52 protein-coding genes (1 of these 52 running past the window's edge) are annotated in these 57671 nt (G+C 37.2%); 20 read left to right on the forward strand and 32 right to left on the reverse strand.

Translation table 11 applies throughout. The features are described 5' to 3' along the window. Nucleotides 1-198 precede the first annotated feature (198 nt). Genes EHQ70_RS00005 through EHQ70_RS00030 form a run of 6 tightly spaced genes read right to left on the reverse strand, consistent with a single transcriptional unit; the run spans nt 199 to nt 5414 of the window. Nucleotides 199-993 (reverse strand): hypothetical protein, encoded by a 795-nt coding sequence (locus tag EHQ70_RS00005; protein WP_135582934.1) that lies wholly within the window; start codon nt 991-993, stop codon nt 199-201. Nucleotides 994-1020: 27 nt separating this feature from the next. After that, the gene (locus tag EHQ70_RS00010) at nt 1021-1611 is read right to left on the reverse strand and encodes an LOG family protein (protein WP_135582935.1); all 591 of its coding nucleotides are present in this window, start codon (nt 1609-1611) and stop codon (nt 1021-1023) included. Continuing rightward, nucleotides 1598-2659: a hypothetical protein gene (locus EHQ70_RS00015; protein ID WP_135582936.1), complete on the reverse strand. Its 1062-nt coding sequence runs from the start codon at nt 2657-2659 to the stop codon at nt 1598-1600. The genes EHQ70_RS00010 and EHQ70_RS00015 overlap by 14 nt, the downstream gene beginning before the upstream one ends. Then, entirely contained in the window at nt 2656-3492 is an 837-nt protein-coding gene (locus EHQ70_RS00020) for a DUF4846 domain-containing protein (RefSeq protein WP_135582937.1), read from the reverse strand. Before EHQ70_RS00020 ends, EHQ70_RS00015 begins: the two co-directional genes overlap by 4 nt. 16 nt (nt 3493-3508) lie before the next feature. Further along, on the reverse strand, nt 3509-4531 hold the full coding sequence (locus EHQ70_RS00025) for a zinc-dependent alcohol dehydrogenase (protein ID WP_135582938.1): 1023 nt from the start codon (nt 4529-4531) through the stop codon (nt 3509-3511). Nucleotides 4532-4586: 55 nt separating this feature from the next. Continuing rightward, nucleotides 4587-5414, reverse strand: a complete 828-nt coding sequence (locus tag EHQ70_RS00030; RefSeq protein ID WP_135582939.1) for a hypothetical protein — start codon at nt 5412-5414, stop codon at nt 4587-4589. An 86-nt stretch (nt 5415-5500) separates the two neighbouring features. On the opposite strand from EHQ70_RS00030, the gene EHQ70_RS00035 reads away from it, so the two are divergent. After that, nucleotides 5501-7141, forward strand: coding sequence for an ankyrin repeat domain-containing protein (locus tag EHQ70_RS00035; RefSeq protein WP_135582940.1), 1641 nt, complete (start codon nt 5501-5503; stop codon nt 7139-7141). Here EHQ70_RS00035 and EHQ70_RS00040 read toward each other — a convergent pair. Next, nucleotides 7138-7575, reverse strand: a complete 438-nt coding sequence (locus EHQ70_RS00040) for an ABA4-like family protein (RefSeq protein ID WP_135582941.1) — start codon at nt 7573-7575, stop codon at nt 7138-7140. The two genes, EHQ70_RS00035 and EHQ70_RS00040, sit on opposite strands and share 4 nt — an antisense overlap. Continuing rightward, nucleotides 7572-8495 (reverse strand): hypothetical protein, encoded by a 924-nt coding sequence (locus tag EHQ70_RS00045; protein ID WP_135582942.1) that lies wholly within the window; start codon nt 8493-8495, stop codon nt 7572-7574. The genes EHQ70_RS00040 and EHQ70_RS00045 overlap by 4 nt, the downstream gene beginning before the upstream one ends. Nucleotides 8496-8565: 70 nt before the next feature. Between EHQ70_RS00045 and EHQ70_RS00050 the strand changes: the two genes are divergently transcribed. After that, nucleotides 8566-9237 (forward strand): TetR/AcrR family transcriptional regulator, encoded by a 672-nt coding sequence (locus EHQ70_RS00050; protein ID WP_135582943.1) that lies wholly within the window; start codon nt 8566-8568, stop codon nt 9235-9237. On the opposite strand, the gene EHQ70_RS00055 is transcribed toward EHQ70_RS00050, so the two are convergent. The 3 genes from EHQ70_RS00055 to EHQ70_RS00065 are packed head-to-tail and all read right to left on the reverse strand — an operon-like array spanning nt 9212 to nt 12283. Beyond that, entirely contained in the window at nt 9212-9796 is a 585-nt protein-coding gene (locus EHQ70_RS00055) for a DUF6272 family protein (protein ID WP_135582944.1), read from the reverse strand. The genes EHQ70_RS00050 and EHQ70_RS00055 overlap by 26 nt on opposite strands. A 31-nt stretch (nt 9797-9827) precedes the next feature. Continuing rightward, nucleotides 9828-10766: an adenylate/guanylate cyclase domain-containing protein gene (locus EHQ70_RS00060; protein WP_135582945.1), complete on the reverse strand. Its 939-nt coding sequence runs from the start codon at nt 10764-10766 to the stop codon at nt 9828-9830. A 5-nt stretch (nt 10767-10771) separates the two neighbouring features. Next, nucleotides 10772-12283 (reverse strand): PP2C family protein-serine/threonine phosphatase, encoded by a 1512-nt coding sequence (locus tag EHQ70_RS00065; protein WP_135582946.1) that lies wholly within the window; start codon nt 12281-12283, stop codon nt 10772-10774. 119 nt (nt 12284-12402) lie between these two features. On the opposite strand from EHQ70_RS00065, the gene EHQ70_RS00070 reads away from it, so the two are divergent. Next, nucleotides 12403-13563, forward strand: a complete 1161-nt coding sequence (locus EHQ70_RS00070; RefSeq protein WP_135582947.1) for a GNAT family N-acetyltransferase — start codon at nt 12403-12405, stop codon at nt 13561-13563. Between the two features lie 22 nt (nt 13564-13585). Here EHQ70_RS00070 and EHQ70_RS00075 read toward each other — a convergent pair whose 3' ends face one another. The 5 genes from EHQ70_RS00075 to EHQ70_RS00095 form a co-directional block, all read right to left on the reverse strand. Continuing rightward, nucleotides 13586-13933 (reverse strand): slr1659 superfamily regulator, encoded by a 348-nt coding sequence (locus tag EHQ70_RS00075; protein WP_135582948.1) that lies wholly within the window; start codon nt 13931-13933, stop codon nt 13586-13588. Nucleotides 13934-13946: 13 nt separating this feature from the next. Continuing rightward, a complete protein-coding gene (locus tag EHQ70_RS00080; protein ID WP_135582949.1) occupies nt 13947-14504 on the reverse strand; it encodes a slr1658 superfamily regulator in 558 nt (185 codons plus the stop codon). Between the two features lie 12 nt (nt 14505-14516). Beyond that, entirely contained in the window at nt 14517-15296 is a 780-nt protein-coding gene (locus tag EHQ70_RS00085; protein ID WP_244288167.1) for a class I SAM-dependent methyltransferase, read from the reverse strand. 138 nt (nt 15297-15434) lie between these two features. Continuing rightward, nucleotides 15435-16295, reverse strand: coding sequence for an LIC_13355 family lipoprotein (locus tag EHQ70_RS00090; RefSeq protein WP_135582950.1), 861 nt, complete (start codon nt 16293-16295; stop codon nt 15435-15437). A gap of 139 nt (nt 16296-16434) precedes the next feature. Continuing rightward, entirely contained in the window at nt 16435-16998 is a 564-nt protein-coding gene (locus tag EHQ70_RS00095) for a hypothetical protein (RefSeq protein ID WP_135582951.1), read from the reverse strand. A gap of 455 nt (nt 16999-17453) precedes the next feature. Between EHQ70_RS00095 and EHQ70_RS00100 the strand changes: the two genes are divergently transcribed. Continuing rightward, nucleotides 17454-18212 (forward strand): lysophospholipid acyltransferase family protein, encoded by a 759-nt coding sequence (locus tag EHQ70_RS00100; protein ID WP_135582952.1) that lies wholly within the window; start codon nt 17454-17456, stop codon nt 18210-18212. A gap of 2 nt (nt 18213-18214) precedes the next feature. On the opposite strand, the gene EHQ70_RS00105 is transcribed toward EHQ70_RS00100, so the two are convergent. The 3 genes from EHQ70_RS00105 to EHQ70_RS00115 are packed head-to-tail and all read right to left on the reverse strand — an operon-like array spanning nt 18215 to nt 21761. Further along, entirely contained in the window at nt 18215-18832 is a 618-nt protein-coding gene (locus EHQ70_RS00105) for a TetR/AcrR family transcriptional regulator (protein WP_135582953.1), read from the reverse strand. 60 nt (nt 18833-18892) lie between these two features. Continuing rightward, the gene (locus tag EHQ70_RS00110) at nt 18893-20737 is read right to left on the reverse strand and encodes an alginate export family protein (protein WP_135582954.1); all 1845 of its coding nucleotides are present in this window, start codon (nt 20735-20737) and stop codon (nt 18893-18895) included. 37 nt (nt 20738-20774) lie between these two features. Next, a complete protein-coding gene (locus EHQ70_RS00115) occupies nt 20775-21761 on the reverse strand; it encodes a sodium-dependent bicarbonate transport family permease (RefSeq protein WP_135582955.1) in 987 nt (328 codons plus the stop codon). A gap of 143 nt (nt 21762-21904) precedes the next feature. Between EHQ70_RS00115 and EHQ70_RS00120 the strand changes: the two genes are divergently transcribed. From EHQ70_RS00120 to EHQ70_RS00170, 11 genes are all read left to right on the forward strand, one after another. Beyond that, entirely contained in the window at nt 21905-23458 is a 1554-nt protein-coding gene (locus tag EHQ70_RS00120) for an AraC family transcriptional regulator (RefSeq protein ID WP_135582956.1), read from the forward strand. A gap of 34 nt (nt 23459-23492) precedes the next feature. Further along, nucleotides 23493-25103 carry a SulP family inorganic anion transporter gene (locus tag EHQ70_RS00125; protein ID WP_135582957.1) on the forward strand — a complete coding sequence of 537 codons (1611 nt, stop codon included), beginning with the start codon at nt 23493-23495 and terminating at the stop codon, nt 25101-25103. Nucleotides 25104-25236: 133 nt separating this feature from the next. Then, nucleotides 25237-26091 (forward strand): TPM domain-containing protein, encoded by an 855-nt coding sequence (locus EHQ70_RS00130; RefSeq protein WP_244288169.1) that lies wholly within the window; start codon nt 25237-25239, stop codon nt 26089-26091. A gap of 58 nt (nt 26092-26149) precedes the next feature. Further along, nucleotides 26150-27496 carry a TolC family protein gene (locus EHQ70_RS00135; protein ID WP_135582959.1) on the forward strand — a complete coding sequence of 449 codons (1347 nt, stop codon included), beginning with the start codon at nt 26150-26152 and terminating at the stop codon, nt 27494-27496. After that, nucleotides 27486-28430, forward strand: coding sequence for an efflux RND transporter periplasmic adaptor subunit (locus EHQ70_RS00140; protein WP_135582960.1), 945 nt, complete (start codon nt 27486-27488; stop codon nt 28428-28430). The genes EHQ70_RS00135 and EHQ70_RS00140 overlap by 11 nt, the downstream gene beginning before the upstream one ends. A gap of 3 nt (nt 28431-28433) precedes the next feature. Next, nucleotides 28434-30380: an ABC transporter permease gene (locus tag EHQ70_RS00145; protein ID WP_135582961.1), complete on the forward strand. Its 1947-nt coding sequence runs from the start codon at nt 28434-28436 to the stop codon at nt 30378-30380. Next, nucleotides 30377-31003: a TetR/AcrR family transcriptional regulator gene (locus EHQ70_RS00150; protein WP_135582962.1), complete on the forward strand. Its 627-nt coding sequence runs from the start codon at nt 30377-30379 to the stop codon at nt 31001-31003. The genes EHQ70_RS00145 and EHQ70_RS00150 overlap by 4 nt, the downstream gene beginning before the upstream one ends. Before the next feature lie 77 nt (nt 31004-31080). Continuing rightward, nucleotides 31081-33054, forward strand: a complete 1974-nt coding sequence (locus EHQ70_RS00155) for a right-handed parallel beta-helix repeat-containing protein (RefSeq protein WP_135582963.1) — start codon at nt 31081-31083, stop codon at nt 33052-33054. Between the two features lie 15 nt (nt 33055-33069). Further along, nucleotides 33070-33381: a PLDc N-terminal domain-containing protein gene (locus tag EHQ70_RS00160; protein ID WP_135582964.1), complete on the forward strand. Its 312-nt coding sequence runs from the start codon at nt 33070-33072 to the stop codon at nt 33379-33381. A gap of 19 nt (nt 33382-33400) precedes the next feature. Beyond that, entirely contained in the window at nt 33401-34468 is a 1068-nt protein-coding gene (locus EHQ70_RS00165; protein ID WP_135582965.1) for a multicopper oxidase domain-containing protein, read from the forward strand. 23 nt (nt 34469-34491) lie between these two features. Then, nucleotides 34492-35016, forward strand: coding sequence for an SCO family protein (locus EHQ70_RS00170; protein ID WP_208729482.1), 525 nt, complete (start codon nt 34492-34494; stop codon nt 35014-35016). Here the strand turns inward: EHQ70_RS00170 and EHQ70_RS00175 are convergent. The 11 genes from EHQ70_RS00175 to EHQ70_RS00225 all read right to left on the reverse strand — a co-directional run bounded on the left by EHQ70_RS00175 (nt 34994) and on the right by EHQ70_RS00225 (nt 45491). Then, nucleotides 34994-36916 (reverse strand): sensor histidine kinase, encoded by a 1923-nt coding sequence (locus EHQ70_RS00175; RefSeq protein WP_135582967.1) that lies wholly within the window; start codon nt 36914-36916, stop codon nt 34994-34996. The two genes, EHQ70_RS00170 and EHQ70_RS00175, sit on opposite strands and share 23 nt — an antisense overlap. Before the next feature lie 10 nt (nt 36917-36926). After that, a complete protein-coding gene (locus tag EHQ70_RS00180) occupies nt 36927-37580 on the reverse strand; it encodes an energy transducer TonB (protein ID WP_135582968.1) in 654 nt (217 codons plus the stop codon). Continuing rightward, nucleotides 37577-37978 carry an ExbD/TolR family protein gene (locus tag EHQ70_RS00185; RefSeq protein WP_100789291.1) on the reverse strand — a complete coding sequence of 134 codons (402 nt, stop codon included), beginning with the start codon at nt 37976-37978 and terminating at the stop codon, nt 37577-37579. Before EHQ70_RS00185 ends, EHQ70_RS00180 begins: the two co-directional genes overlap by 4 nt. A gap of 2 nt (nt 37979-37980) precedes the next feature. Next, nucleotides 37981-38595: a MotA/TolQ/ExbB proton channel family protein gene (locus EHQ70_RS00190; protein ID WP_135582969.1), complete on the reverse strand. Its 615-nt coding sequence runs from the start codon at nt 38593-38595 to the stop codon at nt 37981-37983. A gap of 1 nt (nt 38596) precedes the next feature. Next, the gene (locus EHQ70_RS00195) at nt 38597-39097 is read right to left on the reverse strand and encodes a hypothetical protein (RefSeq protein ID WP_135582970.1); all 501 of its coding nucleotides are present in this window, start codon (nt 39095-39097) and stop codon (nt 38597-38599) included. Beyond that, nucleotides 39097-41613 (reverse strand): TonB-dependent receptor plug domain-containing protein, encoded by a 2517-nt coding sequence (locus EHQ70_RS00200; RefSeq protein ID WP_135582971.1) that lies wholly within the window; start codon nt 41611-41613, stop codon nt 39097-39099. The genes EHQ70_RS00195 and EHQ70_RS00200 overlap by 1 nt, the downstream gene beginning before the upstream one ends. Further along, nucleotides 41585-41926, reverse strand: a complete 342-nt coding sequence (locus EHQ70_RS00205; RefSeq protein ID WP_135582972.1) for a hypothetical protein — start codon at nt 41924-41926, stop codon at nt 41585-41587. Before EHQ70_RS00205 ends, EHQ70_RS00200 begins: the two co-directional genes overlap by 29 nt. Further along, nucleotides 41923-42315, reverse strand: coding sequence for a hypothetical protein (locus EHQ70_RS00210; RefSeq protein WP_244288170.1), 393 nt, complete (start codon nt 42313-42315; stop codon nt 41923-41925). Before EHQ70_RS00210 ends, EHQ70_RS00205 begins: the two co-directional genes overlap by 4 nt. 8 nt (nt 42316-42323) lie before the next feature. Then, nucleotides 42324-42695 carry an LIC20211 family lipoprotein gene (locus EHQ70_RS00215; RefSeq protein WP_135582973.1) on the reverse strand — a complete coding sequence of 124 codons (372 nt, stop codon included), beginning with the start codon at nt 42693-42695 and terminating at the stop codon, nt 42324-42326. Nucleotides 42696-42822: 127 nt separating this feature from the next. Continuing rightward, nucleotides 42823-43560, reverse strand: coding sequence for a LytR/AlgR family response regulator transcription factor (locus tag EHQ70_RS00220; protein WP_135582974.1), 738 nt, complete (start codon nt 43558-43560; stop codon nt 42823-42825). A gap of 5 nt (nt 43561-43565) precedes the next feature. Next, entirely contained in the window at nt 43566-45491 is a 1926-nt protein-coding gene (locus tag EHQ70_RS00225; RefSeq protein ID WP_135582975.1) for a PP2C family protein-serine/threonine phosphatase, read from the reverse strand. A 92-nt stretch (nt 45492-45583) separates the two neighbouring features. Between EHQ70_RS00225 and EHQ70_RS00230 the strand changes: the two genes are divergently transcribed. From EHQ70_RS00230 to ahpF, 3 genes are all read left to right on the forward strand, one after another. Then, nucleotides 45584-46501, forward strand: a complete 918-nt coding sequence (locus EHQ70_RS00230) for a hydrogen peroxide-inducible genes activator (RefSeq protein WP_135582976.1) — start codon at nt 45584-45586, stop codon at nt 46499-46501. Nucleotides 46502-46608: 107 nt separating this feature from the next. Then, entirely contained in the window at nt 46609-47172 is a 564-nt protein-coding gene (gene ahpC, locus EHQ70_RS00235; RefSeq protein WP_135582977.1) for an alkyl hydroperoxide reductase subunit C, read from the forward strand. 44 nt (nt 47173-47216) lie between these two features. Then, entirely contained in the window at nt 47217-48776 is a 1560-nt protein-coding gene (ahpF, locus tag EHQ70_RS00240; protein ID WP_135582978.1) for an alkyl hydroperoxide reductase subunit F, read from the forward strand. On the opposite strand, the gene EHQ70_RS00245 is transcribed toward ahpF, so the two are convergent. Continuing rightward, on the reverse strand, nt 48762-51140 hold the full coding sequence (locus EHQ70_RS00245; protein WP_135582979.1) for a PAS domain-containing protein: 2379 nt from the start codon (nt 51138-51140) through the stop codon (nt 48762-48764). The genes ahpF and EHQ70_RS00245 overlap by 15 nt on opposite strands. 43 nt (nt 51141-51183) lie before the next feature. Then, nucleotides 51184-51612 (reverse strand): hypothetical protein, encoded by a 429-nt coding sequence (locus tag EHQ70_RS00250; protein ID WP_244288171.1) that lies wholly within the window; start codon nt 51610-51612, stop codon nt 51184-51186. A gap of 152 nt (nt 51613-51764) precedes the next feature. Here EHQ70_RS00250 and EHQ70_RS00255 point away from each other — a divergent pair, with 152 nt between their 5' ends. Then, nucleotides 51765-56834, forward strand: a complete 5070-nt coding sequence (locus EHQ70_RS00255) for an alpha-2-macroglobulin family protein (protein ID WP_135582981.1) — start codon at nt 51765-51767, stop codon at nt 56832-56834. Then, on the forward strand, nt 56831-57671 hold the 5' portion of the coding sequence (locus EHQ70_RS00260) for a transglycosylase domain-containing protein (RefSeq protein ID WP_135582982.1). It continues 1349 nt past the right edge of the window; only the first 841 of its 2190 coding nucleotides appear in the window; it begins with the start codon at nt 56831-56833; its stop codon lies off the right edge, out of view. Before EHQ70_RS00255 ends, EHQ70_RS00260 begins: the two co-directional genes overlap by 4 nt.

Consider the following 57671-nt stretch of genomic DNA (forward strand, 5'->3'; position numbering starts at 1 on the left):
GCCTCTTCTTTCGCGATTCATATTGCTCCTTCGCGAAGGCTTTATTTTAATGTCCAATTATTTGGGGGAATACCAGGATTAAAAAGATTTTTTTCATCAAATCAAATCGGAAAGATTGAAGCGGAAAGATTGAAGCGGAAAGCGCGGTCATGCCATAGAGGAAAATTCAAACTTGATCCAAAGTGAGGCGCCCCTACCTCAATCCATCAAATCCACTTCTTCGAAATTTTGTGTCTGGTGGCGGAACATCCAAAGTTTATCACCTGAATAAAAATTGATAAAGGCGTCACGCATTTCAAATTGATAAATTCCTCGAAGTAATAAGTTTTCTTCGAATTGGGTTTCCGATGGTAAGTCAATCACAATCATTCGACGTGTTGTGGTGATGGCAACTTTGTCATAGAGATTGGCAAAGGAACGAATGATTTCTTGTTCTAGGCTAATGGTTTCCCAATGGTTGGTATAACTATTAAACAAATATAATTTTCGATCACTCATAACGAGAGCTGCTTTGTGTCCCATAGCAACGCGGTAACGTTCCTCTCCAAAATGATGTCCTTTTTCCCATTCGGTACTTGAGTTACTAACACCTAACAGATTTTTTTGTGTGACTAAAATACAAAGATCACCATAACATTGGGAGTGCCAAATATGTTCCCCACGAGTGGAATAGGAAACTTCTTGTCCATCGGATAAAAATGCCTTATAGGAAAGATGTCCTTCTACAAAGTTTATAGTAGTTCGAATGTAAGGATAAGCGGTTTTATCTATGACCCGACTTTCAAAAGTGGTAACATGCTGTTGTACCGGCGGTGGTGCGTTGAGAATTCTATTTGCCTCGGGAGTCAGTTGGCGAAGAGGTGTGAGGCGAGTGTCTTGATAGCCTTGTCTAGGCTCATTCCCATCATTTTTTGGATTGGCCGCAACATACCAACTTGTAAAAACCAATCCGATCAAAATGAAACGAATCATAACATATAACAGATTTCGCATATTGAGTTGCCTATTGGTTATAGAATCTTAGACGGTGTCTTCGGACAACCATTTCTCCGTCTTAGACGGTGAATAGTTTTGTAAGGCGGAAAGGAGATTTTTTGAAGTTTCTAGAACTTGTACGAGGTTTGCATTTTCTTTTTTTAAAAATCCGGAACTTACCATATTTTGTATGAGTGTTAGGAGGGGGTTGTAAAATCCCAGCCAATTGAGAATGATGATTGGTTTGTGGTGTAGGCCTAACTGAGACCAGGTGACAACTTCAAAGAATTCCTCCATGGTCCCGAACCCACCTGGTAATACAACAAATGCATCTGACAAATCAAACATTTTGAGTTTTCTTTCGTGCATACTGTCTACAAGGATGAGTTGGTTGAGTTTGTTATGTTCTATTTCTTTTCGTTTTAGAAATTTGGGAAGTACACCTGTGACCGATCCATTTTTGGATAAACATCCGTTGGCTACAGCTCCCATTAGACCAACACTTGCACCCCCATATACCAAACCAATTTGATTTGTTCCTAAATATTCACCTAATTCGAATGCTGCGGCCATATAGTAAGGATCTTGTCCCGGTGAAGACCCACAATATACAGCGATGTTTTTAAATTGTGTCATTTGTAATTTGGTCTTTGTAATAAATTGTGTTTAGAATGAAATTGTTGATATCAATGTCTTCCATCCCATGCCGATTGATTCGTAAAAAACATTTTCTTCGTGCTTCGATGAGTTTATCGATAAGGATTTGTTTTTCAATGGAATTAGAAAAAAAATCTAATGGATGAATGGTTTGAGTTGCCCCTTGGTTTTGAATCATCTTATCTATTTCGGCTAGCAGCTTTGAATCAGAAAAGTTGTTGGAACTTTCTCCATATTTCTTTTTTATTTTCCCAATAAAAAAAGGATAACTTTGATTTTTGACATATGTTTTTTCGCTAAAAAAGTAATCATCAGTTTCTTTGGAGAGAGATTTAGGTTTTAGTTTTAAATACAATTCCCTTCCGATGGGGCCAGAATTATCTAATAAAATATAAGTTCCGTTTACAAATGTGGTATGGTCTTGTTCCGTTTCTAACATTTCATAAATGTCATTGGCACAGTCGGGTGTACAAATCCTTCTAAGGATACTTGTGATCGATTGTCTTAGTTTTGTATCTTTTTCTATTTTTAGCAGATTGATTAAATGGGGAACACTTTGATTTCCGTAAATACCATAAAGATGGGTTCTTTGTGCATGGGCATCGACCATAGCGATATGTTGTGGAATAAAAAAAGATCTACTTTCGTTTTGTAAAAATCTTTGATCAATTAAGTTTAAAAAACCAGGAATTTGTTTTTCGCTGAGGAATAAGGCTAAACGGAAATACTGTTGTGTATTTTGAACTATGGTTGGATTTCGAAAATCAATAGTTTCAAATGTTTTTGTTATGAGATCGATTTGTTCTTCTTTTAACTTTGTTTGGATGATGGGAATGGATACGGATTTTTTTTCGGAAAATTTTTTCCAGTTAGCATCCATTAAAGAATTGAATTCTTCAATTTCCTTTTTGTCATCAGAATCTTTAATGGTTCGAATGGATTCAATGGAACGATTGACTTCTTCTTCGTAGGTTTCTGCCGAGAGACTAGCGCAAAATACGATAAATAATAGTATCCAATATTTCATTTTACAAATCCATAAATTTCTTTTGTTGGGAATTCCCATTCTGGAGTTGGGAAGGTTTGGTTTTTGGGAACTTCAAACCAAGGGGAAAACTTACTCTCCGATTTCAGAATGTGCATTTCTTGAGAAGGCATATAACTTTGTGCCAGAAGAAATAAAGTTTGTCCATCTTTTCCTGTTACTTGGTCTACAATCATAACCACATGTCCTGGCGAACCTGCTTCAATCCAAACGTCCCCTGGTTTTAATTCGTTAATTTGTTTTTTCTTCAGTTCCGATTTTAAAGAGATGGTTCCTGCATAACTGTAAATAAATCGCAAATAGTCTTCGAAGACATCGTGGCCTGTTCCTTTTTTGAATTTGCCTGTTTTCCAATTGGTTTTGTTTCCTTTGACTTGGACTCTCTCACCCTTAGCAAAACGAGCAAATCCAACGTCCATTCCGTTACTAATCTTAAATTGGATTTTGTCATATTCTTTTAAGGAATAAAAATACTCTGCTCTTAGTTTCATCACGGCATCGGCACATTGGATGAGATCGTCTCGAAGAAGGGGAAAATCCAAAACAGCAACATGGACTTGGTTTGTTTTGGTCCTACCATCGTAAAGAAGGACAGGACTACCTTTTGGTTTTAAAGGAAAGTTTTGTAAATAGGTCGCAAAACTTCCGTCGGGATAAGAGACTCGATTAAAATTGTTAGGCGGTGTGAATCGTTCTTTAATGGAGTCTGCAAATGAGTTTTGAATGGTAAAAAAGAAAAGGGTAAAAACAAACCAAATGGTAAATTTACGGTTTTGGATTTGGTTTTGATTCAAAATAGCGAGAGCGGATTTCATTTTGTTTAGACTTGTTTCATTTGGTAATCACTAACTTGATAGATTCTTCTAACCATGCCTCTTTGGCATCATTGAAGGAAACTTGTTTGGTCACTATTTTTTCGGGAGTAAAAACGCCAGAGAGAATATAAGGATAAAGTGCTTCCATAGAATCTTTTGATTCCACACGGCCCAAATGGATTTCTACACCTTGGTTGTACATTTCCAGATATGGAATTTCCCATTGGTTGGTCCAAAAGATAGAGGCAGAACTAAAGATGGCATTTCGCCCGAGAGACCGAACTGCAAAGTCCCAACCCGCTTTGTGGGCGGAGGCATCACAAACCAAATCATATTTATTTGTTGGTTTTGGGAAACTAGTGAAATGTTCCACGGGGATTTCCAAAGATTCTGCCAATTGGATTCGTGTAGGATCCGTATCAACATACATCACTTCGGCTTTTTTTGTTTGGTGGAGAAAAAGGGCGGTATAAAGTCCAATACTTCCTGCAAGACCACCCACAACTAGAACCTTTGGATCTTTTTTTCGATTTAAAAATCTTCCTGCAAGTTTCCAAACTTCTGCGATGTTATCACTTAGGCTTGCGATCCCTACGGGATTTATTTTTGGATTTATCGGAAGTAGCATTTGTTTGGCGAATGGGATTTTGATTTCGTCTGCGATGGCTCCACCAAAAGAATGAGCACCTGGTGGCATTCCATATCCAGAAGTATAAGGAACTGACTCGCAGGAATTGGAATGATGATTCAGGCAAGTGGGACAAGATCCACAGGAAATTTGGAAGGGGCTAGCGATTGTCATTCCCACTGGATACAAATCCGTCAAATCTTCGGAAACCGATTTAATTTTACCAACAAACTCGTGTCCTACGGGGAAAGGAGCACGAAATAAAGTTTCTCCACGAAGGATGGGTAAATCCAAATCACAACGCGCGATGGAAATGGGTTCGACGATGACTTGGTTTTTGTCAGTTAAGGTGAGTGGCTCTACCTCTTCCCATTCTAAAATTCCTTTTTTACGAAACATCAGTCGACGCATATCACCCTCCGTATACCGATTGGTCTATCTTGTCTTAGTTCAAAAAATAAAACAACTAGAATTGTTTAAACCAATCGGGAACTTTTGGAAGTTCTGATTCTTCCCAAGTCCAATCTCCGAGTACGGTGGTGATTGGTTTTTCGGAATCTAAAACCAATTGTAAACCTCGGCTTAAATCTTTTCGTTCTGTCGGGCGATAGGGAGTAGTGAACTTAGATTGAAAGGCTTCTTTTTCATGTTCCCAAGCATAGGTTAGAAAAAAATCCATAAACTTTTGGTCTGAAGCTTCAAATCGACTTTTCAATGTTAGGAGGTCTGGGTTGTTTGTTTTTTTCATCGTTCGTTGCAGGACAATGGAAATTCCTCTGACACTTTTGGAAAAAAATGTACCGGCTCTGATTATTTTTCTTTTTTTCGAATTTTCCAATGCCCAAAGATCTGCTTTGTATTTGGCAATTCCCATCGATCCATAAAAAGACAAAGTATGGCTAAGCCAATAGAACGCTGAATAGGCGATTGAAATCTCTGGTTTTAGAGATTTTTCCAATTCCAAAAGTGGATACAAACAGATTCCGAGAGTATCTTCCATTTGTTTGTTACTAGTCTCCACAATTGGGAAACCCACTTCACCTAGAGCCGGTGTGTAGATAAGAGCTTTGAAATTTGGAGAAATTTTCTGGGTTTCTAGATCGGCTAAAATTTTTTCTGCGAGTCCAGGTTCGGCCTTTTTGTCAAAAAATGTAAGATCGGCATTCGACACTGGTTCATTTGTTGTAGTTGATGTTATGATAAAGGCAGATGGATCCTTCTCTTTTAGACAAGCTATGGCACTTTGACCTGCCTCACCCGATCCCCCGATGACCAAATATTGGTTTTCTTTCATGAATTCCTGCCTGAATGTTTTGAAGATAATAATTTTCGATTGATCCGTCAAAACTCTCCTGTTTTATATATCGGAACAAGCGAAATATGAAAACGATCTTATCCTGTTCTAATTGTTTTAACGGCCATTCCATTTCTACTTCCAAACTGGAAGGGAAAAAAGGAAAATACCGCTGTAAAAAATGTTCTTCCTGGAACCATTTTGATTATCGTATCGAATTTGGATCAGAGTCTTCCGACTCACTCGTGTTATTTGACCTTCATTTTAAGGATCAGATTCCTGAACATAAACTCCAAGGCCAAATTTTTGGAAGATACACAACAGATTTTATTTCTGATTGGTCCAATGAAGAATTAGTTTTTTTGAAAGACGAAGAAGGAACCGAAAACGACGTAAGAATTTCCATTTCAGGATTACCGGAACTTTCTAGGTTAAAAAATTTACTGTTCGATGTCACAACTGATTCTCCTTCAAAAAATTTAAATATCATCATCAATCAAAATGTAAATGTTTCGCAGGTTCGGTTGTCGGTAACTGTTTCTTCTTTAGATGACCATTCTGTATCAGGAAAATTGTATTTAGCCATCGCAGACGAGTGGAATACTTTATTACATGGAAGTTTTACAGCCACACATATATATAAAATCCAATTTGATGAACATGGCGATGCAGACAAAAAAATTCCAGAATTTGTTTCAAATGAGTTATCTGCAAAAATATTTGCATTGTCAGGAAATATCTTATCTTTGCAGGAAAATTTTTCTTTATTAGATTTAGAACATAAAGACGAGTTATTAACGCTTGTGATGTACCACTGGCCGGAAAATCAATCTACAGTTTCAGAAGTTCATTTTAAAGAAGAGAACTTGCAGGTTGTTTTCCAACTCAGTCAAAAGAAACTAAATGAAACATTAATTTTTCTTCTTTCGAACCAAGTGGTTCCCAACATAAAACATTGGAAACTCATCCATGAAGTTGTCTGTCATTCGGAAATCGAACCTTTGTTTATTCCACTTTTGAAACAGAAATTTCCTGAAGGTTATCAAAATCATTTAGGATCTAGTTTAGAATCCAAAAACGAAGACAAAACTTTGGATTGGTTGGATGGAGATGATGTTTATCTTTTGGATTCTTTTGTTCGGACGGTAGGTTCTTTAGATTATGTAATCGACGATTCCATACGTAATCCTTTGGGTTTTTCGCTTTTACAAGAATCATTTGCACGTGCCAGATACAAGTCCTCTATGAGGCTTTTGGAACGAGGAGCAGATCCCAATCATTTAGATGCCAATGGGGAAACTGCCATTTTCAAATTATGCCAAGATAGTACTTTGCGATTACAAGAAAAAACGGCTCTTATGGATGAACTGATCCGAAGAGGAGCCAAAGTCAATATTCAATCAGTGAATGGAATGACACCATTACATTGGTGTTCTGTTTTTGGAGAACCAAGTTTAGCGAAGCGACTGATCACTGCTGGTGTCGACATCCATATTTCAGATAACAGTGGTAGTACGGCACTTCATGAAGCTTGTAAATTTGGGAATTCTGCTGTCCTTGCATTGTTATTAGAATCTGGTGCTAAATCCAATGCAAAAACTTTGGATGAAAAAACTGGGCGAGACCTCGCTTTCGAAAATTTAGAAATTGGTGAATTGGAAGGTGATGAGGAGAAAAAGAACAGAAGCCAACGCGTTCTTTCTCTCCTAGATGTATATGGTGGTTAGGTAGTCTTTGTTTTTTTGATTAAAAATTTTGTAACAAATCGTAAGACCAAATACAATACAAAACCAGCTGGCCCAAAATAAAACGTAAGTGCCAAAATGGGGACTAAGATCCATCGGTTGATTCCTTCTTTTAATCCATCTTCCACTTCCCAAGTTCCCAAAAATAAATCAAAAGCTAAGTAATGGATCCATCCTCCGAGTAAAAAGTAGTCATTGGCAAATAAGGAACGTACAGATTCTAAACTAGAAAAATCACCATCTGCCTCTCCATTTCCAATGATGATCGCAAATATATAAACTCCGCCAAGTAAAAGTCCTGAAATAAAAACTCTTAAAGGACGGATCACCTTGGTTTGATTTGGCGAAAGTATCAAAACAATCCAAGAAAGAAGTGTAATGCCATTGGCAATTTTAAAAATTAAGGAAGGATTCATACAGTGACCTCTTGTGAAAATTCTTTTGGTTGTGCGGTTAATTTGAAAAAACTAATAAAGATAAAAAACATAGAAATTCCATAGATACTTGTATACACTGGGTTTAAATTAAAGATAGATTCTCCATTCAGAGTTTGGATCACCATCACTACATTCATCAGTAAAAATACAATCCCTGTGAATCGAACGAGTAAAAGGTTCTGAATTGAATTTCTTTTTTTCATTAGATAAGCGGCAAGAAATACAAAGACCTGCATCACATGCATTCCAAAAAAATGGGGAACTCGCATATCTCCAAGTTTTGTACTCCAACCAAAAAATGTAATTCCTTTGCCTGGATCACCTACACCAAAACTATGTGAGCCACTGGTCTGAAAAATTCCTTGTTTCATTGATTCCATTTGTTCTGGGCGAGGAGAGGTCATAAAAAATGCAATGATCATGGCAAAACCGGCAATCCCAAGACCCCAAACAAGACTTTCTTTCACTGATTTAAAAATTGAATCCGTTCTAAAAATCTGATAACCCATCCAAAGATGAAATACCCAGAAGATAGAAATACTTGTTCCCATAACGGAAAACACTATTTGATTCCAAGTGGTTGTAATATTGAAGTGACTGGATTCTCCGCGTGCTGCTTGTAAGGTGATGAGAACAATTTCAATGCCCGAAGTAATGGTTAAGACCATCTGGATTTTATGTTGGTGTTTCCAATCTTTGAGAAAGGTAAACATTACCCAAACGGTTGTCAGTGAGTACAATCCCACGGAAAGGGTAAATTTTAAGGGTTTGATCCAGACATTGGTTCCCAAAAGGGTTCTTGAATCCAGAAATAGTAGGGGGATAATGGTAACAGTGAGTGCTGCCATAACCATCCCATTCCAAAAAAGTGGTTGTTTTCTGTAGTTGGCTAATTCCATAATGTAGACAGTGTAAATATAGATGTATACTCTGTCAACATAGAAAGTATACATTGTAAACATTTTAGATATGAAACCTGCCAAAAAAAAGCAAAAACTCCCCAAACCAAACTCTGATATATCAGCCAAATCGACTGGCTACCACCATGGAAATCTTAGGGAAGAGGTTCTGGAGCATTCCAGAAAGGTATTAGAGACGAAAGGTGTCTCTTCTCTCAGTTTAAGAGATATCGCCAATGACTTAGGTGTGAGCCATACCGCCCCCTACAGACATTTCCCGAAAAAAATGGATCTCCTTCAGGCACTTGTTACCGAAGGGTTTCGGGAATTGACAGAGGGAATGGAAAGAGCTTGGAACCATTCCGATGATCCTTTGGAAAAAGTCAAAATGGCGGGTGTCGAATATATATTTCTTCTCTTACAAAATCCGAGACGAACAGAACTCATGTTTGGTGGTGAGATCTATGTGTCTGGAGATCCTATTTCAGATGATTTACGGGAGTGTGGGAAACTTGCTTATATTGGTATGTTTAAAATTGTAGAGTTTGGTCAAAAGACATTGAAGTTAAAAAATTCCGTTCCCACTGACACTCTTATGATGAGTTTTTGGAGTGGAGTGCATGGATTTGCTGTGTTAAATGAAAGAAAATGGAAACAAATCAAATCCAAAGCAGAAGAAGAGACCTTTCGTAAAGAGGTAGATCAAATTTTAGAGATTATGATTGAGGGAACCCGTCTGTAAAATAAATGACTCGGCTGGTAATGGTTGTTTCTTCCCCTACGGATTCAAAAGAAACTTCCATTTCTACTGGATAATCTTTTAAAACCATAATGAGACCAATACCAGATCGATGTGGATCGTTTTCGTTAGTTTCTAATTTTTCAATATACAAACTTTCTAAATTTTTCGCTGCAAATATTTCTTTTAAACTAGCTTCATAAGCAGTGACATTGGATTCGTTTGTTTTATTACTGACAAAGATTTCAAAAGTTTTGCCCCTATGGATGAGCGATATTTCAATATCTGCTTTTTTATCATAGGAATACTTGGCTGCATTTTCCAAAAGTTCATTAAACACCGTTGAGATGGAGTTCACAATTTCTGAGTTTTTCATGTCCATCGATTCAGAAGGGACATTGGGTAAAAAAGAGAATCCGTAAAAATATCCAATGAAATCTGACAGGATTCCAATCCGGCGCCAATACCGCATTAAATCCAAAGGTTTTAAATGGATTTGAATTTTGGATTCTGGCTCCCTGTTGATACTATTTGTGGATTTAAAATTGCCGTACTTTCGCATAGTCGTAGTTCAACTAAGGAATCTAGACGATTTATCGTAAAGCCGCAAGCGCTTTTTCTAATGCGTATTGCATTAATCGGCGTTCTTCGGGGTTTGTGCTCAGTTTATCAAAGTGTAATGGTTTGAGCAGAAATCCTTCATTATTGAATTTTAGGAACGGATTTTCTTTTTTATCCTGGTCGTTTTTTAAACTGATCACCTGGAAAGTTTCAATAGGAGTATGAACACCTTTGACAACAATCTCTCCCTTAGGTTTAGTGTCGATGAACTCGTCTATCAGCGATTTGGTTGCGTTGGATATGAGGATTTCCCCAGCATCGGAGGCATGTTCCAGGCGTGAAGCCACGTTGACTGGCCCACCAATGATGGTATAATCCATTCTTTCGTTGGTTCCAAAGTTCCCTACGGTCACATAACCTGTATTGATCCCGATACGGCAAGTTAGGTTGTGGTTGATACCGGATTTTCGCCAGTATTCATCCAAGGCCGGTAAACTATCTCGCATTTCTATGGCCATTTTGACACAATTTAGAGCATGTGTTTTATCATTTTCGAAACTAGGTGCTCCGAAAAAAATCATGATGGCATCCCCGATGAATTTGTCTATGGTTCCGCCGTATTTGATAGCAATGCTAGACATCACATCCAAATATTTGTTCAAACAGTCTGAAAGGATTTCTGGTTCTATGGAATCGGTGATGGTTGTAAAACCAACAATATCAGAAAAAAATATAGTGAGTTTGCGTCTTTGGTGCGAAATAGAAGTTTCTCCTTCGGCACCACCAGTAATCATTTCATAGAGTTGAGGAGATAAATAACGACGCATACGATCCGAATACATTTGGATCGTTTTGTTATTTTCAAGGAGTTCGTTTTCGATTTCTGTCGAGTGATCAATGATGTTTTGGTAAAGGACTTCTAACTCTGCGTATTTGGCGCGTTCTTCCTCCAAAATTGATTCATTGTCCATGTTTTTTACCCTCGTTTGCGCATGATCATGATGGTAATGTCATCATATACATCCATTCCATCAATGAAGACATATATGTCCTTAAAGATTGCATCTAAAATTGCATCTGTGGTTTCTAAATCCACATGTCTTTCCAAAGATTCGATCAAACGATGAGATCCAAATTGTTCTCGTTTTGAGTTTTCTGCTTCGGTAGCCCCATCTGTATACAAAAGGATAATATCCTTTGGTTGTAACGGAATTGGTTTTTCATGAATAAATTCGTCAATGGATTCCGTTAAACCAACTAACATGCCATTATCGACAGTATCGATCGTTTCCGTTTTTTTCGAAGCGTGACGATAAACTAAAATGGTTTCGTGTTGTCCGGCAGTTGTAAACACACCATTTTTATAAGAAAACAATGATAAAGTAAGATTACGAATGTCATTCATCCTTACATGAATGTTTGAAAATAAAATGGAGTTGATCGAACGAAGGGACTCACGTAGCGAAATAACTTTTGAACGTAGAGTAGTGATGAATGCGGACTGAGTCATTAACATCACAACACCCGAAGCAAGACCATGGTCGGTTACGTCACCAATCCCAATATATACTGTCCCATCTTCGTGATGGATGACATCATAGTAGTCACCACCGACTTCATTGGCCGAATCCATCCTTGCAGAAATTTCTAATTCTTGGATCTCTTTTAATTCTTCATTACGGGGAAGTACCATGGCCTGGATCTGTCTTGCTACGTCCAATTCCATACCGAGTCGCATATTCTCTTCCAAGATGGCTTGTTTCTCTGTATTAAAAATTAAGTCCGCTTGTTCCTGCGTCGTTCGCGAAGTATTGAGAATGGCATAAAGGATCAGACCTCCTGTAACAATCATGTACAGAAGGATGAGAAAAATTCCCATTGGGACAGCACTTACTAAGAAGAAAGTGCTATTTTTTTCTAAGAAGGTTGGTTTCAGAAACTCCGATAGTTCAATGAGTTTCGCATTGAAGTTAGTCATCTCTGGATAGAAGTATATAGTAAGAGATGCATATTCAACGATGAGAACGATGACTGCAAAGATGATAGTCTTAGTATTATTACGTATGGAAGCCAGTGCGATGAGAATGAAAAATACATAAATCATCGGCGCAGCATAAACAAGACTTGGATTTTTTTGAGAATATGCAGTATACCCTGTAACGAATGTAAGCAGGGTGATTTCTAAAAAGGAAGATAGAAACTTAAAGATATTGAGATACTTGCCCGATTTTTTTAAGGAATACAGAACAACAAAATTATAACAAAGAAGAACTAAAATAGCAGAAATCTGATAATAGAATTCTATTGGTGGTCGGCCAGAAAGTAGACCTAAGGTTGCAAATATAACCAAAAACCCGAGGAAGAAGAACCGGAACCGCGTCGCAAAGGTTTCGGCGCGGAATTCTCCTTGGTAGGCAATCTCTTTAAGTTGTTTCTTGTAATAGTCCGAAAGGACGAATCGATTTTCGTTGGAGGGAGATTGCGACATAGAGTAAAGGTTTCTTTCTATATATTTCGTGCAACAGAATGCGGAAAATTAGCTTATAAAGTCATACATTTTGCATAAATTGCAAATGATTTTTCATTTTTTTAAGGGGGAAGACTAGGATGAGTCAGATCAGAGTACATTTGGCAACAACGGAGGAAGATCGTAATAAAATTTACCACCTCCGTTATGACATATACGTTCAAGAAATGAACAGGGTCCAGGAATATGCCGATCATACTGCAAAAATGATCAAAGAACCCTTTGACGAAACAGGACATCTCTTCCTCGCCGAAACGGAAGAGGGTGAGTGTATTGGAACTGTCCGCATCAATTTCCGAAAAGATGGAAATTTAGAATGCGAAGAATTATATGAGATGGAACTCTTCCGCCCTTTTTATCCTGATAAAGTTTCCATGTCTACAAAACTCATGGTCAAACGTGAATACAGACACACGGCTGCTGCCAGCATGCTTTGTATGAAAATTTATGAACATGCCAGAGAGAACGGGATCGTCATCGATTTTATTGATACTAATCCTCATTTAGTTCGTTTGTACAACCAAGTGGGTTATCGAATGTACAAAAAGAACATCCACCATCCAGAATATGGGATTGTGATTCCGATGGTTTTTTTATTGGATGATAATGAATATTTAAAACAAATTCATTCACCATTTCTTCGTTTGGCGAAGCGTTACCCTGCGGGAACGGAACTGGCTCATTTATTTGAAACAAATTTTACTGATTATAAAGACATACGGCCTCTCTTCTCCATGGATGGGGATGATGTTTGGCAAAATATTGTTCATGACATGATGCTCCCTCCTAGTCAGTTCCTCTCTTTCCTACGAGGATTTACTGAAGAGGAATCAAAGAAGTTACTTTCCATGTTGGATCTGATTGATTATGAAGATGGGGACATTGTGTTCCATCAAAACCAAGAAAGCCAAGGTCTCTTTTGTGTTTTGGATGGAAGTGTGGAAGTGATTGTGAACCGTGAAGATGGGATTCGTTCTACCATTTCCATTTTAAACCAAGGGGAAATTTTTGGGGAGTTGGGATTTGTTTCCAAGTCCAATCGAAATGCAGATATCATTGTCAGGGATCATGCGAAATTACTCATTCTAACGCCTAACGAATTTCAAAAATTAGAAATCCAAAGTCCGACCCTTGCCATCAAATTACTCACCAATTTGTTTGTGATTTTAGCCCAAAGATTTAATGAAATGTCCCGCCGCATGCTCGAATTTAGAAGGTTGTACGAGATGGGCGGAAGGTAATGAAAATAAGGAATTTTATGGTTTAGGAGATTTCCAAAACCACTTGATCCCAAAGTTTTTTGAAGTTAGAGAGGGATTTTGACTGCCAAGAAACATTGAGAGATCCTTGGATTTTGATTTGGTAAGCAGCACTTTTTCTGGAATCAATAATGAACATAGAGAGGGTAGTGATCCCCGAACTGTTTACAAATTGTAAGTCTCTAAAGTCCATTGTCAAAAGCGAACCTTGGCAAAGTTTCGCAACATCTCTCAAAAATAATTTTATGGGTTCATAAGCGGGTAAGTTCTGCAATCGGATGGAACCTGTGAATTTGACAGTCTTAGTGGCTTCGTCGTATTGAATATTGTAATCTAAGTCTTTGATTTCCATGAAGCTTCGCCTATTATATCTCTTCTACGTTGATAATTGCTCTTACCGTGATTTCATGAGTATCGGCATCGACCTCATGGAAACTATAACCAAAACGAACCGGGTAGTCCTTTAACATCATGAGTAGACCCAAACCGGATTTGGTATCGCCGTCTTCTTTGGTTTCGAGTGTAGAAAAATACATCTCCTCCACGTTCTCCGACAAGAGTTTATTTACAAAAATTTCAAAACTATCCCGCAAGGTTTTTGACGCCACATTTAAAACATCAATCCTTAAAAGATTTCCATATTGTTTTAATTCTACATTGATTCTACCTTCTCTTGCTTTTGAGAATTTAGAAGCATTTTCAAGAAGTTCGTTAATGATAGTAGAGAGGGAGTTCGCTTTGGTTTCACTAGCTTCGTAACAATAGGAATAAAATCCCGCAACAAAGTTTGCAGTGAGCCCGCATCGTCTCCAATACGTAGTCATATCGATTGGTTGGAAGATCAATCGAAGTTGGCCATCAGCAGGCAAATTTTCTGGAATGATGTGGTATTCCCCGATAATGATGGGTGACTTTTGATTCAATTTTGCCTCCGTTTATTTTTGGTACAAATGTGTTTCAAGATTGATCGTGAATTTCACACGATTGGACATATAGTCGGATTGAAGTTTGGAATACAATTCTTGCATTCCTTCTGGATGGCCCATAAAGGACATCATAGACCAACCGGTCATCATACCCAAATGAATTTTTGGGTATTCTACAACTGGTTTGTCATCATTCCCATCATTGGACGCAATAAAATCGGTTCTTGCCGCTAGTTTAAATCCTAAACCTTCCATGAGCCCTGGAACTTTTTCCATGACATACCTGTCAGCTGGATGGATGGTCGCATGTTTGGCAACCATATCCAAAAGCACTTGTGGGCCTGTGAAGGATTTATCGTTGGGGCAATGGATGAGAATCTTTCCGCCAGGTTTCAAAACTCGGTAGAATTCCTTTAAAGCTTTTTCTGGTTCTTTGATATGGATGAGAACCATCGAATTGAAAATAAAGTCAAAATGGTTGTCTGGATAATCCAGAGCCCGTACATCGGAGACCTTCCAGTCTACTTTTGGATGGCCTAGTTTACAATACTGAACCATTTCTTCAGAAATATCACAGGCAGACCAACGAAGGTTGGGATTTTTTTTCATTAGAAAACTTGTGAGAACACCAGGACCTGCCCCAGCATCCAAAGCAAGGCCAGATTCCTTCTCAAACGAAATAGAATCCAAAAAAGGATCGAGGAGAAGTTTTAGGAGATTTGCCTGTGCGGACAATCTCGGCATCTCATCCTGGATGGATATTTTTTGTGTGTATAGGTTTTCGCTCAAAGTGGATACGCGTCCGAAGTGGTTCTAGAAAAAGATACCTTTTTTAAGGATTGGTCAACTGAAATACAGGTCTTTTTTTTAGGTTTTTTTTAGGAGAACTTCGAAGAAAGGATTAGATCTGACATAATGATTGTAGAGTCATTGGAGTTCGCGTGCCACCACTCCATCAATATCGCTTCCGTTGTAACTGCCGGGAGGCCAAGGGAATGGGTTTCCCGTGGCTGGATTGTTTACATTACTTGCAGAAGTAATTTTAATAAACTTAAATCCATTTGTTTGGATATTGGTAACTAATGCTGCATTACATCCTATACCGTTCGGATCTGTGTGGTTTAAATCATCCAAATCGAATCCATCACCACCACCTAACAAAAAGGCATTACCGGTGTTGATAAAAAGATCCTCATTTGAAAAAGGTTTTGTGGTCATATTGTAGTAAACAGGCCTGAGTCCACCAAACCGAGTCCAACTATCGATTAAATTTACATTGGCTCCCGAATAACTGGGGTTAAATCCACAATAGTTGGTTCCATCAATAGAAACTTGAACCACAGAAGGATCCATAGCATAGGTGTTGGAATCATCAGAAATCCGAAAACTATTGTCATAAACAACAAAGTCCAAATCTGTAACATTCTTTACCGTGCGACCACCCCAGCTCAGAACGATACTAGCGCCAGCCCCGGTAATGTCCAAAGCATAGACATCGAGTGATCCGGCTGTTTCGCCGGCCCCACAAATTCCATTCACTGCTTTTTGGGGATCAGAAAAACCAGATATCGTGGAACTGGCACTCACCACTGTTGTGGCAATGTGGATATCTGCTGGCAGTGGAGATTTGGGACATACACTTGCACTTGCTTGGGCATTGAGTAATGGTAATAAGGCAGCTAGATTTTCTTCCCCAGATGCAGAGGGGGATTTTTTGCAGGAAAATGAGGATACAACAAACACCAAAACCAAAGGAAATAATTTTTTTGTTTTGAAACGTTTTTGCATCACATCACCAATTTAGGGAACGAATCCTTAAAGTCCAGTCCAAGTTTTAGTTTTCTTTTTTAGTAAAAACAAGTTAGATACAATTGGAATGGTCCCCATCTAATGATAGGGACATTTACTTTTGTATACGGTAAAACTATTATTTTTTATCAATTCTTGAAAATGCAGAAGCACCGCAACCGGAGCTACCAGGATTTGTTCTAGTAGAAGTATCCGCTTGTGCTTTTGCAGCATCATATGTTTTTCCAAAAGCTACAGTACAAAGCCAATAAGAGTTTTCTTTTGCAGTATTTTTAAAGAAGAATACTTTGTTGTATTTTCCTTTGTTTGTATCACCAGCAAAACATCCACCATTGTTTTCAGGGTTTTGTGTGATGAAACTTCCTTCTGCGTTATTGAATTCAATGATAATGTAACAGCTAGAAAACCCACCAAATCCAGAACTATCGTCTAGTTGTAATCCTTTGGAGCCATATTTAGCGGAAAAGGTAGATATGGTATCGAGTGTAGTTCCGTTTCCAGTGAAACTATTCCAAACACCATTTAATGCAAAATCTTTACTAGATTCTGAAACTTGACCAGCTAACAATCCGATGAGTAGTTTATTATTTGCATCAGTTGCAGGAACTTGTTTTTCTGTGCTACAAACAATATTTGCAAACATAATCAAGGAAAGGATAGTTGTTTTGATAATTCTTTTCATAGAAGTCTCCTAATGGGTAAAAATTTAGGGACCTCCGATCCAACGATAAACAAACTGCTGTTAGAACTTTATATTTAAGTATCTAAAATACAATTTTAATTTGTAATTGTTTCGGGTGCCCCGATTCCTTCGGGGCCCCTTATCCAAATGGAGGACATTTGGAATCAGTGTGTAAAGTTCCATTACCACGAGGTAGACTTTACGGGGAAGATCTGGCTCACCAAACTTTGGTTTGGATTACAGTTGCGGGTCAGCACAGGATTCTCACCTGTTTCCTCCCTGAAGGTAATTCCCAGGTTTTTGCCAAGGTAGGAAATGTCAAATTTTTAAACCCTATCAAACACTGATCGTAACGCCATTTACACTGAAATGACTTGAAATTGTAGCAAAAAACCTCGGTAAACTTTTGCAACCAGATTGGGATTTTGGACACATACGAATTAAGAGGAAAAGTTATGTTCTATTATGTAGGAAGATCAATCGGATTTGTGCTGATGTGGATTGTTGTGAAACCGATGCGTTTGAAGTATGGAAACAAAAAAGTTGAAATTCAAAATGATCATATCTTACGAAAGCTAAATGGTAAATCTGTAATTCTAATTTCAAACCACATCAAACCAAGAAATAAGTTTTTAAGAGTGATTACCATGCCTTACGATGCCTTTGTGATTCGAGGGGTTCTCAAAAGATATGGAATTTATACAACAGCTCTCACTAGTTATGATTCTGGAATTCCTAATAAAGGAAAAAAACGTAAGTGGTTGTATAGAAAAGAACAAATGGTCAAAGGAATTGTAAAATCCATTGATTTGATTCCACTGAACAGAAGCGAATCTGATCCAGTTACGATAAAAGATTTCAAACGAAGGATCAACCGTGGAAACTTAGGGATCGGAATTTTTCCAGAAGGTACTTGGTATAGAGGATTTAGAAAGAGTAGAAAACTATATCCTGGTATGGTTGTTCTTAGCAAACGTTATAATTTACCAATCGTTCCTTTGTATTTGGATGCGTACAATATGAATAAACCCATCCGCCTATCTGTTGGGAATCCAATTTGGGAAGTGACTGACGCACCAGAAACAATCAATTACATTCGAAGTGAACTGATTCGGCTAAAAGACAAAGGAACTTCTATCTTAGTTACGAACGAAGCAGAAGAAATTTTAGATGATGAAAACGACGGATTGGAAATTTCACCAAGCGTAAGTTAGGTTTATTTTTTACTCAGGAGTTTTTGAAAGTAGGAAATCCCTTCTTCGATGGGATTTCCGGAACCTGTTCTTTTGCGGAGCATTCCTGTCATATCCAAAACAATGACTCCATACATCCAACTCCACATCATCCTCGCGATGGCAGGGTATTCATTTTTAGGATAAGGAATTTCTCCAGACTCAAAACCAATACGAACTGTTTCTAAAAAAAATCGGTAACTTTTTGGCAATTGAGGAAAAGCTTTTCTATGTACTCCACCGTAATCTGTCACAAACATCACTTTGTGTAACTCACGGTTGTTACTTGCGAAATTGAAATAGGCACGGGCAATGGCCGCCAATTTTTCAAAAGCGGAACTTGAATCCACTTCTATAATTGCTTTTTTTAACATGGAGAGAAGTTCATCCTCTCCTGATTTGATTAGGTCTTGGACTAAGTCAATTTGACTTTCATAATAGGAATAAGGACTGGCAACACTGCAACCCAATCGGTTCGCAATCTTTCGCATGGAAAGACCATCCAGTCCTTCTTCCTTTAAAATCAGGAGGGATACGTTTCTAATTTCCTCACGAGAGAGGCTATTGCGAATCCGTCTTTGTTTGTTTGAAGCTTCCAACATGGATTTGAATCAATTTGACCTCCATAGTATTCAAATCCATACAAAAATCGAACGTTTTTCTTAAAAAGCAGCGTTGATTTGGGCATAGGCCATATAAGCATCTCTCGCCAGTTGGTTTTTGCCTTGTAAGTAGTTTTGGTTCCATTCAAAGGATTGAGTCGTGGAATTGTATTGGATTTTACTATTTCTATAGTTGCGAACAGCGTCTCCCGCATTCAGATATCCGAAACCCATCCATAAAGAAACAAAATCGTTGATTTGTCCATGCCAAGTTAAATCTACTTCTGTATAGATTCGTTTCCCAAGTGCATAAGGTGACGAATAAGAATTATTAGAATAATTCTCTGTACTACCTTTGTCAGAGGAAACTGGGTATGGATTTTTTTCGCCCAAGGAACTTGTTGAGTTTGCCACTCCACTGATGGCATACCAAGCATCTTGTTTTTCCGCTTTATCATTTTGAAAGTAGGTAACTTGAAATTCTCCCCAGGAATCTGTTTTGTAACTGATACTCACAGACTTGGAGATTAGATTTTGTGCGTTGATATTTTCTGAAATTCCGGCCACACTATTGAAGTAAGGAATCACTCCAAATCTTGGATTGGCCAATGTCTGAAATGTGGAAACAGAAGCATCCGCTCTATTTTTATCCCCAGATGCATATAGGACTTGACCACCAAACCTTAGTTTACTGAAGAAAGTGTATCCAGTTTGGAAAACATGCATTTGGCCCGTATATTTTTCTCTTTCCGTTCTTGAATTATCATATTCGTTCGGAAGGTATTCTTTTAAATAAGGGTCTTGGATTCGTCTTCCACTTGTTCCTGATTGAAAGGCCGATTCCCATGTAAAATCCCAAGACTTTCCTTCAGGAAGGAAATTTCCTTTGGTTCTGTTTGTAAGCCGAAAACCCGTTGTGATTAAGTTTTGGTTTTGTCTACTTCGGTTCATGGCTTGCGGATCATCATTAGAAGATTCCGGAAGTCCAGTCACCGGATTCATAAGATTTTTTTTCCACTTTCGTACCACACCTAAACTGTACAGGTCCAAGGTTACCCAATCAGGAATCGTGAAACTATTGTAAGTTCCAAGTAGGGTTGTGTCTGTCCCTGTGGCTGCAGAGTTAAGTTTTGGATCGTTTGAGGATACAACGCCATTTGTTCCACTTTGGGTCCAGTAGGGCCTTGCCATGAGAAAGTGGATTTTGAAATTATCGTAATTGAACATAAGCCTTGCTCCATCGAAGGATAGACCATTGACTGTCCAGTTACCACCACCTATCATTCGTTGGTCGCCATAGGCCCAAATTTGTCTTCCGATTTGTAATTTGGAACGTAAGGGAAGTTGGTTTAAAGTTAAGAATGCTTCTCGGATTCCTGTTTGATTTTGAGAAACGGCATTCGTTTGATTTTTAGAATAAATGTCTGCTGTATTGTTAAAAAAATTGGCTCGGATATCACCAGAAGAGGCTGGCGATTCTCCTCCCCATACACGAGCATCTTGGAGGGTTACTTTTGCTTGTACATAAGGGCTGGGATCAAAGATAAAATAAATAGAGGAAGTTTGAACCGTTCTGTCAGTATAACCCTTTTCAGAAGCATTGAAGTCCATATTGTATCTTGCTTCTTGTCTCGGTCGCAAATACATTCCAAAACGTAATACATCGTTTAACCAAAATTGGCCAGAAGTTGCTGAGTGTCTGGATAACTCTGGTTCTACAAACATATGGCGATTGTATTCTGGATCGATTCCCTTTTCTTTCATGGAAGAAACATAGGGTTTGATTTCTTGGGTGGCGGTAGGCGTAGGAACATTTTCTGTTTCTGTTGGAGCAGCCGTTGTAATTGTTAGCGGCATCATTACCGCTAACAATAGAAAATAGAAATAACCTTTTGAAATATACATGAAGTATCTCCTTTTCTATAACAAATGTTTAATTAACTTAATTGGTTCCTGCAATTACTTTCAATATGTAAAAGTATAAAGGAATTCCAACGATGATATTGATGGGGAAAACAATCGATAAAGCAACCGTTAAATAGATGCTGGGGTTAGCTTCTGGGATGGAGTCTTTCATCGCCGCAGGTACTGCAATGTAAGATGCAGAAGCGCAGAGAACTACAAACATAAGAGCATCACCAATCGGCATTTGGATGATTTTGGTAAGTAGGATGGCGATGACTACGTTAATCGTCATGATAATGAGCGCGGATCCAATGAGGAAAAAACCAACTTTTTTTAATTCGCGCATTTGTCTTGCTGCATCGATTCCTTTATCCAATAGGAAGAAAGTAAGTAGTCCTTTGAATATATCCTCAGTGAATGGTTTTGTAGTGTTCCATCCGGACTCACCTGATAAGTAACCAACGATCACCGCTCCCATCAAAATATATACTGAAGAACTAAAGAAAGCTTCATGGAGTAAATGTTTCCATTGAATCTTTTCATTTAGGTTTTCGTTATTTTTCTTTTTTCCCAATCGATCGATGATGACGGCAAGAACGATGGCAGGTGATTCCATAAGAGCCATTCCTGCTACGATGAAACCTTGGTATTCATATCCATAACTATGTAAAAAAGCACCAGCAGTCACGAAGGTCACAGCACTAATGGATCCAAAACTTCCCGCAAGGGCAGCAGCATTTGCATGATCCAGTTTGGCTCTAAAGATAAAGTACGAGTAGATTGGAACAAAACATGCCATAAACATACAAGCAATGAGTGTGAGTAAGTGTTCTTCGGCAAAAGGAGATTGGAAGAGTTCGTGTCCTCCTTTGAATCCGATAGAGAACAAAAGATATAAAGATAGGAATTTGGAGACTCCTTCTGTGATCCTTAGGTCTGATTTGAAGAATACAACTCCCATTCCTAAAAAGAAAAAGAGTACCGGTGGGTTTAAGATGTTATTGAGCGCAGCGTGGAAATCCATAATTTCACTCCCTGTCAGCCATGATTTTAGACACCCGTTTTGTCCAATATCATAAAAATGGACAAAAAATAATCCATTTGAAAAATCTGGAAACATCGAAATCGCTTTCTTGGTTGCCGAATTTCCGAAAACTGGTGTTTCCGATGAAACTATTGGCCAAAATCGTGTTCCTAGCGGCAATCTTTGCCTCTCTAGGCGGGTGTCTATGGAAACCAGAGAGTTTCTACGGCCGGAACATAAGCCAAAATGTCCAATTTTTGGTACCCCATAGGACAGACATTCCTAGAAATTGCAGCCATGAATCCATCCAATCTTTGCGGAGTTTTGTCTGGATCGACAACCGTAGCGCCGACTCTTTGCGAGGAAAACAGGAGGAGGGAGGTCAATGGGTCCGAGTGGAGATCAAAAATGAGGTATCTGTAGATACTTATTTTAGCATCCTCATCCAATGGATCAACATCCCATTTGTCGAACTATGTTCGGAAGGAGAGGATGGAGAAATCACAACTTCTTACAGTGGGTATGTTTGGGAAGATTGGATGGAGGTCCTTTCTCCTTTCCCACATTTTAATGTTACTCTTAAAGCCAACGAAAGTCGTTATTTCTATATTTATTTAGTATCCAATGAAGACCTAAACTTTCCTCTTCGCATTGTTTCTCATGCAAGTTATCGTTCTATTGTTTTGTTTCGATTTTTGACATTTTTGTTTTTTATGATGATGGGAATTGTGTCGTTTGGGTGGGCGATATCAGAATATTTAAAATCAAAAGAAAAAGTTTACATTTCGATTTTGGTTCACTTTCTAATGTTTTTCCTTCTCGTATACTCCGTACACGGAAAGGAGTTTGCGTCAATCTTCGGAAATTCAAATAACTTAGTTAGGCATTCCTATTATATCTTTTTATCAATCAATCATTTTGTATTTTTTGTATATCTTGCTTCTTTTGATTCGTTTGTTGGAAATCGTATTTCAAAACAGATTTTGTTTTGGGTTTCGGGATTTGCAGGTTTTCTTTATTTGTTAGTTCCTCTTTTCCCAAGAGTATATGAATTTAGAATCTTTCTAGTATTATCTATATTTGGAACTGCTGCTTATTTTTTATTCAAAACTCATCACTCTTTGTTTGCAAAAGAAGAAAGTGATGAAAGGGCTTATGTCTTTGGTTGGTTCTTTTTTCTTTTTTCCGTCTTCTTAAAAACATTGTTTCACTTTGATTTTTATCCTTACCAACCCTTCTTTATTTATGCGGCAGTATTTTATCTTCCCTTTTTAACAGCGGGTTCTTTTTTGTTTTTGCGAAATTATGAAAAAAGGGATAAATCAAAAACCCGGTACCGGTCCGTAACACTGAAATTGGATAAAACCGAATTTCGGAATAAATTAGAATCGTTATTGAATTCTGAAAAAATATTTTTGAATCCTGATTGTAATGAAGAACTTTTAGCGTCTAGGATGGGTCTCTCCTATCACCAGTTAAGTGAACTTATCAATTCGGAATATAATTTCAATTTTCCTTCATTATTAAACCAATACAGAATTAAAGAAGCCATGTTGATTCTGAATGAAAGGCCTGAACTCAATGTAGCAGAGGTAGGGAAACTTTCAGGTTTTGGTTCCAGATCGGCTTTTTATCTGGAATTTAAAAAACAGTCAGGTGTGAATCCAAATCAGTTTCGGAAAAATAAAAATATATAGATAGATTATTAGATTAAGATAAGAGGACGTTCCCATGAACAGCAAAGACAATCTCAAAGATTGGTTACCCGGGTTAAAGGAAAATTGGCGATCGGACATTTTGTCCGGTTTTATTGTGTTTCTGATTGCGTTGCCCCTTTGTCTGGGCATCTCACTTGCTTCGGGTGCTCCCCCGATGGCTGGTATTTTTTCTGGAATTGTGGGTGGAATTTTGGTCTCTCTACTCAGTGGTTCTCACCTCACCATTAATGGTCCAGCCGCTGGGCTCATCGCCGTTGTACTCAACTCAATTATGGTATTAGGTGGCGGAGATCCAAAACTCGGATTTGAATTAACGTTAGCTGCCATTGTGATTGCAGGTGCCATTCAAGTGATACTTGGGCTTGTGAAAGCAGGAAATTTAACCGTATACTTTCCCATCTCTGTAGTTCATGGAATGATGGCTGCGATTGGAATTATTATCATTTCCAAACAATTTTATGTAGCCCTTGGAATCACTCCTAAAGCCAAAACAATCGGTGGGTTGTTATTAGAAATTCCTTTTAGTTTTTCTCTTGTGAATCCTGAAGTTGCGATCATAGGACTTTCTGCGATTGTAATCATTGCGATTTTGGCAAAAATCAAAAATCCTTTACTAAAAAAGTTACCTGCACCACTAGTTGCAGTGTTAGTTGGTATTGTTTTGGGTGTTGTTTTTGATTTAGCTGATGAACATTCTTATACACTACTCGACCAAACTTATAAAATTGGTCCTGAAAAATTAGTAAATCTTCCAGACCATATTTATGATGGAATCACTTTCCCTGATTTTTCTAGATGGAAGGATGGAATCTTTTGGGTAATGGTCATTACCATTGCACTCATTGCAAGTATTGAATCATTGTTAACTGCAACTGCAGTTGATAATACAGATCCGTATCGCCGTAAATCAAATATGGATCGTGAATTGGTAGCAAAAGGTGCCGGTAACTTCTTTTTAGGTTGGATTGGTGGTTTACCAATCATCGCCGAGGTAGTTCGGTCTTCTGCAAATATTGAAAATGGTGCCAAAACAAGATTCTCCAATTTTTTTCATGGATTGTTTTTGCTTTTTTTCATTTTACTTTTGCCTGGCCTTATCCATCGAATTCCCCTCGCATCCCTTGCGGGAATTTTGATTATGGTGGGGATTCGATTGGCTTCTCCTCATGTTTTCAAAGAAACTTATGAAAAAGGTTGGGATCAAATTGTTATTTTTACTGTAACGGTGATTTTAACAATCGTAGAGGATTTGTTAGTTGGTGTGTTCTGTGGAATCATCACTGCTATTTTGATCCAAATTTATTTTGGTGTTCCTCTTCGTTATATCTTTGTTGCAGATATCACTGTAAAATCGGAAAACAAAGTCCATGAACTGTATGTAAAACATGCTTTGTTATTTTCTAATATGATTTCATTGAAATTATTATTCAGGAAAATTGCTCCAGGTGAACGAGTGGATCTAAAGTTTGATCAGAATGTGAAAATGATTGGTTTTTCAGCCATTGAATTTTTACAAAGTTTCAAACGAGACTATGAATCGAGAGGGGGACAGGTAAATTTGATTGGATTTGAGGATTTAAAACCTATCTCTGCTTATTATGGAGCGACTCGAATCCATAAGTAGTTAACAAAAAAATTCTTGTAACTTAGTGTTTTAAAACCAATATCCTTTTATGCAGAGGATATTGGTTTTTTCCCTCCTTTTCTTTTTACCCTTACTACTTCAGTCAAAAGATGTACCTCGGCTTAAGGCCCGAGTGACAGATGAAACATGGACATTGAGTCCTGGTTTTGTTTCTGCATTAGAAACAAAACTACGAGATCACGAAAGTAAAACAACGAATCAGGTTGCAGTGTATGTGATTTCTTCACTTGAGGGAGAGGTTTTAGAAGAATACTCTCTTAGAGTTGCAGAAACTTGGAAATTGGGACAAAAGAAAAATGACAATGGAGTATTATTGTTAATTGCGTTGGATGATCGAAAGTTACGGATCGAAGTAGGGTATGGACTTGAAGGAAGTTTAACAGATGTTCTTTGCCATCATATCATAGAAAAAGAAATCAAACCTTATTTCAAAAAAGGAGAAATTGAATCCGGAATCCAAAACGGTGTAAATTCCATTCTCGGAGCCATTGAAGGATCCTATTCCATTCCACCACCAGAAGATTATTCTCATCTTGGTCCTTTGTCTTTTTTAGGAGAACTTTCTGGAGGACAGAATGAAATTCCTTTTCCAATAAAAATTTTGATCACAATCTTTGTATTGATTGTGTTGGGAGTTTTTACTTATGTAGCAGCTAATGCGCCTTATGTGGGATGGTTTATTTATTTCTTTTTATTTCCATTTTGGAGTTTGTTTCCTACTGCCGTATATGGTGCCAATATTGGCGCTAGCGTATTTTTAATTTATGCCATTGGGGTTGGGCTTTATAAACTCTATCATCTACTCACTCCTCATGGTCGGAAACGAATGAAAGAAGGTAACTTCAGCGGACCCGTTGGTGGATCTGGTGGTAGTAGTAGGGGATGGTCTAGTAGCGGAGGGAGTTCCGGTGGGTTTAGCGGCGGTGGAGGCAGTTTTGGTGGTGGCGGTAGTTCTGGAAGTTGGTAAAATTTTTTTAAAAATAGATTTTGGGAACTTTTCCAATCAAACTTGGGTTTAGTATATAGTGAAGTTGATTAGAATTATATTTTTTGTTTTAGTAACATTTGGATTGGATTCGCTTTTTGCCAAACCAATCCAAATCAAAGAACTCTGGCAGACAGCGATTCAATCCAATCCAGAATTTTTATCAGCTAAAGCCGACTATGATAAAGCATTTTTTGAAAATGAAAAAAGTTACGCTGCGTATTTACCGACTGTCAACGTTTTGGCTTCGGCAAGACAGTCCTCTGTAAATTTTAGTGGATCAGGAACTGTAAATGATCCTCTATTGAATGGATCAAGTGCTGGCTCTAATGCAAACCAACAATCGAGTTCAGGAGAATCAAGGCCTACTGCTGTGAATCGTTATTCTGTTGGACTTAGTACAAATCAAAATCTTTTTGCTGGTTTTAAAGATAAAAGTGGAATCGAAAAAACGGAAGCTTTACTGCAGGCCGCTAAACAAACATTACATGATTCTCGGTTAAAAATTTGTTTTGAATTAAAATCGGGTTATGCACAAATGTTGTATGCCAAAGAACTCCATCAACTTTCAGAAAAAATTAAAGAAAGGCGAGTCAAAAACCGTGATTTGGTAAAACTTCGATATGAAGTGGGCAGGGAACATAAAGGAAGTTTTTTGTTGAGTGAATCCTTTGTTAAACAATCCGAATTCGAAGTTTCTTCTGCTTCTCGTCTTTTTGAAAGTAATCTAAACGAAGTAGAACGAGTGATTGCTAATCGTTTGGATGTAAATATCAACTCAGAATTTTTATATGAATCATCCATGGAAAAAAAATATTCTGAAAAAGAAAAAGAAAGTTTATTGGAATCTCATCCATCGATTATGGCCGAACAATCAAAAGTGAGAGCCGCCCAAGCAAATATTGGTGTTGCAGAAGCAGGATTTTATCCTGAACTCAATTTAAGCGCAACAGTGACGAGACAAGATGATGTTTGGTTGCCTAAACCTAGAAACTATAGTTTTGGACTCAACCTAACCTATCCCTTGTTTAATGGCGGTAGGGATTATTATAATGTTAAAATTGCAAAAACAGAGTATGAAAAATCGATTCATACAAGAGATTCTAAAAAAAATTCTCTTTCTTTTTCGTTGGAGCAGTCTCATCTCAATTTCAAAAATGCATCAGAACAATTGTTTGTATTGTCTGAATTTTATAAGGCATCGGAGATTCGTGCGATGATCGCGAGATCCCAATATTCAAATGGACTCATCAGTTTTGAAAATTGGGATATTATAGAAAACGATTTAATCAATCGTGAAAAAAATCATTTATTAGGTAAGCGGGATCTTGGTTTGGCAGAGGCTACTTACTTACGAAATCTAGGAAAATGTTTTGATGAAGATTAAACTGATACTCATTACACTCGCTGTAATCATTATTTCTATTGTAGTTTATGTATTTGGGTTTGGAAAATCAAAACCAAATACCAAGCTAGAATCTGCGAAAGTGTTTCGCGGAGATTTGGTTGTTACTGTTCGGGCTACAGGGACAGCCATTCCCAAAAATCGATTGGAAATCAAACCTCCTATTGCTGGGCGTGTGGAATCTATCTTAGTAAATGAAGGAACACAGGTCGGCCGTGGTAAAATCATCGCTTGGATGAGTTCTACAGAAAGGGCTGCTTTATTAGATGCGGCACGAGCTAAAGGAGAAGAGGAATTAAAAAAATGGGAAGATTTTTATAAACCAACTCCTGTCATTTCACCTTTGCGTGGTTTGGTGATTGCATCGAACATTAGTCCAGGGCAAACTGTCACACAACAAGATATACTTTATGTTCTTTCTGACAATTTGATGGTGCAAGCAAAGGTAGACGAAACCGATTTATCCAAAATAAAAATTGGCCAGACTGCAAATGTAACGGTTGATTCTTATTCAAATTCTCCAATCAGAGCCAAGGTATCTCATATTGGTTATGAAGCTGTAACCGAAAACAATGTGACCATGTACAATGTGGATTTAGAATTGAAATCGATTCCAGACTATTTAAGAAGTGGGATGTCGATCACTATAGATTTTCTGCTTTCTGAAGAAATAGATGTATTGTTAATCCCTAACGAATTTGTGAAAGGAAGTAGTGGTAAAGGAAAAATTACAAAAAAAGTTGATGGCGAACTTGTCGAAAGCTCAGTTTCAATAGGAAATTCAGATGAACAGAATTCAGTTATCCTTTCTGGAGTTGCAGAAAATGAAATGGTTTACCGAAAGAAAAAAATCCAAGAAGAAAAAAAGACCAGTTCCGGTGGACCCTTTTCTTCACCAAAAATTCCAAAGAGATAACTATTGTTAGCAATTGAAATCCGAAACTTAAATAAATCGTATACCATTGGAAACTCGAAGTTTCCTGTTTTAGCTGGTATCGATTTAGAAATTTCGCAAGGGGAGTTTGTTGCGATTATGGGCCCTTCGGGATCCGGCAAATCTACTTTACTACAAGTAATGGGATTACTGGATCATGTGGACTCGGGTACTTATAAATTATTTGGTCGGAAAGTAGACGGTGAATCTTCCGATGTACTGTCTGATGTACGTGGTAGTATGCTTGGTTTTGTTTTCCAACAGTTCCATTTATTATCCAAATCCAATGCCACTCAAAATGTCAGTTTACCATCTTTGTATACAAATGTAGATTTTAATCAGGAAAGAGCCTTACAGCAGTTAGAAAAAGTCGGACTTTTAAATCGTGCTCTCCACACACCGAACGAACTTTCAGGTGGCCAGCAACAGAGAGTTGCCATCGCACGTGCCTTACTTGTTGATCCACCCATCATTTTTGCAGATGAACCCACCGGAAACTTAGATTCCAAAAGTAAAATTGAAATCATGTTGGAACTACAACGCCTTCATAAAGAAGGAAAAACCATCGTGATGGTTACCCATGAACCTGAGATGGCAGAGTATTGTGATCGTATCATTCATGTGAGTGATGGAAAAATACTTTCTGATGAAGGAAAAAAGAAAAAAAAAGATCAGGTTGTATTACCTAAAGTTGATTTAAAAAGAAAACAAGGATGGCCTCTTTTTAAAGGAATTTTTTTACAATCATTGTTTTCTTTATCATCCAATCGTTTGCGCACATTTTTATCAGCACTCGGAATTCTTTTTGGTGTAGTTTGTGTGATCTCTGTTATGGCATTGGGAGAAGGTGCTAAAAAGTCTGTAGAGGAACAGTTCTCTTCGTTAGGTGCCAATTTGGTCATTGTGCGTACAGGCGGAATGAGAAGTGGGGGAGTTTCTCTTGAGGCAGGTTCAGTCAACCGATTGGATGTGTTTGATGTTAATGCTGTTGCTAAAAAATTTCCAGAAGTCAAACAAATCTCTGCTGTTGTGAATGGGAGGGCACAACTTGTTTTCGGAAATAAAAACTGGAATAGTTATATTACCGGAGCGAATCCCATTTATGAAACCCTTCGTAATTTAGAACCTGTAGAAGGAAGGTTTTTTACTGAAGAGGAAAACGGGAAACGAGCATTGGTTTGTCTCTTAGGAAATACAGTTGTGAAGGAACTGTATGAAGGAAAAAATCCTGTGGGAACCTATCTAAAGGTAAACCGGATTTTATTTCGAGTGGTGGGAGTTCTTCCTGAAAAAGGAAGTTCTGGATTTCGTGATCAGGATGATGTTATCCTCATCCCGCTAAATACTGCTATGCGGAGATTATTGAATAAAGATGCTGTTGATAGTTTGGAAATGGAATTAGAAAAGTCTGAGTCCTCAGAAGAATTTACAACCTCCCTAAAAAGATTTTTACATGATCGCCACGGCACAAACGAATCGATGGGAAATATATACCAAGTAATGAATATGGCAGATATCCAGTCTGCTGTTTCTGAGACCAACCAAACTATGACAACCTTACTCATTGCCCTTGCAACAGTATCACTAATGGTAGGTGGTATTGGAATTATGAACATTATGTTAGTTTCGGTAAAGGAAAGGACAAAAGAGATTGGCCTCAGAAAGGCACTTGGTGCTCGTGAGTCCGACATTCGTATGCAATTTTTAATCGAATCTACTTTGACAAGTTTGACTGGAGGGATTGTTGGACTTGTATTTGGAATCCTTGCTGTCATTTTTTTGCAAGAATACTTTGGTTGGACCATTGTTTTATCCTTTCCTTCTATTGGATTTGCCTTTTTATTTTCTATATCGATCGGAATTCTTTTTGGTTGGTGGCCTTCTGAATATGCTGCCAAACTCAGTCCGATTGTGGCATTACGATCCGAATGAATATCAAACTGAATCCAAGAAAGATTCCTCAACAAAAACGATCGAAGGAGCGGTATCAAAAAATTGTAGATACCGCTATCGATTTGTTAGGTGAAGTTGGGTATGACGATCTGACTACTGATTTGATTGCAGAAAGAAGTGGGATCTCAGTTGGTTCCATCTATCAATTTTTTCCGAATAAAGAATCCATTATTTATTCACATGCAGAGTCCTGTTATTTTATCCTTCATGATTCTTTTTTTAAACTTTTGGATGAAGAACTCAGAAAGAAAAAAAAATTCTCTCCTGATTTTATATCGTTCACTTTGTCCGCTTTTGAACAGGCATTTAATGAAGTGAAAGGTTATCGTTTGATTAATTCCATCTTATATACAAACCAAGCTTTGTTAAAATTAGATATTGAAAGTAATGAACGTTTTGCCAAGTCGCTTGCGGAAAAAGTGATCCTCCAGCTCTTCCCAAAAGTGGATAAAAAATTCGCATACTACCGCGCCCTGATGATCGTGGAAACAGTGGACTCTGTGTTTAAAATTGCCCAAAGAAAGACAAAATCTTCTGAAAAAAAGGCAGTCCTTTCCGAACTGAACAATCTCTTGTTTGTATATTTTTCCTCTTTCCTTTGATTTGCAATTGACAAAGTTTTAACACAGTTGTAAAATTCTCGAAATGTGAGGAAATCCTCATGTTCTGGGAAAGACCTATGCAAAAGACAAAAAAGATTCTATTAGGAATCTTCCTTACGGGATTCATAACGTTTGGTATGAATCATTGTAATTCGGAAGATCCGGCCAATTCGGCATTTGTCCATGTCACGATGATGGACAATGCCTTTCACCCGCCTGTCATTCGCACATTCAAAGGTGGAAAAATTCGATTTGTGAACGAAGGAAACAATCCTCACAATGCCATTTCCATCTCCAAAGATTGGACAACAGAAAAAACATTTGGCAACTTAGCTATGTTCCGCGGTGCACATACCGATGTGTTTTTTCCTGAAGAAGGTGTGTTCCCTTACTTTTGTTCCTTCCATGCTTCCCCTGATGGTAAAATAGGAATGACTGGTGTTGCTGTGATTGGAGATGCCGCTTACAATCCACAAACAAATATTGCCAAATCAAAGATATCCAAGAAGTGGTCAGGGGTGACTCGAAAAGTTCCTTCTCAATACAAAACCATTCAAAATGCAGTTGATGCAGCATCTCCAGGGGATCTTGTGCTAGTTGCGAAAGGAATTTATAAAGAAGAAGTAACTGTTACCACTCCTTCGATTGTGATTCGTGGAGAAGATCGTAATGAAACCATCATTGATGGTGAGTTTTTACGTGGGAACGGAATTATGGTTGTTGGTGCTGACGGTGTGGCTGTTGAAAACCTTACCACCAGAAATGCAACACTCAATGGTGTTTATTGGACGGGTGTAAAAGGATATCGTGGGTCTTATCTAACTGCATACAATAACGGCGATTATGGTATTTATGCTTTTGATTCAGAAGATGGACTTATGGAACATTCGTATGCTTCTGGATCTCCTGATTCGGGATTTTACATTGGACAGTGTAATCCATGTAATGCGATCATAAGCGATGTAATTTCAGAGAACAATGCTCTTGGGTATTCGGGAACCAATTCAAGTGGAAACTTATATTTGTTATCTTCTATTTGGAGAAAAAACCAATTAGGAATTGGACCAAATACATTGGATCGTGAGTTACTTCCTCCACAAAAACAAATTGTAGTTAAAAAGAATATTGTTTATGATAATAACAATACGAATGCCCCTTCCAAAAAATTAGAATACCCATCCATTGGAAATGGTATCGCACTTCTTGGAGCACTTGAAAATCTTGTGGAAGACAATTTAGTTTTTAACCACAACAATTATGGTATTTTAGTCACCATGAATATCGACGAAAATATTTGGATCTCCAATAACAACGTCGTAAGAAACAACAAAGTATACCATTCCGGTCGTGGAGACATTGCTCTCAGTGGGCCTGTGAATGTGGGCAACTGTTTTGAAGGAAATTCTTATGGAGTTTCAAGTCCACCGCTATTAGAATCACTTCAGTCTTGTTCTGGGCTTCGTTATCCACATATAGGAGATATGTCGTCTAGTATTGGTTTACTAGCATTGTTTGTTCAGGCAAACCTTCGTGAATTTGTATTAGGTTCTTATAAAAACCAACCCATTCCTCCGGCACAATCCAATATGCCAAAGGAAAGTTTGGTTACTGTGGTTCCAGCACATGATGTTTTTCAAACAAACAAAGGTTTGATTGATACAGCAGAGCTACCGAAACTCAGCCAAGCGGAATTTGATGCTGCAACTAACAAAATGTATACTTCTGGTTGGAGAGTTCATTTCCCTGGAACATTAAAAACATGGTATTTCCATATCATGGGTTATTTGTTACCATTTGCAATTTTTGCCGCTTGGACAGGACTTGCCATGTTGGATCGATTCTCTGCTAAAGGTGCAAAACTAGATTTTTACTTTTGGTTAGTATTACTCGTTCCTTTTATTGGTTCTTTGATTTATTTATATTCTAAGGAATCTAAAATTTCACGAGTGGTTCGAAATACCGTGGTGATTGGTGGTATTTTACTTTTTCTAACAATACTAGTTTATGCTGGTTATGCGATGACGGCGGTAACGGAACCGTCTTTAACTTAATATAGGAGTTTATTTATGGAAACAACATTTGCAACCCCAAGTTTTTGGACATATTTTATCGGATCTTACGCGTATTACCTTCCCTTTGTTTTGACAATGGTTTGGGCACCATTGGCTTTGTTTGGACTATCTAAACAAAAAGGAATGGATACTACAAAACAAATCATTTGGTCTCTGGTGATTTTAGTAGTTCCTGTGATTGGGCCAGCAGTTTATTTGTTAGTTGCTGACACTGAGTATGAGAAAAAATTCAAACAAATAGCCGTCGGTGGTGGCCTAGGTGTTTTGGTTCTTGTTTGGGTTTTAAGTTTAATTTCTCACATCTAGATTTTAAGAGAGTTTGATTATGGATCGGAAGAGTTTTTTAACAACATTAGGATTTGGAATTACGGGACTTGTTGGATCTCTTTTTGGATCCATAAAATTCAATTCTCGTAACTCTGAGGAAATTTGTGGACCTTCCGATTCTACTTCTTCCGGTGCTGTAAACTTCGGAGTGGTGACCACTCCCACAGTCAGTGATAATTACCAAAATTCGATTGGTGCCGGTGGGAGTTTACGAGGAACCAATACTTACGGAAGTATGGCCCACCCACCATTTTTCATCAAAGAAGAATATACTGAAAGATTTTACTATCCACCTAACTATAAAAATACGAATTCAAGGGTGAAAGATTTTAATCTCAATCTTTTTCCTTTGAGTATGAATATTGCTCATAATGTAAATTATCCTGCATGGACATTTGATGGTTTAGTTCCAGGCCCTGTGCTTCGTGCCAACTTAGGTGATACACTTCGAATCCATGTTAAAAATTCGAGTCCTGATCCTCACTCTTTACATTTTCATGGAACCCATGACCCTATGGAAGATGGTTGGGAACCGATTCCTGCTTTTGGAGAAAGAACATATCAGATAGAAGCAGGGCCTGTAGGCCTTCATCCTTACCATTGCCATGTTCCACCACTGATGGTTCATACCGCCAAAGGATTGTATGGTGCTCTACTTGTAGATCCTCCTACTAAAAGACCACCTGCTCATGAATTTGTTCTGACATTTTCTGGATGGGATACAAAAGGTAAAGGTCGAAACGATTATTATACATGGAATGGAATTGCAGGAATTTATGATCGTTATCCGATGAAAGTTCCTGTGGGGGAACGCGTTCGGTTTTATATCCAGAATATGATGGAAAGAGAACCCATCATTACCTTCCATTTACATGCTCAAACATTTGATATCATTCGGAGTTTAGGAACAACGGTTCCTGATGGACATTCGGATGTTGTTTCCATTGGTCAAACGGAACGTGTTGTGATTGAGTTTGTGCTTAAGAAAAAAGGTCGTTATATGTTCCATCCACACCAAACACATATGGCTGAAAATGGAGGAATGGGTTGGATTGTCGCCGTATAACAATTTTTAGTTTAGTATTTTTTATGAGTTTGGGTTTCTGTTGTAAATCCAAAGAAGATACAATCAAAGAAGAGTGGAAACATCTATCATTTATAAGACCAGATGGAAGCGTACTTGAACCTAAATTTTGGTCTGAAAAAAAATCAGTTTTATATTTTGGGTTTTCTCATTGCCCCGATATGTGTCCTTTGGCTTTGACAAACTTTGGAAGGGCCTCGTTGATACTCGGTGAAAAATCAAATCGGTTCCGATTTATTTTTGTTACCTTAGATCCGGAAAGAGATTCTCCCTCTACTTTAAAAAACTACATTCAAAACTTCCCTGGTAAAAATTTAACTGCACTTTCTCCCAATGCCGAGTCTTTAATCAAACTAACAGATTTGTTTGGTATTGTCAGAGAAAAAGTAGGGACTGGAAATAATTACCGAATTGATCATTCAAATTTTATTTATGTGTTAGATGAAGACTTAAATACTTTGGCAAATTTTCCGGGTGGAGTTTCTGCCAATGCCTTAGCAACCAAACTTAGGGAACTTGTTGAACTTTAGAAGTTAGTATAATTTCTATTTCTGTTCTTGCACCTTCTGGAAAATTTCGCGTCACTTCAAAATTAAACTCTGAGTATAAATTCCTTAGTCGTTCTTTGATATTTCCAAGAGATCTTTCGAGGAGTTTTGTTTTGTCAGCAAGTAATTCTTCTGGAATTCCAATGCCATTATCATAAACCACAAAACTAAAAACAGAATCTCGGATCATCTTTGCATGAATGAAAAGTTGGAACTGCTCTTCTGCAGAACCTCTGAATCCATGTTTAAATGAATTTTCTATAATGGGTTGGAGTAATAATGGTGGAAGGATCACCGAAGAAAAATCTCCAGATTTTTTAAAATCAATTTTGATTGTATCGTAGAATCGTAATTTTTGTAGATGGAGATAATCTTCTAAAAAATTCCATTCCTCATCAAAAGGAATCCAGTCTCTATCGGTTCTATCGGAGATAAATCGATAATTATTTGCAAGGCTTAGTATTGCATCACCGATTAACTCTGGTTTAATTTTATGGAGTGCGTGGATCGTGTTTAAAGAATTAAACAAATAATGCGGGCTCATTTTTGTTTGGAGTGTTTTGAGTTGGCTTTCCTTTAGCGATTTTTCAGCTTTTAATAAATCTTCTTTGTATACTTGTGCTCTTTGCCTGTTGGCAAATATAGCACGTTCCAATGCAAAGCCTTGGGAGATAACACCGAAAAGAACACCCCAAAAAACAACTCGACTAACTCCAAATTGATCAGTGAATGAAAAATATATTTCTATTATGACAAGTAATAACGTGATACAAAATCCGATAAAGTGTCCTTTTGCTACTATGTTTCCTGCTTTCCAAGCTGAATATGATGCGAAGATTGAACCTGAAATATTCATTAAGATAATAAAGACACTTAATCCCATAATGAAAGGAAGCATTTCTAAAAATGCTAGATAAATAGAATCTGAGAATGGTAGGCTAAATGTAAAAATAGTCGAACTCAAGGCGATAAATAAATTGATATATATTAATATTGGTAGTATAGGGATTTTAATATTCGTAAATAATCTGCGTAATCCAGATATCATGGGAATAAATATAAAGTTACTGGAAATAACATTAAGAATTATAAGCGGTTTTTGGTTATCAAAAATATATTGCAAAAAACTATTTGAACTTAATCCAAAAACACCAAACAATAAACAGAATATGGCAAAATCTAAAACTAGATCGTATCTTTTTTTGAATTCAATGAAATAGACTAATACACATATAAAACCTATCATAAAGAAGAACGCATGAATAAATATATATGTGAAATTGTTGATGGCAAATTTTCGGAAAACCGAATCGCGATTACCTGCTATTTGTTCCATTACTGGTATGGAAAATAGAAAACTCCTATTGTGATATAGTCGAATATAGTAATACTCACTTTCCACTAATGGAATTTGAATCCAACTGAACTTCGAATCAAAGACATGTGGGACAGATTTTGGGTCATTGAAATCGCCAAATTTGAAAAAGCTTTGACCAGTATCCGTAAAAACTTCGAATACTGCTCCCTGGTGCTGTAAAAGTATAAAAAGTTCGGAGTGATTTTCAACGGAGAGAGCAGGAGTTCTAACCCAAATAAATTCACTATTAGCAATTTTAAGCAGTTCATCTGTGCTGATCCAGCCAGCACTAGACTGCCAAAAAACCTTTTTCATTTTTGGAAAATCATATTCCCCATCTTCCTTTGCAGGTATATCGCCAATAAAATAATCTCCATTCTCAGCGAATGAATAATTTACCATTGTGTTGTCTTGGGGACTTACTATATTATAAGAAATCGTTATTAGAGAAGCGATCAAAACAAGGATGAATATGCTAATTGATAGTAGTGGTGTATCAATAAGTTTAGCAAATCCATCCTTCATCGGAAGTATGTTAGTCTTCTAAGGAAAACAAAATAGGCAGTCGATGTGCCATCTTTTTCGGTTGTCCTTGAACATAACCTGGACTAAAACGAACTCGTTTGATGAGTTTCATAGCAGCCTCTTCAAATCCGTATCCAACTCGACCAGAAACTATTTTTGCTGATTGTAAAGTTCCATCTTCATTCACTTGAACAAGTAAAACAACTTGTTTCTCTACGATATTGGCAGCTTTGGCTTGTGGAGGAAAATATTCTCTTAAATCAAAGTCAATGATTGCAGTAGGCATTTTGTCTCCATTGAATGAAAACAAATACCCATCTTTATCAGTTCCATTACCAGAGAGTTGGTTCGGGTTGATATCAGAGTTGTCTGGTTCATCTGCCTTGTCTTTGTTACTACCTTCCACCCATTCTTGTTTTTCTATGGGCGCAGGGGAAGATGTACCACCAATTAGTTCAGGAGGAATTTCTTCAAAACTAACATCAACATCTTCGAAGTTAGATTCTTCAAGAACTTCATCTCCACGTAATTGGCTTATCTTGTAACCAGCGTAAGTTGCGGTATGGAGAAACAAACTTCCGATCAAACAAATGTGAAACAAACGTTCTTTGTTTTGTTTGATGGAAACTTTTAATAAATCCCATAATTCCGCGATACGGTTCATTTTTTTACACTGAGGGCAATTTTCGTAACACCCGCTTTTCGGATGATTCCCATCAGCTCCGTAATTTTTCCATAAGGAAGACTTTCGTCTGCAGATAACGTTAAACGCATGTTTGGTCTGATTTTAGCTTCTCTTTCGAGATTTCGAACTAAACCAGAAACGTCAGTATCTTTTCCTTCTAAAAGGAGAGCACCTGTTTTGGTGATTGCAACTTGTACTGACTCGGCAACGTTCGGGTCAGCAGCTTGTACTTTTGGCAAATTGATGTTTAAACTTTCTTTTTTTAGAAAGTTTGCCGTTACCATAAAAATGACAAGAAGTACTAAAATCACATCCACCATCGGGGTGATGTTTATACTTCCAATTTCTTCGTCTTGAGAACCTGATGCTCCAGCCATAATTATACCTTTGTCTTATTCATTTGATAAGCAAGTAGTTCTTTTTTCAGAATTTCTAAATTCTGTAAAATTACCTTAGACTTTCTAGAAAAATAGTTGTTTGCCATTACCACGGGAATCGCTACCGCAAGACCGGCTGCTGTTGCGAGTAGAGCCGTTGAAATGGAACGCATTACCACTTCTGCTCCAGAACTTCCTAAAGTTCCTAAACCATAGAATGCTTTAATAACACCTAATACAGTTCCTAGGAGTCCGATAAACGGAGCGTTGTTACCGAGAGTGTTTAGGATCGGCAAACGTTTTTCAAGTTCCAATTTTTCTGATAGAATTTGACCATCTAAACTTTCATCAAGTCCTCTTCTCCCTAACTTTAATTGTTTGAGAGCAAATTGAAGGAATCTTGTGTAAATGGACTCTTCGCCGGCATCTGTTTTCCAGTGAATCTCTGGTTCTTCTTGTAGTGATGTTCTAACTTCAGTTAAGTAGTCTTCGTTTTTTTTACCTAAGGATTTTTTATAGTAAATTAATCTTTCTGCAAATACTGCCAATGCGATCACACTCGCAACTGCCATTGCGATAAAGATTAATTCCTCACCTATTTCTACATACTCTTGCATACTATTCTCCGTTTTGAATGTTATTAAATAATAAATATAATGGAATTTGATCCACGCTGATTTGATTGTTGGTCGATGAAAAACAAGATCGTAAACAAGATATTGCTGAACTAGATGTTAGACTAGATTCTATCAGTATTGGAATTGTGGATTGAACACAAACTCCAGAATTTGTTTTTGATTTCCAATCGGTTACTTGACAATTAAAAGCACAAGTTTGTGCGATTCTTGACATATCTTTATACACAGTAGCTATCATAGTTTGGCAAGTGAGTGTTTTTGCCGCTGATGTTGTTTCGGTAAAAGTGCCACCTACCGCAGTATAATATGCTTTGAAACATAAATCTTTGTTGGTTATGATAGATTCACAAGTTTCCTGCGGTGCGTTAGGCGTCGTAAGATACTGCAACAATACTGTTTCTTTGTAAGAATCTTCGAACTTTTTCGATTCAGCACAAGAGAATAGTAATACGATCCCAAATAAAAGGATAAAGTATTTCATTAGAAGTGTACCTCCATACCAACGTTAAAGAAAGGAATTACGGTTCCACCTGGAAGTTGTAAGGTTCCAAAAGTATCATTTTCTCTAGGGTTCGTTGCTGAAAATGGTCTTGAGTTATCATAATCGTATCCGTTTTTGTTTTTTCTCATATAAACGTTTACGATTTCTAAATACCAGTTCAGGTATCCCCAAGAATAGTTTTCAAATATATCAAAACGAATGTCGAACCTATGAAAATCTGTTCCGCGTTTTACGTATCCATACTCGGAAGAGTTTGGATTATTAGAGTATTGTGGATTCCAAAAAGTGAGTCCATTGAGTGGATTTGAAAATCTACCACCGTCATCTCCGACAACAGGTCTAGAAGGCACTGATGTTAAATAACTCCAACGACCACCAATTTGGTATCCTTCGCTAACTCTCCATCCATAAATAAAATTGGCAACATGGGTTCTATCCCAAGGAGCTAGTTGTTCTTTTGAGTTGGGAAAATATGCTGCTAAAATTTTTCTCTCAATACCGCCAACTTGTGAATTATCACCTTCGTAAACTTGGTATAAGTTTGTGTTTTGAAATGACTGTGACCAAGTATATGAAATCCAACCGAACCAGTCTCTTGTTCCTGGGCGTGCATTTTTTCGAATTAATAGTTCATATCCATGTGACCAACCGGTTGCTCTGTTTGAATAGTTTAACGGACGATTGGCGACAATTGGTTGTGTTAACCATTGTCCCTTATCTGGGTTTAAACCAACAGGAGTAGAAACATAAGGATCATCAATGATGGTATCAGTGAAATTGTTTTTAAATACTTCCATTTTCACCTGCCAGACTTGATCAATTTTTTGATCAATCCCCGCACTGATTTTCCTTGCTCTTTCAAAACGTAAATCAGGGTTTCCTGTTTCCGCATTGAAGTTGGTTGTGAGAGGAAATCTGGAAACATCTCCACCACTTCCATAAAAAGTAAGTCCTTGTCCTACTTCAGGGAATGTATAGGAAGCAGTTGCTCTTGGAGTTAATGCTCCATTACCAGTGACTTGAACATAGTCATAACGTACACCTGGTTCAAATGCAAAGTTTCCATATTTAAAATGTAATGTTGTATATGCATTGTAATAAGGAGTATTTCCTTGTATGTTAATTGGTCGGCCAACAAAATCTGGATTTGCCGTATTGTATGGGTTAGGTGCCGGATTGGTTGGATCTCGTAGTGCCACTTCTGTTCCATAATCTCTAAAGGAAAATCGTCGAACCTCAGTTCCAAAATCTACCTTGAGAAATCGTGTTGCCGTCCAATACGCATCTTGACGAACACCAACGTAACTTCCTCTTTGGTATTGTTTTCCTTGGATGGATCCAAACCCAACATTGTATTCGCCAATTGGATCAAAGTTGATCAATGTTATGCGGTTTTGGAACTTGTCTCCAGGAATCCAAGTATATCTAAGGGCAGTGGTTCTAAAACTTTGCCCAAAGTTTATATTGGCTCCTCCCGCAACGGCTAGTGGTGAAGCTGTGGGGTCATTGACTGGTTTACTGGAAAGGTTAATTGCAAAGTTATCCTGAGCGGATAAGTTATAAAAAGCAATCTGATGTTCTGGAGTAAAGTTGTGAACATATTTGATTTGTGAATCGTTATAACGTGGAAGACGAATTCCTTCCGGCAATAAACCGGAGGCACCTAAGGTTTTGTCTAAATAACCTAATTTTCCAGCAATAGCAAGATATCCTTTCCCTCCAGAAGTGGGGGTGGCTGCATAGGCAGTGGTATTCCATAAAGATACTTGAAAAGCACCTTTTGTTTTTTGAACTGAATCAACTGTTTCAATTTCAATAACACCACCTGTCGCATTATTGAAGTTTGCTGGATATGCACCGGAATATAAGTCTATCGATTTGATTAAATCGTTATGGATGACTGATGTTAATCCATCCAAGTGGAATGGATATAAAATAGGGAGGTCATCATAAAGGTAGGTGTTGGCATTAGGATTGGCACCACGAACGATGATTCCGTTGGCACCACCACCAAAGCCGATATTGGGAATGACTCCGGGAAGTGTTTCCAAAGCACGAAGTGCCTCACCAAAAGTTCCTGGCATCCTTTTGATTTCTTCGTAACGAACTTTTGTTCTGGAAGCAATTGTTTTTTCCCTTTCTCCTTCGACTACGATTCCCGTTCTAGGAGCACTTGCTTTTTTTTCTGTATAAATGGTTCTTTCTTCATCCGAAGATCCAACAGTAATTTTGATTTCTTGAATCCCTGTATCACGTAATAAACGTAAGGTGTAATCACCTGGAGATGGAAAATCAAGAGTGATGTTTCCTTCTGCATCCGTTTGTGAAAATTTTTTGGTTTCAAAAATCAAAACGGATAAATTTTTCTCTGCGATTTCTTTTTTCGGATTGATGAGTTTGGCGCGAATACTCACAGCCAAAATTGGGGATCCGAAACAAAAAAGAAAAATCCCAAATATGATACGATTATTTAATTTGAATTTTGCTGATTTCATTGAAGTTTATATACCATGGGACTTCTCCCGTTTCTTTTTCGAGGTAAATGAGCGTGCAGGGTAACGGATATCCAAGAAACGGACATTCTGTACGAGTGATTGCAATTGTACAAAAATCTAAATTTCTTTGGATTGGTTTGTTGATAATGACTAGTGGAGGATTGGGAATGGGATTTCCACATTTTTCAGAAGCAAACTTTGCTGCAGCATAAACTTGGCTTTGGGCATCGTTTGTATCAACACGATCCACACCTGGACCACATTGAATCAAAAAACTTATGGTGAGTGAAAAGATAACTATTTGAAGTTTCATTTGTTACCTTTTGGTACGATAGTTTCTTCTGGTTGGCCAACTACATCAGCCGTTACATTGACAGCGGTAACAAGTCCAAGGGGAAAATATGCTTTATCTTCTCTTTGGATTTTGATATTGATAAGTGTTTTTCCATTCGGATACTTTTCTAGAATTTGACTCATCGCTAGTTCTACATTAGGTGCCTTTGTGACAGGAAACATTCCCAGTAAATAAAATGCCGAATCTTGGCCTTTTCCTTTACCAAGAATTTTATAATCCGTGGAGCGCACTACCGTAGCAGAATCATATAAATATATATCTTTTGGAACATGAGAACCAATACAGCCCATCGCCATTATGGTTGCCGATAGAATCCCCATTAAAATTTTCAGAATCGTTGTTTTCATTTTTGACACTATCTTTTGTTTTTAGTAGTCGATTGTGACGGGAAACGAACCAAATCACCTTTTACGCTAAATCTAAATCTTGTGATAGGCCCAAAGATTGATTTGTCATTCCAATAACGAATGTTAACGAGTGCATCACCGGATTCTTCTTCCATAATTCTTTCGTATAAATCAGTAACAGGTGGCTCGGTAATTGGAAATCCTAGAATGATGAGATCAACGGCATACCATGTAAAAGTTTTCTCTACAGTTTTCGCAGTTTCGTAAGGAGTGTTTGGGATTGGTTTGTTGCTTGTCGCAATTCCAACGGAGGAGGAGGCACAATTAACTAATGCGATAGAGAAAATGAGAAGGGTTATTATTTTTACTAAATGTTTCATGAGATGGACTCCGTTCGTATCTAGATTCCATTTCTTCTGGTTTGGTCAATGGATAAATTACGTTAACGTTCATTAACTACTTAACTTGGAATGAACGCTACATATTCCGGAGTGAAATCGGAACGGGTTAAAGTTTTAGGGCTTCTTTGAGATTTTGGGCAAAAGAACGGCCCACAGGAAGTGTAGTTTCATCTTCGTTTTTTAACTGGATGGTATAAGATCCACCCTTGTCGTAACGCAAACTAGTCACAAAACTTAAATTAACTAAAAAACCTTTGTGGATTCGAATGAACTGTTCCGAAGGCAATTTTTCTTCGATTTCTTTGAGTAATTTTGAAGTTTCGTAATCTTTTTGTGAAGTATGGACCACGCAACTTTTGTTATTTGCTGATATAAAATGTATGTCTTGAAAAGGTAATAAAAACACCGCTGAATCAGATTGGATTTTAAGATGAGTTTTTTTCTCTTCTTTTGATGTCGGGATTTGTTTTGATTCTTGAAGAAAACGTAAAGCTTTATCGACGGATTTTCTAAATCTTTCAAAAGAAAAGGGTTTGAGTAAATAGTCTGTTGCATCCAAATCAAAGGCTTCTACTGCATGTTCACTATAGGCAGTTGTAATGATAAAAAACGTAGATTTGTGGTGTTCTTTTCGTAAAATATCCATTCCATTCACAGCGGGAAGGTTGATATCCATAAAAACTAAATCAAATTTCTTTTCTTGTAAAAGGTTTAGTGCTTTGTCTCCACTTTCTGCAATTCCTGAAAGTTTTAACTCAGAACAATTCATAATATAATCCATCATGAGCATCCGAGCAGGATACTCATCTTCAATGATTAATACTGAATAGGTGGAAGGTTCCATTAATTTTAAGTTACATCAATAAAGAAAAAAGTGACATCATCCTTTAACTCTTCTTCTGAAAATTTTGAAATTTGAACAATAATTTCCTGAGACAAGGATTTTATATCCTTGTTCTTTCCTCTTTCCAAGAGATCAAGTATTTTGCTTTCACCAAACAATTTATTTTCGGCGCGAGCTTCTGTGACTCCATCAGTAAAAAAGAAATATCGATCCCCAGTTTGCATTTTGTAGATCCATTCGCTATACACAAATGATTCATTCCAGCCAATGATGGGGCCTTTTACATTCATCAATTCGAATTTGCCTTTGATACGATTGTAAATTAATGGATTTGGGTGGCCTGCGGTGGAGAAGACAACAGTTTTTTCTTTTGTATCGATGAGGGCACAACAAGCAGTAATAAAATATCGACTCACAAGTGAAGTGAGCGCTTGGTTCATATGTTCTAGTACATCTTTGGGAGAATTTAGATTTTTTGTAGATTCTCGAAATTGTACTTTTACCATAGAAGATACAAAGGCAGCAGGAACGCCGTGACCTGCTACATCAGCAATTAACAAAAGCAGACGATTGTCATCTAATTCCACCCAGTCATACAAATCTCCCCCTACTTGTTTCATCGGTAGGTAAGTGGTATGGATACGAATGCCGATTGTATTGGGATGTTCTTTTGGTAAAAGATAACTTTGGAGTTGGGATGCAAAAAACAAATCCTGCTCTAAGTCTTCGTTTTTTTCTCTAAGTTCAATGGTCCTTTCATGAACTCGGATTTCTAAGTCTTTCGTTAATACAGAAAGTTCTTTTTCATTTTTGGCATGTCGGTAAGAGATAGCAACACCAGAAAGGATCATTAAAATCAAAAAACCATATTGGGTTAAATAGATATTTTTTCCAGAGGTTACATCGATCATGATATCAATGGTTGCACCAATACAGATACAAATAAATCCTACGGTTAAGAAGTATGCTTCTGCCTTTTTTTCTTTTGCTGCCCGGATGACTCCTCGAACAATAAAAAATACAACGAGCAATAGAGAGAATTCCCAAATTCTTAAAAGTAAAATCCTGGTTGGAATTTCAATGTTCCAAGTTTGAAAAAAGGCGAGGCAGAGTAAAAAGAAAACTAACAAACGTTCTTTTAAATGGAATTTTGTTTGGAATAAGGAATAACTGAAAAGGAAAATGGAAACAGGGAGTAAGGCTTGTGCTGTAAAAAAAACTTTTAACCAAAAAAGAAAAGAAAAGTTTGTGTATGTATAACTTATATTTAAGAGGGGGAGTCTCCACATAACAAATATGATTGTGGATAGTAAAAGATAAAAATTTGCTTTTGCCTGTCTTTTTAAGACAATAGAAAAAATTTGGTAAGCCCCAATTCCAAAAAACAACATGATAAAACAAAAATCGCGTCCATCTTCATTGATGATGAATTCTTGTAAGAGGTCATAGTTTCCCATAACAGGGATTTTTCGAAATATTCCGCCTTGGAAGGTTTTGTTGCGAAAGTGGATTTCTAACTCAAGATGGTTGATTTCGTTTTCTTTGAGAACAGAACTAGGGATAAAATACAATCTTTTATAATACCAATTTGGCGCATACGATCCATCTTCCGTGAATCCACCAGTTTCTCCGAGTAGTATTCCGTTGATGAATAGTTTATCGACTTCTTGGATACGGTCTAAGTAGATACCAAGTGGTTTGTTATTTGGTTGGTAATAGAAACTTGTTTTGTAAGATCCGTGAATCGGAGGATTAAAGCCCTGCAGGGAAAGTCCTTTGCCAACTTGGATGGGTTTTGTTTCGCCTTGGGACGTAAATGTCCAATCGCCAGACATGGTTGTCAGGTTTTGGGAACTTACTTTTAGTGGTTCCGAGGAAAGCGAAAATACTGTAGTAAGTAAAATGGGAAAAATAAATGAGAGAAATCTCATCGGTATCGGCTAAGGATAGTTGTGTACAAAGAGAAAGCAAGTTGATTTTCCTTCTCCCATTCAGTTTAGTTATTTTTTTGGAGAGTCTCTAAATGACAATCACTCAACTTCGTTATATAGTCGCTTTGGATCAATTTAAGAGTTTTGCTAAAGCCGCCGAACATTGTTTAGTTGCTCAACCTACACTCAGTTTACAGATTCAAAAAGTAGAACAAGAGCTAGGTTTTGAACTTTTTGATCGCAAAAAAAATCCAGTCATTACCACCAAATTAGGGAAAGCCGTAGTGGATCAGGCCAAAAATACATTAAAGGAGGCTGATAAACTTTTTGAAATTGCGGGTCAATGGAAAGACGAACCTGCAGGAAATATATCCATTGGGATCATTCCAACCGTAAGTAATTATTTGATTCCTTCTATTTACAATCGTTTGCAAACTGAATTTTCGAAAGTCAATTTCCGAATTTCAGAACTTCCAACACTTTCCATTATCGAAAAATTGGAATCGGAAGAAATTGATTTAGGAATTCTTGCCACTCCATTAAAAGTTTCAAATATCGTAGAACACCCGCTTTACTACGAACCCTTTGTTGTTTATTATCCCAAGGATGCAAAAGAAAAATCTAGTTCCGTTTCCATGAAACATATCGAAAAATATCCCTTACTTGTACTTGGTGAGGAACATTGTTTTCGTCATCAATCTTTAAAAATCTGTAATCGTAACTCTCTCGCTAAAATTGAAAGTGGAAGTGTGGAAACTTTGAAACGAATGGTTGATATGGGAATTGGAGTTACTCTGTTGCCTAAATTGTCTGTGGATTCATCTTCCAAACGAATTGTTCCTTTTGATTCTCCGGAACCGGCTCGGGAAATTAGTTTGGTTTACAAAAAAGGTTTTTACAAAACCAAAATTCTAAAAAAACTAACGAGTTTGATTTTGAATGTAATTCCAAAAGACTACCATTCGAAGGAAAAATACAAAATCATTGGAGTATCACTCAACCAAGATTAACGCAAAAATAGCTTAATAGTTTTTATAAATCTTTGCATTTATAGTATTTATTTTACAAATGATTCGATTTGGGCTATATTCTTCTTAATAACAAAGGAGGATATTCAATGTCCAATATCAACACTCAAATTCCAGACTTCACTACGGAAGCTTTCCATAACGGTGCTTTTAGAAAAATTAGCAAAAAAGACGTTCTTGGAAAATGGTCCGTATTTGTTTTTTATCCGGCAGATTTTACTTTTGTTTGCCCTACTGAACTTGGCGACGTAGCAGACTACTATGCAGAACTTCAAAAAATGGGAGTGGAAGTGTATTCTGTTTCCACTGACACACATTTTGTTCACAAAGCATGGCATGAAGCAAGTGACACAATCAAAAAAATCAAATTTCCAATGCTCGGTGATGCTTCTGGAAAGATTACAAGAGGATTTGGAATTATGATTGAAGAGGATGGTCAAGCACTTCGAGGAACCTTTGTTGTGAACCCAGAAGGTGTGATCAAAACTGCTGAAATCCATGATCTAGGAATTGGACGTTCTGCTGAGGAACTAGTTCGTAAAGTACAAGCAGCACAATATGTTGCGAACAACGACGGCGAAGTTTGTCCAGCAAAATGGAAACCAGGTAATTCCACTTTGAAACCAGGTCTTGACTTGGTAGGAAAAATCTAAACTAAATTAGGCGGGGTAAAGCCCGCCTAAATCGGGAGGTTATTATGTTAGATGAATCAACAAAGGAACAAGTAAAACAATATTTCGAAAGAATTAAAAACCCGGTAAACATTCTTTTATTTTCGGGAGATCATGAAAAAAGAGGGGAGTTGGTAGAGTTTTTAAATGATATCGTATCTCTTAGTTCGATGATCACTTTAGAACATTCAGAAGATAAAAATGATGGTCTTCGATTTGCCATACTTTCTGAAAGAAAACCAACAGGAATTGAATTTTCTGGAATTCCTATGGGTCATGAATTCACTTCACTCATTTTAGCAATTTTACAATCCGGTGGAAATCCAATTAAATTGGAAGAAGGGATTTTATCTGCAGTATCCAAACTTAGAGAACCATTACATTTTGAAACTTTCATCTCTTTAGATTGTCATAACTGTCCTGAAGTGGTGCAAACACTGAATAGTTTCTCATTGGTAAACCCTTCTATCTCTCACAATATGATTGATGGAGCCATGTATCCTGAACTTGTGAAAGAAAAAAATATCCAAGGCGTTCCTGCAGTTTTTCTAAATGGAAAACGTTTTCTTTCGGGAAAGGCAGAAGCATCAGTTATCTTTGATAAACTTTTGGAATTGTATTCTATCCCAGAATCTAAAGAAGAAAATTCTGAAATTACAAATCCTTCAGAAGTTTATGACGTAACTGTCATTGGTGGTGGGCCTTCGGGTGTGACCGCTGCTGTTTATTCTGCTAGAAAAGGATTAAACACTCTTGTCATTGCTGACAGGTTAGGTGGTCAAGTAAAAGACACTTTAGGAATTGAGAATATCATTTCGATACCTTATACGACTGGGCCAGAACTCACGAATGTATTGGCCGAACAGTTAGAGAAAAACCAAATTCGTAAAAAAGAAAATGTTCGTGTATTAAAAATTGAACCAGGGAAACTGAAAACCATTCATTTGAATACTGGTGAACGAATTCTTACAAAAACGATCATTCTTTCTACCGGTGCTAAATGGCGTGAACTTGGTGTGCCGGGAGAAAAAGAATTTGTGGGAAAAGGCGTTGCCTATTGCCCTCATTGTGATGGCCCATTTTTTAAAGACAAAGATGTGGCAGTGGTTGGTGGCGGTAACTCTGGTGTGGAAGCAGCTTTGGATCTCAGTGGGATAGTCAAATCAGTCACCTTGATTGAGTTTGGTGATAAACTCAATGCGGATAAGGTGTTACTTGATAAGGTTGCGGCATCTTCCAATATCAAAACCTTAGTTAAAGCCCAAACGATGGAAATCCAAACGAATACAGAAAAAGTAACAGGGCTTATTTATAAGGATAGAACTTCGGAAAATTCAGAAACCATTTCACTTGATGGAGTTTTTGTACAGATCGGACTAGTACCAAACAGTAGTTTTGTGAAAGATTTGGTTGCAACCAATCGTTTTGGAGAGATTTTGGTGGATGAAAAATGTAAAACCAATGTGGATGGGATTTTTGCTTGTGGAGATGTGACAAACACTCCTTACAAACAAATCATTATTGCTATGGGTGAGGGTGCAAAGGCTGCGATCAGTGCTTTTGAATATCTTTTACACGCGGCTTGAAGATAACCATTTTTCAACGGTATTGTAGAGATCGGCGGATGAAATGGGTTTGGTTAGGAAGTCATCCATTCCCGATTCCATCGCCGTATCTTTCACAGAAAAAAAAGCTCCTGCCGTTAATGCAACGATGGGAGTTCTGTGATTAGAATTTTTTTCTATGGTTCTGATTTCGACAGTAGCTGTATATCCGTCCATCACTGGCATTTGTAAGTCCATAAAAATAAGATCTGGAATTTTTTTCTGAAACTGTGTTACAGCATCGGATCCATCAACAGCATATCTCAATTGAATGTTAGGATATCTTTTTAATAACATTTTAGAGAGTAACCTTTTGTTTAAATCGTTATCTTCCACAATTAAAATATCATTTTGAATTAAATTGTTTTCAATGATTACCGATTCGTCTGGAGTTGTTAGTTTTTCTTCAAATAAGTTGGAAGATACGGATCCAGAAGAATTTACATGTAAGGATAAAACAAAATAAAAGGTACTTCCTTTGCCGAGTTCACTTTCAAAACGTAAATGAGAATTCATTTTCTGAATGAGTTCACTTGTGATTGTGAGACCAAGCCCCGTTCCTCCATACTTTCTTGTGATGGAAGTATCTGCTTGTGAAAAAGAATCAAACAGTTTTGTTTGTGAACTGATATCAATTCCAATTCCCGTATCCGCAACAGAGAATTCTATCTCGATCAAATCATCCGATTGTTTGATTGGTTTTACAGATACTTCTACTTCCCCTTCATGTGTGAATTTAATTGCATTCCCAATTAAATTGGAAAGTACTTGTCTCACACGCAAAGGATCTAAAGAAACAAATTTAGGTAGAGTCGGATCTAAGTTTAGTTTTAAAAGAATGGCTTGGGAAGCTGCTGAAATTTGGAAAAGATCTACCGTTGACCGTACTAAATCGATGAGGTCTGTACTAATTAGTTCCAGTTCCATCTTACCTGAATCAATTTTTGAAAAATCAAGAATTTGATTCACCAAAGATAACAAACTTTTTCCAGAAAGATAAATACTTCGTAAATACTCCTTTTGTTCGTCGGTGAGTGATGCATGTAACAAAAGTTCTGTGAATCCAATAATTCCATTGAGTGGTGTTCTGATTTCATGGCTCATATTGGCTAAAAAGTTTCCTTTCGCCAGGTTCGCAGCTTCTGCCATTTCCTTTGCTTTTCGTAAAGTATGTTCTATCTTTTTGATTTCTGTTAGATCGGAATTGGAACCAACCATTCTAATTTTATTGCCGGAAGTATCTCTTTGGATATAACATCTCGACAATACATGAGCATAATTTCCTTTTCTTTTTTTCATTTGGAAACTAAACTCAAAAGTTTCTCTTTGTGAATGCATGATGTTATCTAAAAATTCGGATACCCATTCTTGATCATCTGGATGGATCAAACTTTTCCAATAACTGATTTTGACATTTTCTGGTTTTTCATCATTACCAAACTCCAACCACCATCTTCTTGAATAAATGACTGAATCGTTTGACAAGTCCCAATCAAACCAACCATCAGAACTAACTTCTAAAATTAGCGCATATCGTTCGTTAGATTCCTTTAGAGCATATTCTGCGCGTTTTTGTTCTGTGATGTCTTTGCTAGAACCGACAATGAATTTAAATTTACCATCAACTTCAATCGGTGTAAGGGCAGTTGTCCAGACCTTTGTTCCTGCGGGCATGGGAATGCTTTCTTCGTATGTGATTGTTTTTTTTGCTTTGAGTGCATTTTTGAAATTTTTGATGACAGGTGCACCTAATGCCTCTCCTAAAAGATCAATCGGTGTTTTTCCTTGGATTGATGACTGTGTAAGACCAGTGGCTTTTTCATATGCTGAATTGATTCGTCGAATGACAAAGTTTCCATCATCTAATACTTCTATGAGAAACATGGAGTCTTGACTTCCATTGAAGAGGATATTGTTTTCGAGTAACAATTGTTTGATACCAGAAGATTCGTTTTTGATAAAATCTTGTAAGGATAATAATTCAGAGATATCGGAGATAATCCCATCGAAACGTAGGACTTTTCCAGATTCATCTCGGATCAGTCGGCCTTGGCTCTGGACAAATTTGATTTGGTTGTTTTTGGTGATGATGCGATAACGGATTCGAAACTTATCCGTTTGGTTTAATAGAGTTAGCGCTTGTTCGACTATATGTATATCTTCGGGGTGGATCATCTTCCACCAAACACCTAATTCTTGTTTGAAAAAATCAATAGGATAACCGCTGAGAGTTTCCACGGAAGGGCTGATATAAATAATTTCTAATTCGGGAAAACTAGCCGAAAAAACTACCTCCTCCATTGCGGAGAGAATTTGCATTTCCAATGAAGGAGGAGGCGTTTTCATACCACCCATTGGACGAAAATTTCTCCTGAATTTGCCAGCTAAATTATGATTTTCTAATAAGAAATGGAAGAGCTAATTTGGGGGTGAATTTGTTATAACTCATTCCCAGGAAATCTGTTTCGTTGAATACTCGAAATTCGTCTATGAAAAACGGCCAAGGAAAAGGTGCATTTTTGGTATATTTTAAGATGAGGCTTGGTTTTCCGTCAAGTTTTGATTTTTCTAGGGATAAATTCATGGGATACCGCATTTGGAACTCTGTTCTGTTAGGGGGTAAAAACAAATTGTAAGCAATTTCGGATCCATCAAATGATTTCCCCCACCAGTGCCGAAACGACATAAAATTCAGACTGAAACTAGCACTTGTTTGAAACCACTTTGGGCCGATCCATTCTGCTTTAAAATTTCCCACGGGAAATGACTCAGGTGCTTTTAATTCTAAAAATTGTTTTTTGATTTGAATGAGGGACATCGTCATCAATCAAATTGCAAAATACCAAAAGCATAGCGAAAATTCTGATAGATTTAAAAAAATATGGAAAGATTTTCCATTTCATTCAGGAAAGAGTTGGCAAGAGGAGGTGTACATCATAGAACAGAGAACATTCGATTTCCGGAGTTCTCATGCGTAAGTTGGTATTGGCTTTTAGTTTATTGTTTTTTCTTGGTTCTTGTAATTCCATCACTGGACTTTTTCGATCCATCAAACGAGTTATTTTTCCAAGTAGCTGTCGCATAGAAGTCAAACTCGACACAACAGATCTCAAATACTTAGAAGATCTTTGGGATTACCAAATTACAGTTTCGGAAGATACCAACTTAAGAGAACTAGCTTCTGCTGTAGAAATTTTACCAAAACCATCTGATCCAAAAACAGAATTTTCTGACTATGTGAGTCGCGAATTTTCATTGGACCAATGGAACTTTGATCCAGGTGTTTCTTATGAAATCAAAATTGGAAAATTTTATGCGGAGAACGATTGTTTCTTAGAGACACCAGTTAGTTTCAAACTTCCTGTGATGGCAAAAAAACCATCCTTCTATTTATCTAGGGAAAATATTTTTGAATCCAATTTAAACAAAGTCCTTCCTATTTCTATTTCGAACGTTCCTGAATTTGAAATTCGATCTGCTGAATTGTCCATTCCAGTTCTTGTGAATGCGGTTGCAACACTGGGCAATCGTTATTATGAATTTGAAAACCAACTGAATTGGAAAAAAACAATATGGAAATCAGGAGTCAAAGTGAACTCCTTTGGAAACCAAGGGATGGATATTGATACTTATTTTGGTTCCAAACCCAATACAAAAGCATGGATTGCTTTTCAGTTAGGTGCCAAAGTCATTGGAGACAACAACAAAGAAGAATTCAAAAAAGAATCTATTTTTTTACAATCTACTAACTTAGGAATCACAACAAAATTAGATCCGAATACCCTCCATGTTTGGGTACATTCTCTATCAAAAGCAGAACCTGTTGCGAATACAAATATGAGTTTGTATGAGAAAGGTAGTCTCCGTGGTACTTGCAAAACTGATAAAGATGGTCATTGTACTTTGCCGACCATCAATGATACAAAATCTCTCGAAAAATCAGTGTTAATTGCAGAAGATTCTTCTGGAGATAATACCTTCCTTCATTTTAATGAAACACATATTGAAGGGTATAGTGATTATTATTCAGAAAATAATGTAAAAGGAAAAATTTACTTTGATAGGAAATTATACAGACCAGGTGACCGAGTAGAAATCAAAGCAGTCCTTGCTGATAGAAAAAATGGAAATCTTGTTCCTTATGCGTCTAAATCTGTAAATTTACAAATTCGTGATTCTCGTGGAAAGGATATATCCAATACAAATTTAAGTTCTACAGGGCAGGGTGGCGTTTACGCCGGTTATACAATTCCTTCTGATGCACCACTTGGTCATTATTCCGTATCGGTTTACGTTCCTGGCAAATCTTATTCTGTAACTTATGATACCTTCCAGGTAGAAGAGTTCCGTCCTGTAAATTTTATGGTGAATGTGAATTTGGCAAATGCTGTTAACAGAGACCAAAATGTAAAAGGTGCGGTCGAAGGTAAGTATATGTTTGGGGCTCCAATGGGAGGAGCAAAAGTCAGTTATTCAGTATTAAAAAGAAAAAGATACATTGCTTTCGATTCTTTTTCCAATTATGATTTTTCAGATACATGGTATGATTATGAGGATGAATATTCGGATAGTAATTCAGATTATGTAACTGGATCGGAAGGCGTTTTAGATAGCAAAGGTTTATATAGTTTAGATATTCCTGTTCCAAACTTAACTCGAAAGTTTGTGACTGATGGTGAAGATATAGAAATTGCCGATCCATTTAATTTAGTTGTAGAGTCTTCTGTCTTTGATGTAGACGGAAAATCAGTCACCAAGTCATCCAGTATCCCTTACAATCCATCCGAATCTTATGTTGGTTTAAAATGTAATGATAGATATCAATCTTTGGACAAACCATTTCAATTTGGAGCTGTATCGGTCAACTTACAAGGTAAAGCCGTTGCCGGTGTGGAACTAAAAGCTTATATCATTTATAATGACTGGACTTCTGTTTTGTCTAAGGGTCTTGGGAAATTTTTCTTTCGTAGCAACCAACTAACAAAAAAGGTTGTAGAAGTTAAAAAGTTGGTATCGAAAGCCGAAGGAGTTTCTTTTGATTATCGTGCGAAAGATCCAGGTAGTTATACAGTTTTAGTTTTAAACAAAGACAAAGTTTTTTCAAGAGTGGATTTTTATGCTTACGAAAAGGAATCTTATTATACTTGGGACTTTCGTGGGGATGACTCCATTGAGTTACGCACAGATAAACAAGAATACAAAATCGGTGATAAGGCAAAAATTCTAATCAAATCTCCACTTCAGAATTCTCGAGTGATTGTGACTGTGGAAAGAGATTCGGTTTATTTCAAAAAATCATTTTTGATGAAAGGGAATAGTGCCCCTCTTGAAATTCCTATTGAAGAATCTTATCTCCCGAATGTGGATGTTAATGTTGTTATGTTATCGGGAAGGTTACCTGTTCCCGAAGGTCTATCTTCTGATGATATTAAAGAGTTCAATGAACAAGATTTAGGTGCTCCGAAAGCAAAAACGGGATCAGTCACTTTAAAAGTTAATTTGTCATCTAGAACGGCACCTGTAGTGATCAAAACGGACAAACAAGAATACCAACCGAGAGAACAAGTAAAACTATCAATCCAAACAAATCCAGGTGCGGAACTAACTGTGTCAGTTGCGGATCGTGGTGTGTTGGATTTGGTCGGTTATTCATTCCAAAGCCCAGTCCAAATGTTCTATCAATATTGGCACAATATTGTCAAAACTTTTGAACTTCGTAGTATGATCATCAAACATTATATATACGAAAATAAAGGTGATAGTCCTGGTGGGGATTACGGCGAAGATTCTGGCGGTGGGTTTTCTGCAGAATCGGAATCGGGAGCAAGGAAAGATTTCCGTTACACTGCTTATTGGAATCCAATTGTGATTGCCGATAGTAGTGGAAACGCTGATTTAAGTTTTGTTTTACCGGACAACCTAACTACATTTAGGGTAATGGTGGCTTCCTCTGCCAATGGAAAATTTGGTGCATCCAATTCCGAATTTATTGTCAAAAAGAATCTTGTTTTACAAAAAACAGTCGCAAGGTTCATTCGTGTTGGCGATAGTTTAGAGTTAGGTGGAAGTATTACCAATAATACTAAGAAAAAAGGAAAGTTTAAATACAAAATCGATTCAAAATTTTTATCCGAAGACAAAGGTTGGATTTCTATCGAACTTGCAGCGGGTCAAACCAAGGAAGTCCTTAGAACCTTCCAAATTTCCGAATCACAATATATCAAACTGAAACAAAGCCAACCCAAGGATGATATCCAATTATCCTATCAAATCTCCGTGGAACCAGAAACGGGTGCAGAGTTTACCGACTTAAAAAAATCAGACCTTAGTGATGCTTTGGTAGTCACTATGCCAATCAAAGAGTTTGATCCTGTAACATCTGTTCAATTTTCAGGTTATACAGATTCGGAACACAAAACCTTAATATCTTTTCCGAAAAAAGAATCCATATTACTCAACAAAGGATCTTTGGACATTCGTATGTCGGGAACGGCTCTCACGGCATTAAAATCAGCCTTCGATTTTTATGAATCCAATCCTTACTTTTGTATGGAACAAAGGACTTCTGCTTATTTACTTTCTCTTAGTGCGGGTGAGTTATTAAAAGAATTTCAATACAAAGCTCCGGCAAAAGATTCTTATGATTTTACTCAAATCGAAAAATTGTTTTTGGATGAAATGTCTGAGTTTCAAACCAGCGATGGGAGTTTTAAGGTATGGAAGGGTCATGGTAGAACGGGATATCCTTATTTAACTGCTTATATAACATCAGTGATGCAGATTGGAAAAGAGAAAGGAAAAAGATCAAATTCTAAAGCTTATGATTTAGCCATTCAATACTTACAAAATTATGTAAAAAATCCTACGGAAACTTCGGTCAATTCTTATCAAACATTGAGTTTGATTTATTCTGTTCTTTCAAAAGATAAAAAGGACATCCATTCTTTAGAAAAAACATTGGTCGATCATTTTGAAGAATTGAATTTAAAATCTCGCGGAATTTTTCTTACTGCTTATGCTGAAACACATAAACTTGAATCTTCAGATTCAGATCCCGTGTTTAAAAAATTATTCTCTGAATATTCGAATTTTATAGTTTATGATAAAGAATTATTCACCCTAAAACCTCTGAAAAAAAATACAGATGAATACTATTACTATTCGTATTATAGTTCTTCAACGGTTCTTGGAAATTATTTACGATTGTTGCTGAAAGTAGATTCCAAAAATCCAAGGATTGTTGATTTGGTAAAATCGATAATGGTAGACAGACAAAATCAGTTTTGGTCAGACAGTCATAGTGTCGGAACCATTGCACTTGCATTGGCAGAATATAGAAATCGTTTCGAATCAACTTCAACAGATACAGAAGGCCAAGCAATCTTTGGAGAAAAAACTTTAATTGATGAGTCTTTTTCTTCTTCCTCAGATTCCATCTATAAAGAAGAAATCACCTTTGACAGGTTATTTGAAGGAAAGGATCCATCGGGTCGGCCATTACTATTCAAACGAACTAGTGCTGAGGGAAGATTGTATTTTCAATCTAGATTGATGTATGTTCCTGTAAAAGATACCACCACACAAAAGTTTAACGGTCTTGAGATTAGAAAAACTTTGTATCGGATCGACGGTAGAAATTCCAATGGAGATCCTATTTTAAAAGAAGTCACAAACCTGGAACGTGGCTCTACCTATCTCGTAAAAGTAAAGATACTTAGTAATTTAGATCAAGCATTCGGAATGGTTGTGGATCCAATTCCAAGTAATACCGAAATTGTAAATACTTCGTTTTTGACCGAAAAAAAATCAGATGCCGAAGATACGGATGTTACAAATACTTATTACGGCGGATATAAAGAATATCGAGATGATCGTGTTATCTTTTCGGAAGATTACATAAAAAAAGGCGAAACGGAATTTAATTATATTTTGAGACCGGTGGCGAAAGGAAATTCCATTATGCCGGCCTCTAAAACATTTTTGATGTATCATCCTCAGTTTTATGGGAATACCAACACCATCCGAGTGAAAGTGGAGTGAGTTCTATAAAAAAATATATTATATATTCAGTGTTAGTGGGATTCTTTGTGGTTCCACTAGCCATTTTTTTATTAAGACCAATTTCTTTTGAATCCTTTCAAAACCATACAACAGTTCGCATCCTTACGAAAGAAGGAACTTTGATTGGAAGAGGAAAAAACAAAAATCAAACCAGGCAAGATTGGGAAAATATTCGTGAATACCCAGACTTTGTTCCTGAAATTTTAAAAATTGCCGAAGATAAAAGATTTGATGACCACCATGGAGTGGATGTTTTTGCAGGTATCAATTCTCTCGGTTCCTATATTTTTTCCAAAGGAAAACGGGGAGGTGCTTCCACAATCACCATGCAATTGGTGCGTATCCAAAATCCGGAGATTCGTTCTTATCCTTTTTTCGTGCGGAAAGGTTTTGAAATTTTGGAAGCACTTCGATACGAAGTTTGGTTAAGCAAATCCGAAATTTTAGAAGCCTATTTAAATTCTGTCTCCATCTATGCAAATACCGTTGGATTTCCTTCCGCATCACTATTGTTATTTGGTAAACACATTCGTTTTTTGTCGATTGAAGAAACTGTTTATCTTACGGTTCTCATACGAAAAAATAAACCTGAACTAAAAGAACTTTCGATCCGTTATCATAACCTCCGAGATAGAATCAAATATCCAATACCAAAGTTAGAGAATCCAAATGAACTAAGGGTTGGATTTACTTCCTCCAATCATCCTAATGTTTCAGATCAATGGAAGGGAGAAAACCAACATTTCTTAAATTGGATTCGCATTTTGATTTCAAAACCATCAGAAGAATTCGTTTCATCCTTATCTTCTGAATTAA

This window comes from Leptospira congkakensis (genome assembly GCF_004770265.1).
In the GTDB taxonomy this organism is placed as follows: domain Bacteria; phylum Spirochaetota; class Leptospiria; order Leptospirales; family Leptospiraceae; genus Leptospira_A; species Leptospira_A congkakensis.

What these genes read in the sequence shown, in the direction of transcription:
- EHQ70_RS00075 (WP_135582948.1), bottom strand. Translation starts at nt 13,933, where the DNA reads ATGGAAATCAAAGACTTAGATTACAATATTCAATACGACGAAGCCACT.
- EHQ70_RS00100 (WP_135582952.1), top strand. Translation starts at nt 17,454, where the DNA reads ATGTTCTATTATGTAGGAAGATCAATCGGATTTGTGCTGATGTGGATT.
- EHQ70_RS00040 (WP_135582941.1), bottom strand. Translation starts at nt 7,575, where the DNA reads ATGAATCCTTCCTTAATTTTTAAAATTGCCAATGGCATTACACTTCTT.
- EHQ70_RS00005 (WP_135582934.1), bottom strand. Translation starts at nt 993, where the DNA reads ATGCGAAATCTGTTATATGTTATGATTCGTTTCATTTTGATCGGATTG.
- EHQ70_RS00215 (WP_135582973.1), bottom strand. Translation starts at nt 42,695, where the DNA reads ATGAAACATTTAGTAAAAATAATAACCCTTCTCATTTTCTCTATCGCA.
- EHQ70_RS00255 (WP_135582981.1), top strand. Translation starts at nt 51,765, where the DNA reads ATGCGTAAGTTGGTATTGGCTTTTAGTTTATTGTTTTTTCTTGGTTCT.
- EHQ70_RS00230 (WP_135582976.1), top strand. Translation starts at nt 45,584, where the DNA reads ATGACAATCACTCAACTTCGTTATATAGTCGCTTTGGATCAATTTAAG.
- EHQ70_RS00155 (WP_135582963.1), top strand. Translation starts at nt 31,081, where the DNA reads ATGCAAAAGACAAAAAAGATTCTATTAGGAATCTTCCTTACGGGATTC.
- EHQ70_RS00020 (WP_135582937.1), bottom strand. Translation starts at nt 3,492, where the DNA reads ATGAAATCCGCTCTCGCTATTTTGAATCAAAACCAAATCCAAAACCGT.
- EHQ70_RS00065 (WP_135582946.1), bottom strand. Translation starts at nt 12,283, where the DNA reads ATGTCGCAATCTCCCTCCAACGAAAATCGATTCGTCCTTTCGGACTAT.
- EHQ70_RS00035 (WP_135582940.1), top strand. Translation starts at nt 5,501, where the DNA reads ATGAAAACGATCTTATCCTGTTCTAATTGTTTTAACGGCCATTCCATT.
- EHQ70_RS00115 (WP_135582955.1), bottom strand. Translation starts at nt 21,761, where the DNA reads ATGGATTTCCACGCTGCGCTCAATAACATCTTAAACCCACCGGTACTC.
- EHQ70_RS00195 (WP_135582970.1), bottom strand. Translation starts at nt 39,097, where the DNA reads ATGAAATACTTTATCCTTTTATTTGGGATCGTATTACTATTCTCTTGT.
- EHQ70_RS00105 (WP_135582953.1), bottom strand. Translation starts at nt 18,832, where the DNA reads ATGTTGGAAGCTTCAAACAAACAAAGACGGATTCGCAATAGCCTCTCT.
- EHQ70_RS00205 (WP_135582972.1), bottom strand. Translation starts at nt 41,926, where the DNA reads ATGAAACTTCAAATAGTTATCTTTTCACTCACCATAAGTTTTTTGATT.
- EHQ70_RS00170 (WP_208729482.1), top strand. Translation starts at nt 34,492, where the DNA reads ATGAGTTTGGGTTTCTGTTGTAAATCCAAAGAAGATACAATCAAAGAA.
- EHQ70_RS00015 (WP_135582936.1), bottom strand. Translation starts at nt 2,659, where the DNA reads ATGAAATATTGGATACTATTATTTATCGTATTTTGCGCTAGTCTCTCG.
- ahpC (WP_135582977.1), top strand. Translation starts at nt 46,609, where the DNA reads ATGTCCAATATCAACACTCAAATTCCAGACTTCACTACGGAAGCTTTC.
- EHQ70_RS00180 (WP_135582968.1), bottom strand. Translation starts at nt 37,580, where the DNA reads ATGAACCGTATCGCGGAATTATGGGATTTATTAAAAGTTTCCATCAAA.
- EHQ70_RS00140 (WP_135582960.1), top strand. Translation starts at nt 27,486, where the DNA reads ATGAAGATTAAACTGATACTCATTACACTCGCTGTAATCATTATTTCT.
- EHQ70_RS00090 (WP_135582950.1), bottom strand. Translation starts at nt 16,295, where the DNA reads ATGCAAAAACGTTTCAAAACAAAAAAATTATTTCCTTTGGTTTTGGTG.
- EHQ70_RS00210 (WP_244288170.1), bottom strand. Translation starts at nt 42,315, where the DNA reads ATGAAAACAACGATTCTGAAAATTTTAATGGGGATTCTATCGGCAACC.
- EHQ70_RS00220 (WP_135582974.1), bottom strand. Translation starts at nt 43,560, where the DNA reads ATGGAACCTTCCACCTATTCAGTATTAATCATTGAAGATGAGTATCCT.
- EHQ70_RS00095 (WP_135582951.1), bottom strand. Translation starts at nt 16,998, where the DNA reads ATGAAAAGAATTATCAAAACAACTATCCTTTCCTTGATTATGTTTGCA.
- EHQ70_RS00070 (WP_135582947.1), top strand. Translation starts at nt 12,403, where the DNA reads ATGAGTCAGATCAGAGTACATTTGGCAACAACGGAGGAAGATCGTAAT.
- EHQ70_RS00245 (WP_135582979.1), bottom strand. Translation starts at nt 51,140, where the DNA reads ATGAAAACGCCTCCTCCTTCATTGGAAATGCAAATTCTCTCCGCAATG.
- EHQ70_RS00225 (WP_135582975.1), bottom strand. Translation starts at nt 45,491, where the DNA reads ATGAGATTTCTCTCATTTATTTTTCCCATTTTACTTACTACAGTATTT.
- EHQ70_RS00250 (WP_244288171.1), bottom strand. Translation starts at nt 51,612, where the DNA reads ATGTCCCTCATTCAAATCAAAAAACAATTTTTAGAATTAAAAGCACCT.
- EHQ70_RS00050 (WP_135582943.1), top strand. Translation starts at nt 8,566, where the DNA reads ATGAAACCTGCCAAAAAAAAGCAAAAACTCCCCAAACCAAACTCTGAT.
- EHQ70_RS00060 (WP_135582945.1), bottom strand. Translation starts at nt 10,766, where the DNA reads ATGGACAATGAATCAATTTTGGAGGAAGAACGCGCCAAATACGCAGAG.
- EHQ70_RS00030 (WP_135582939.1), bottom strand. Translation starts at nt 5,414, where the DNA reads ATGAAAGAAAACCAATATTTGGTCATCGGGGGATCGGGTGAGGCAGGT.
- EHQ70_RS00110 (WP_135582954.1), bottom strand. Translation starts at nt 20,737, where the DNA reads ATGTATATTTCAAAAGGTTATTTCTATTTTCTATTGTTAGCGGTAATG.
- EHQ70_RS00055 (WP_135582944.1), bottom strand. Translation starts at nt 9,796, where the DNA reads ATGCGAAAGTACGGCAATTTTAAATCCACAAATAGTATCAACAGGGAG.
- EHQ70_RS00010 (WP_135582935.1), bottom strand. Translation starts at nt 1,611, where the DNA reads ATGACACAATTTAAAAACATCGCTGTATATTGTGGGTCTTCACCGGGA.
- EHQ70_RS00190 (WP_135582969.1), bottom strand. Translation starts at nt 38,595, where the DNA reads ATGCAAGAGTATGTAGAAATAGGTGAGGAATTAATCTTTATCGCAATG.
- EHQ70_RS00120 (WP_135582956.1), top strand. Translation starts at nt 21,905, where the DNA reads ATGAAACTATTGGCCAAAATCGTGTTCCTAGCGGCAATCTTTGCCTCT.
- EHQ70_RS00045 (WP_135582942.1), bottom strand. Translation starts at nt 8,495, where the DNA reads ATGGAATTAGCCAACTACAGAAAACAACCACTTTTTTGGAATGGGATG.
- EHQ70_RS00165 (WP_135582965.1), top strand. Translation starts at nt 33,401, where the DNA reads ATGGATCGGAAGAGTTTTTTAACAACATTAGGATTTGGAATTACGGGA.
- EHQ70_RS00025 (WP_135582938.1), bottom strand. Translation starts at nt 4,531, where the DNA reads ATGCGTCGACTGATGTTTCGTAAAAAAGGAATTTTAGAATGGGAAGAG.
- EHQ70_RS00125 (WP_135582957.1), top strand. Translation starts at nt 23,493, where the DNA reads ATGAACAGCAAAGACAATCTCAAAGATTGGTTACCCGGGTTAAAGGAA.
- EHQ70_RS00175 (WP_135582967.1), bottom strand. Translation starts at nt 36,916, where the DNA reads ATGAAGGATGGATTTGCTAAACTTATTGATACACCACTACTATCAATT.
- EHQ70_RS00185 (WP_100789291.1), bottom strand. Translation starts at nt 37,978, where the DNA reads ATGGCTGGAGCATCAGGTTCTCAAGACGAAGAAATTGGAAGTATAAAC.
- ahpF (WP_135582978.1), top strand. Translation starts at nt 47,217, where the DNA reads ATGTTAGATGAATCAACAAAGGAACAAGTAAAACAATATTTCGAAAGA.
- EHQ70_RS00200 (WP_135582971.1), bottom strand. Translation starts at nt 41,613, where the DNA reads ATGAAATCAGCAAAATTCAAATTAAATAATCGTATCATATTTGGGATT.
- EHQ70_RS00150 (WP_135582962.1), top strand. Translation starts at nt 30,377, where the DNA reads ATGAATATCAAACTGAATCCAAGAAAGATTCCTCAACAAAAACGATCG.
- EHQ70_RS00160 (WP_135582964.1), top strand. Translation starts at nt 33,070, where the DNA reads ATGGAAACAACATTTGCAACCCCAAGTTTTTGGACATATTTTATCGGA.